The 57,546-nt window shown below is 75.3% G+C and carries 48 protein-coding genes and 2 riboswitches (2 of these 50 running past the window's edge); of the genes, 21 read left to right on the top strand and 27 right to left on the bottom strand.

Annotation, left to right across the window (positions count from 1 at the left end):
• The 5 genes from F593_RS22185 to F593_RS0103545 all read right to left on the bottom strand — a co-directional run.
• A protein-coding gene (locus F593_RS22185; RefSeq protein ID WP_051160385.1) for an isochorismatase family protein crosses the window boundary here: on the bottom strand, positions 1-418 show its 5' portion. Its footprint begins 266 nt before the window's first position; 418 of the gene's 684 nt are visible here — the first part of the coding sequence; the start codon lies at positions 416-418; the stop codon falls past the left edge of the window.
• 103 nt (positions 419-521) lie between these two features.
• A complete protein-coding gene (locus F593_RS0103530; protein ID WP_022927382.1) occupies positions 522-2,273 on the bottom strand; it encodes a (2,3-dihydroxybenzoyl)adenylate synthase in 1,752 nt (583 codons plus the stop codon).
• Positions 2,270-3,547 (bottom strand): isochorismate synthase, encoded by a 1,278-nt coding sequence (locus F593_RS0103535; RefSeq protein WP_022927383.1) that lies wholly within the window; start codon positions 3,545-3,547, stop codon positions 2,270-2,272. The genes F593_RS0103530 and F593_RS0103535 overlap by 4 nt, the downstream gene beginning before the upstream one ends.
• Before the next feature lie 57 nt (positions 3,548-3,604).
• Entirely contained in the window at positions 3,605-4,444 is an 840-nt protein-coding gene (locus F593_RS0103540) for a 2,3-dihydro-2,3-dihydroxybenzoate dehydrogenase (RefSeq protein WP_022927384.1), read from the bottom strand.
• 2 nt (positions 4,445-4,446) lie between these two features.
• Positions 4,447-6,225: a collagen-like protein gene (locus tag F593_RS0103545; protein ID WP_022927385.1), complete on the bottom strand. Its 1,779-nt coding sequence runs from the start codon at positions 6,223-6,225 to the stop codon at positions 4,447-4,449.
• A 133-nt stretch (positions 6,226-6,358) separates the two neighbouring features.
• Between F593_RS0103545 and F593_RS0103550 the strand changes: the two genes are divergently transcribed.
• From F593_RS0103550 to F593_RS0103570, 5 genes are read left to right on the top strand one after another with little or no spacing between them, the layout of a single operon-like run.
• A complete protein-coding gene (locus tag F593_RS0103550) occupies positions 6,359-6,625 on the top strand; it encodes a phosphopantetheine-binding protein (RefSeq protein ID WP_022927386.1) in 267 nt (88 codons plus the stop codon).
• Between the two features lie 4 nt (positions 6,626-6,629).
• On the top strand, positions 6,630-10,952 hold the full coding sequence (locus tag F593_RS22190; protein ID WP_022927387.1) for a non-ribosomal peptide synthetase: 4,323 nt from the start codon (positions 6,630-6,632) through the stop codon (positions 10,950-10,952).
• A gap of 54 nt (positions 10,953-11,006) precedes the next feature.
• Positions 11,007-11,576, top strand: a complete 570-nt coding sequence (locus F593_RS22195) for an RNA polymerase sigma factor (protein ID WP_084629310.1) — start codon at positions 11,007-11,009, stop codon at positions 11,574-11,576.
• The gene (locus F593_RS0103565) at positions 11,569-12,969 is read left to right on the top strand and encodes a hypothetical protein (RefSeq protein ID WP_157251531.1); all 1,401 of its coding nucleotides are present in this window, start codon (positions 11,569-11,571) and stop codon (positions 12,967-12,969) included. The genes F593_RS22195 and F593_RS0103565 overlap by 8 nt, the downstream gene beginning before the upstream one ends.
• Positions 12,969-14,333: a hypothetical protein gene (locus F593_RS0103570; RefSeq protein WP_022927390.1), complete on the top strand. Its 1,365-nt coding sequence runs from the start codon at positions 12,969-12,971 to the stop codon at positions 14,331-14,333. The genes F593_RS0103565 and F593_RS0103570 overlap by 1 nt, the downstream gene beginning before the upstream one ends.
• A gap of 61 nt (positions 14,334-14,394) precedes the next feature.
• On the opposite strand, the gene F593_RS0103575 is transcribed toward F593_RS0103570, so the two are convergent.
• The 14 genes from F593_RS0103575 to F593_RS0103640 form a co-directional block, all read right to left on the bottom strand.
• Entirely contained in the window at positions 14,395-15,489 is a 1,095-nt protein-coding gene (locus F593_RS0103575) for a Gfo/Idh/MocA family protein (RefSeq protein ID WP_022927391.1), read from the bottom strand.
• Positions 15,490-16,281, bottom strand: coding sequence for a creatininase family protein (locus tag F593_RS22200; protein WP_022927392.1), 792 nt, complete (start codon positions 16,279-16,281; stop codon positions 15,490-15,492).
• 4 nt (positions 16,282-16,285) lie between these two features.
• Positions 16,286-16,927, bottom strand: coding sequence for a bifunctional 4-hydroxy-2-oxoglutarate aldolase/2-dehydro-3-deoxy-phosphogluconate aldolase (locus F593_RS0103585; RefSeq protein ID WP_022927393.1), 642 nt, complete (start codon positions 16,925-16,927; stop codon positions 16,286-16,288).
• Positions 16,924-17,901 carry a phosphotriesterase family protein gene (locus F593_RS22205; protein ID WP_051160386.1) on the bottom strand — a complete coding sequence of 326 codons (978 nt, stop codon included), beginning with the start codon at positions 17,899-17,901 and terminating at the stop codon, positions 16,924-16,926. Before F593_RS22205 ends, F593_RS0103585 begins: the two co-directional genes overlap by 4 nt.
• Positions 17,898-19,367: a xylulokinase gene (locus F593_RS0103595; protein ID WP_022927395.1), complete on the bottom strand. Its 1,470-nt coding sequence runs from the start codon at positions 19,365-19,367 to the stop codon at positions 17,898-17,900. Before F593_RS0103595 ends, F593_RS22205 begins: the two co-directional genes overlap by 4 nt.
• Positions 19,364-20,197 carry a GntR family transcriptional regulator gene (locus tag F593_RS0103600; RefSeq protein ID WP_022927396.1) on the bottom strand — a complete coding sequence of 278 codons (834 nt, stop codon included), beginning with the start codon at positions 20,195-20,197 and terminating at the stop codon, positions 19,364-19,366. Before F593_RS0103600 ends, F593_RS0103595 begins: the two co-directional genes overlap by 4 nt.
• The gene (locus tag F593_RS22210) at positions 20,194-21,222 is read right to left on the bottom strand and encodes an ABC transporter permease (RefSeq protein WP_022927397.1); all 1,029 of its coding nucleotides are present in this window, start codon (positions 21,220-21,222) and stop codon (positions 20,194-20,196) included. Before F593_RS22210 ends, F593_RS0103600 begins: the two co-directional genes overlap by 4 nt.
• Positions 21,219-22,226, bottom strand: coding sequence for an ABC transporter permease (locus F593_RS22215; RefSeq protein ID WP_022927398.1), 1,008 nt, complete (start codon positions 22,224-22,226; stop codon positions 21,219-21,221). The genes F593_RS22210 and F593_RS22215 overlap by 4 nt, the downstream gene beginning before the upstream one ends.
• Positions 22,223-23,713, bottom strand: coding sequence for a sugar ABC transporter ATP-binding protein (locus F593_RS0103615; RefSeq protein ID WP_022927399.1), 1,491 nt, complete (start codon positions 23,711-23,713; stop codon positions 22,223-22,225). The genes F593_RS22215 and F593_RS0103615 overlap by 4 nt, the downstream gene beginning before the upstream one ends.
• Before the next feature lie 8 nt (positions 23,714-23,721).
• On the bottom strand, positions 23,722-24,789 hold the full coding sequence (locus F593_RS0103620) for an ABC transporter substrate-binding protein (protein WP_022927400.1): 1,068 nt from the start codon (positions 24,787-24,789) through the stop codon (positions 23,722-23,724).
• Positions 24,790-25,058: 269 nt separating this feature from the next.
• Positions 25,059-26,123, bottom strand: a complete 1,065-nt coding sequence (locus tag F593_RS0103625; RefSeq protein WP_022927401.1) for a FecCD family ABC transporter permease — start codon at positions 26,121-26,123, stop codon at positions 25,059-25,061.
• Positions 26,120-27,169, bottom strand: coding sequence for a FecCD family ABC transporter permease (locus F593_RS0103630; RefSeq protein ID WP_022927402.1), 1,050 nt, complete (start codon positions 27,167-27,169; stop codon positions 26,120-26,122). The genes F593_RS0103625 and F593_RS0103630 overlap by 4 nt, the downstream gene beginning before the upstream one ends.
• A complete protein-coding gene (fes, locus tag F593_RS22220) occupies positions 27,166-28,620 on the bottom strand; it encodes an enterochelin esterase (protein WP_157251533.1) in 1,455 nt (484 codons plus the stop codon). The genes F593_RS0103630 and fes overlap by 4 nt, the downstream gene beginning before the upstream one ends.
• 86 nt (positions 28,621-28,706) lie before the next feature.
• The gene (locus tag F593_RS0103640; RefSeq protein ID WP_022927404.1) at positions 28,707-29,744 is read right to left on the bottom strand and encodes an ABC transporter substrate-binding protein; all 1,038 of its coding nucleotides are present in this window, start codon (positions 29,742-29,744) and stop codon (positions 28,707-28,709) included.
• Between the two features lie 200 nt (positions 29,745-29,944).
• Between F593_RS0103640 and F593_RS0103645 the strand changes: the two genes are divergently transcribed.
• The 3 genes from F593_RS0103645 to F593_RS0103655 are packed head-to-tail and all read left to right on the top strand — an operon-like array spanning position 29,945 to position 33,074.
• Positions 29,945-30,379, top strand: a complete 435-nt coding sequence (locus F593_RS0103645) for a hypothetical protein (RefSeq protein WP_022927405.1) — start codon at positions 29,945-29,947, stop codon at positions 30,377-30,379.
• A gap of 3 nt (positions 30,380-30,382) precedes the next feature.
• Complete coding sequence (locus tag F593_RS0103650) at positions 30,383-31,387, top strand: hypothetical protein (protein ID WP_022927406.1); 1,005 nt, start codon at positions 30,383-30,385, stop codon at positions 31,385-31,387.
• Between the two features lie 13 nt (positions 31,388-31,400).
• The gene (locus F593_RS0103655) at positions 31,401-33,074 is read left to right on the top strand and encodes a hypothetical protein (RefSeq protein WP_022927407.1); all 1,674 of its coding nucleotides are present in this window, start codon (positions 31,401-31,403) and stop codon (positions 33,072-33,074) included.
• Between the two features lie 41 nt (positions 33,075-33,115).
• Here the strand turns inward: F593_RS0103655 and F593_RS0103660 are convergent, their stop codons facing one another.
• Positions 33,116-34,213 (bottom strand): DUF6929 family protein, encoded by a 1,098-nt coding sequence (locus tag F593_RS0103660; RefSeq protein ID WP_022927408.1) that lies wholly within the window; start codon positions 34,211-34,213, stop codon positions 33,116-33,118.
• Positions 34,214-34,405: 192 nt separating this feature from the next.
• Between F593_RS0103660 and F593_RS0103665 the strand changes: the two genes are divergently transcribed.
• Together F593_RS0103665 and F593_RS22225 are read left to right on the top strand one after the other, a co-directional pair.
• Positions 34,406-35,002 (top strand): helix-turn-helix domain-containing protein, encoded by a 597-nt coding sequence (locus tag F593_RS0103665; RefSeq protein WP_022927409.1) that lies wholly within the window; start codon positions 34,406-34,408, stop codon positions 35,000-35,002.
• 68 nt (positions 35,003-35,070) lie between these two features.
• Complete coding sequence (locus F593_RS22225; protein ID WP_022927410.1) at positions 35,071-35,859, top strand: glycoside hydrolase family 16 protein; 789 nt, start codon at positions 35,071-35,073, stop codon at positions 35,857-35,859.
• Here F593_RS22225 and F593_RS0103675 read toward each other — a convergent pair.
• The 5 genes from F593_RS0103675 to F593_RS0103695 all read right to left on the bottom strand — a co-directional run bounded on the left by F593_RS0103675 (position 35,856) and on the right by F593_RS0103695 (position 41,088).
• Positions 35,856-36,293: an acyl-CoA thioesterase gene (locus F593_RS0103675; RefSeq protein ID WP_022927411.1), complete on the bottom strand. Its 438-nt coding sequence runs from the start codon at positions 36,291-36,293 to the stop codon at positions 35,856-35,858. The two genes, F593_RS22225 and F593_RS0103675, sit on opposite strands and share 4 nt — an antisense overlap.
• Before the next feature lie 178 nt (positions 36,294-36,471).
• The gene (locus tag F593_RS0103680) at positions 36,472-37,473 is read right to left on the bottom strand and encodes a uroporphyrinogen decarboxylase/cobalamine-independent methonine synthase family protein (protein WP_022927412.1); all 1,002 of its coding nucleotides are present in this window, start codon (positions 37,471-37,473) and stop codon (positions 36,472-36,474) included.
• Positions 37,474-37,694: 221 nt separating this feature from the next.
• Positions 37,695-37,896, bottom strand: a riboswitch (cobalamin riboswitch).
• A complete protein-coding gene (locus F593_RS0103685) occupies positions 37,895-39,055 on the bottom strand; it encodes a macrolide family glycosyltransferase (RefSeq protein ID WP_033205283.1) in 1,161 nt (386 codons plus the stop codon). Its footprint overlaps the riboswitch before it by 2 nt.
• A 127-nt stretch (positions 39,056-39,182) precedes the next feature.
• Positions 39,183-40,430, bottom strand: a complete 1,248-nt coding sequence (locus tag F593_RS0103690; RefSeq protein WP_157251535.1) for a hypothetical protein — start codon at positions 40,428-40,430, stop codon at positions 39,183-39,185.
• A gap of 76 nt (positions 40,431-40,506) precedes the next feature.
• On the bottom strand, positions 40,507-41,088 hold the full coding sequence (locus F593_RS0103695) for a hypothetical protein (RefSeq protein ID WP_022927414.1): 582 nt from the start codon (positions 41,086-41,088) through the stop codon (positions 40,507-40,509).
• Between the two features lie 358 nt (positions 41,089-41,446).
• A riboswitch (cobalamin riboswitch) is annotated at positions 41,447-41,628 on the top strand.
• A 72-nt stretch (positions 41,629-41,700) separates the two neighbouring features.
• Here F593_RS0103695 and F593_RS0103700 point away from each other — a divergent pair.
• From F593_RS0103700 to F593_RS0103730, 7 genes are all read left to right on the top strand, one after another.
• On the top strand, positions 41,701-42,714 hold the full coding sequence (locus F593_RS0103700) for a ferric iron reductase (protein ID WP_169449145.1): 1,014 nt from the start codon (positions 41,701-41,703) through the stop codon (positions 42,712-42,714).
• A gap of 89 nt (positions 42,715-42,803) precedes the next feature.
• Complete coding sequence (locus F593_RS0103705; protein WP_033205829.1) at positions 42,804-43,814, top strand: iron chelate uptake ABC transporter family permease subunit; 1,011 nt, start codon at positions 42,804-42,806, stop codon at positions 43,812-43,814.
• Entirely contained in the window at positions 43,811-44,659 is an 849-nt protein-coding gene (locus F593_RS0103710; RefSeq protein ID WP_084629318.1) for an ABC transporter ATP-binding protein, read from the top strand. The genes F593_RS0103705 and F593_RS0103710 overlap by 4 nt, the downstream gene beginning before the upstream one ends.
• 59 nt (positions 44,660-44,718) lie before the next feature.
• A complete protein-coding gene (locus F593_RS22230; protein WP_022927417.1) occupies positions 44,719-45,774 on the top strand; it encodes an ABC transporter substrate-binding protein in 1,056 nt (351 codons plus the stop codon).
• Positions 45,775-46,091: 317 nt separating this feature from the next.
• Positions 46,092-48,425, top strand: coding sequence for a methylmalonyl-CoA mutase family protein (locus F593_RS30740; protein WP_022927418.1), 2,334 nt, complete (start codon positions 46,092-46,094; stop codon positions 48,423-48,425).
• Positions 48,422-50,758: a methylmalonyl-CoA mutase gene (scpA, locus tag F593_RS27380; protein ID WP_084629320.1), complete on the top strand. Its 2,337-nt coding sequence runs from the start codon at positions 48,422-48,424 to the stop codon at positions 50,756-50,758. The genes F593_RS30740 and scpA overlap by 4 nt, the downstream gene beginning before the upstream one ends.
• Positions 50,759-51,105: 347 nt before the next feature.
• The gene (locus tag F593_RS0103730; protein ID WP_022927419.1) at positions 51,106-52,059 is read left to right on the top strand and encodes a TIGR03557 family F420-dependent LLM class oxidoreductase; all 954 of its coding nucleotides are present in this window, start codon (positions 51,106-51,108) and stop codon (positions 52,057-52,059) included.
• 52 nt (positions 52,060-52,111) lie between these two features.
• On the opposite strand, the gene F593_RS0103735 is transcribed toward F593_RS0103730, so the two are convergent.
• Positions 52,112-52,876 carry an SGNH/GDSL hydrolase family protein gene (locus F593_RS0103735; RefSeq protein WP_211216145.1) on the bottom strand — a complete coding sequence of 255 codons (765 nt, stop codon included), beginning with the start codon at positions 52,874-52,876 and terminating at the stop codon, positions 52,112-52,114.
• Positions 52,877-52,987: 111 nt separating this feature from the next.
• Here F593_RS0103735 and F593_RS0103740 point away from each other — a divergent pair, with 111 nt between their 5' ends.
• From F593_RS0103740 to F593_RS0103750, 3 genes are read left to right on the top strand one after another with little or no spacing between them, the layout of a single operon-like run.
• Complete coding sequence (locus tag F593_RS0103740) at positions 52,988-53,662, top strand: response regulator transcription factor (protein ID WP_022927421.1); 675 nt, start codon at positions 52,988-52,990, stop codon at positions 53,660-53,662.
• Positions 53,659-55,122 carry a sensor histidine kinase gene (locus tag F593_RS22245; RefSeq protein ID WP_051160387.1) on the top strand — a complete coding sequence of 488 codons (1,464 nt, stop codon included), beginning with the start codon at positions 53,659-53,661 and terminating at the stop codon, positions 55,120-55,122. Before F593_RS0103740 ends, F593_RS22245 begins: the two co-directional genes overlap by 4 nt.
• Positions 55,119-55,592: a GerMN domain-containing protein gene (locus F593_RS0103750; protein ID WP_028721404.1), complete on the top strand. Its 474-nt coding sequence runs from the start codon at positions 55,119-55,121 to the stop codon at positions 55,590-55,592. Before F593_RS22245 ends, F593_RS0103750 begins: the two co-directional genes overlap by 4 nt.
• Here F593_RS0103750 and F593_RS0103755 read toward each other — a convergent pair whose 3' ends face one another.
• On the bottom strand, positions 55,593-56,804 hold the full coding sequence (locus F593_RS0103755) for an acyltransferase family protein (RefSeq protein WP_022927423.1): 1,212 nt from the start codon (positions 56,802-56,804) through the stop codon (positions 55,593-55,595).
• Between the two features lie 178 nt (positions 56,805-56,982).
• Between F593_RS0103755 and meaB the strand changes: the two genes are divergently transcribed.
• On the top strand, positions 56,983-57,546 hold the 5' portion of the coding sequence (gene meaB / locus F593_RS0103760; protein WP_022927424.1) for a methylmalonyl Co-A mutase-associated GTPase MeaB. 447 nt of this gene lie beyond the right edge of the window; 564 of the gene's 1,011 nt are visible here — the first part of the coding sequence; it begins with the start codon at positions 56,983-56,985; its stop codon lies beyond the right edge, outside the window.

The raw sequence follows: 57,546 nt of genomic DNA on the forward strand, positions 1-57,546 counted from the left end.
CCAGGGCGTGCAGGCGCTCGCGCAGGTCGGTGCGCTGGAACGCGCTGTAGCGCCACTTCGTCAGGACGACGTCGTCCTCGTTGGGGGCGAGCGCGTCGATGATGCGGTGCTCGCGCGGGCCGGCGCCGATGCCGGAGCCCCAGAAATCCTGCAGCAGCGCACGGTCCTCCGGCGCCTGCGCGGGCGGCTGGGCGGAGAAGACGACGGGCACGCCGACCCGCGCGCACGCCCGGCGCAGCGCGTCGATCCGCGGGATGACCTCGGTCATCGGCGCCCGGTCGGGCTCGTACGCGTCGACGAAGTAGTTCTGCATGTCGTGGACGAGCAGGACGGCGCGCGCGGGGTCGGGCGTCCACGCGACCCGGTTCTCGGGCAACTCGGACGCGTCGGGCAGGGCGTAGGGGGCGATGCGGGCCATGGCCATGGTGGGACTCCGGGTGGGGCGGGGGTTCGAGGGACTGCGGTGCTGGGTGCTGGGTGCGGCGGTGCTGGGTGCTGCGAAGGGGTGGCGACGCCGGGGCTCAGGCGGGCGCCTGCGCGCGGGACGCGGCGAGCAGCCGGAGGTCCTTCTTCGAGACCTTTCCGACGTTCGTGCGCGGGAACGCGTCGACGAGCTCGACGCGGTCGGGGACCTTGAAGTCGGCGAGCCCGCGGCCGCGGACGAAGCGGCGCAGCTCGACGGGACGGGGTGGGTCGACGCCGTCGCGCAGCACCACGAACGCGCAGGTGCGCTCGCCGAGGTACGGGTCGGGCATCGCGACGACCGCGGCGTCGTGGACGGCGGGGTGGGCGAGCAGGTGGTTCTCGACCTCCTCCGCCGCGATCTTCTCGCCGCCGCGGTTGATCTGGTCCTTGTCGCGGCCCTCCACGACGAGGTCGCCCCGCGGGGTCAGGCGGACGAGGTCGCCCGTGCGGTACCAGCCGTCGGGGGTGAACGCGCGGGCGTTGTGCTCCTCGGCCCGGTAGTAGCCCTGGATCGTGTACGGACCGCGGGTGAGGAGCGCGCCCGACTCTCCCAGGGCGACGGGCGCGTCGTCCTCGTCGAGCACGCGCAGCTCGTCGTGCGCGGCCATCGGCCGGCCCTGGGTGGTGACGATCGTCTCCTCGTCGGCGTCCAGGCGCGTGTAGTTCACGAGGCCCTCGGCCATCCCGAAGACCTGCTGCAGCGTGCAGCCGAGCGTCGGGCGCACCCGGCGGGCCGCCTCGGCGCTGAACTTCGCGCCGCCGACCTGCAGGACCTCGAGGCTGGAGAGGTCGTGCTCCACCGTCCCGCCCGCGACCGCGTCGAGCCACACGAGCGCGACGGGCGGGACCACGCCGGTGATCGTCACGCGCTCGCGGGCGACCAGACCCAGCGCGGTGTCGGCGTCGGGCGACGGTGCAAGCACCGCGCGCGCACCGGCGTAGAACGCGCCCATGATCCCGGGCGAGCTCAGGGGGTAGTTGTGCGCGACGGGCAGGGCGGCGAGGTACACGCTCGCCGGCGTCAGCCCGCACAGTTCGGCGCTGCGGCGCAGGGTGTAGAGGTACTCGTCGTGGGTGCGCGGGATGAGCTTCGGCACGCCCGTCGAGCCGCCGGAGAGTTGCAGGAAGGCGACCTCGTCGGGGGTCGGCGCCCACCCGCCGCGGTCGTGCGGCGTGTCGACGATCGCGGAGTACGGCCGCGGGTGCGCGCGCAGGTCGTCCAGCGCGACGAACGGGTGCCGGGCGCCCGCCGGGGCCGTGGCGTCGCCGGCCACGATCACGTGGCGCAGCGTCGGGTGCTCGGCCTGGATCTCGGCCGCGAGCTCGCGCGGGTCGAACCCGGGGACGGGCCCGCCGACCACGTAGGCGACGGCCTCGGCCTGCGCGACGAAGGAGGCGATCTCCGTCCGCCGGTGCGGGGGCAGGGCGAAGACGGGCAGCGCGCCGATCCGGAACAGCGCGAAGACCGTCTCCACGAACGCGCTCTCGTTGCCGAGCTGCACGACGACGCGGTCCCGACGACGGATTCCGAGGGCGCGCAGGCCCGCGGCGATGCGGTCGGCGCGCTCGTCGAGCTCGCCGTAGGTCCAGCGGGCGTCGGCGGCGCCCGTCGCCGACGAGCCAACCGGGGTCGTCCCCGTGTCCTGGATCGGGCCCCCCGCGGGGGCGACGAGCGCCGGGCGCTCCGGGTGCTCGGCGGCGCGCTCGCGCAGCATGGAGCCGAACGTCTCGCCCCGCCAGTAGCCGAGCGCCCGCCAGCGCTCCGCCAGCTCGGGCGGCCAGGGGACGACGCCGGGCAGCGGGCTCATCGGGCCTCCTCCACCCCGAGGACGGAGAGGAACGTGCGGAGCTTGGCGTGCGTCTCGGCCAGCTCGTCGGCCCCACGCGATCCGGGGACGACCCCGGCGCCCGCGAACACGCGCAGGGAGCGGTCGCGGACCACGCCGCAGCGGATCGTGACGACCCACTCGCCGTCGCCCGTCGCGTCCTGCCAGCCGACCGCGCCCGCGTAGGGGCCGCGGTCGAACGGCTCGAGCTCGGCGATCACGGCGCGCGCGGCGTCGGGCGGGGTGCCGCAGACCGCGGGTGTCGGGTGCAGCGCGACGGCGAGGTCCAGCGCCGTCGTGGCCGGGTCGGCGAGCCGCCCCACGACCGTCGTGCCCAGGTGCCACATCGCGTTCGTCGCGACGAGCGAGGGCGACTCCGGCACGTCGAGCGCGGCGCACAGCGGGCGCAGCGCGTCGGCGACCGCGTCGACCACGAGGGCGTGCTCGCGGAGGTCCTTGGGGGACCGCAGCAGCGCGTCGGCCCCGGAGCGGTCGGCGGCGGCGTCGGCGCGGCGCGGGGCCGATCCCGCCAGCGGCTGCGCGACGACCACGTCGCCGTGGCGCGAGACGAGCAGCTCGGGGCTCGCGCCAACGAGAGTGCCGTCCGCGCCCAGGTCGACGGCGAACGCGTGCCCGTGCGGGTCGCGCTCGGCGAGCCGGCGGAGGATCGCGCCGGGGTCGATCGGCTCCTCCGCCGTCAGCTCGAGCGCGCGGGCCAGGACGACCTTGCGCAGGGGCGACCCGGCGTCGCGACCCATCCGGGCGACGGCCGCGTCGACCGCCGCGGCGTAGTCCTCGGGGGCCGGGATCGGCCGGACGGCCCAGGCCGCGGCGACATGGGGTGGCGGCGTCGGGCGTCCGGCCGCTCCCCCGATCGCGTCGGCGTGGGGTCCGGCGTCGCCAACGAGCGGGGTCCCGGCGACGTCGCCGTCCGGGGACCGGTGCGCGTCGGGGTCGGCGTCGGCCACCGACGGCCCCGCCCGCAGCACCCGTTCGGGCACGACCAGCCGCCCGACGCCCCCGGCGGCGAAGGGCAGGGCCCCCACGACGACGGCGTCCGGACCGAAGCCGTCGAGCAGCGCGGCCATGCGCGCGGGCACGCCGGCGGCGTCGGCGAGCCCGGCGGTCGGCACCACGGCCCGCGCGCCCTCGGCCAGGAGCGCCCCGCGGGGGGACGAGAAGAGGGCGTCGCCCGGCCGGTACGCCGCGAGGAGGTCCGCGGCGACGGGCGCGACGGAGAGGGATGCGGTGCTCATGCGTCCTTGTTTCTGGGGGAGAGGGACGGGAGGGAGCGACGGGGCGCGGGGCGGCGGTCAGCCGCGCAGCGTCGCCCCGCCGTCCACGTAGAGGTCGTGCATGGTGATGTGGCGGGCGCGGTCGGAGACGAGGAACCGCACGGCCTCGGCGACGTCCTCCGGCTGCGCGATCCGGCCGAGGGGGATGCCCGCCTTGAACGTCGCGAGGTCGCCCGCGATCGTGCGGCGCTCGCCGTCCGCGTCGGCCCACAGCGCGCGCTGCATGTCGGTGTCGGTCGAGCCGGGGCAGACGACGTTGCAGCGGATGCCGTGCGGCGCGAGCTCGAGCCCGAGGCTGCGGGTGAACGACGCCGACGCCGCCTTCGACGCCCCGTAGGCGGCCATCCCGGCGCGCGGGACGCCGGCGGCATTGGAGGCGACCGTGACGATCGCCCCCGCGCCGCGCGGCACCATCCGCCGCGCGACGGCCCGCGAGACGCGGAAGACGCCGGTGGTGTTGACGGCGAACGTCGCCTCCCACGCCGCGTCGTCCAGGTCGACCGCGGCGCCGGGGAAGAGCACCCCGGCGACGTTGACGAGCGTGGCCAGTGGCCCGGCCTCGGCCTCGGCCCGCGCGACGACCGCCTCGATCGCCGCGGGGTCCGTGACGTCGAGCGCGGCCGAGATCGCGCCGTGCGGCAGCCCGTGGGCGACCGCCGCGGCGGCGTCGCCGTCGAGGTCGGTGACGACGACGCGCGCCCCGTCGGCCGCGAGCCCGCGGGCGACGGCGGCGCCGATGCCCCGGCCGGCCCCCGTGACGAGCGCCACGGGGGCCGGGCCGGCGGGCGCTGGGGCACCCGCCCGGCCGGAGCCGGCCGTCGGGACCGGGCCGTCCGCCCTGTCGGCCGAGCCGCTCATGCTCAGCGGCGCTTCGCCCCGCGGGCCTTCGCCAGACGGATGGCGGTGGAGCGCTGCGCGGCGGCGGCCTTCTCGCCCTTCGGCGTGAACTGCACCGTCAGCGTGCCCTTCACGGCCTTCTTCTTCAGGAGCGCCGCGCCGGCCTTCGTGACCTTGAGCGTCAGGCGGACGGTGCCCTTCTTCTTCGCGGTCGCGGAGCCGGAGGCGATCGTCCGGCCGCTGCTCTTGACCGTCGCGCGGAACGTGCCCGCGCCGGGCGCCTGCGCCGTCACGCGGGTGCCGATCACGCGCAGCGAGGAGAGCGAGATCGAGACCTTCGCCGTGCCGGAGGCGCCGGGCTTGCCGGCCGGGCCGGCGGGACCCGTGGGGCCGGCCGGGCCCGGGGCGCCCGTGTCGCCCTTGGGGCCGGCGACGGGCGCGGGCGCGTCGCGGGTGACCGTGATCGCCTGCAGGACGCCCTGGCCCGTGGTCGAGCCCGAGGTCTGGTTCGAGACGTACGCGACGCCCGAGGCCGGGTCGATGTCGACGTCGAGCGCGTTGCCGGCGGTCGGCACGCCCTGCACGAACGTGTCGGTCGTCGCGTCGATGACGGAGACGACCTTGCCCGTGTGGTCCGCGGAGTAGACCAGGCGGCGCTGCGGGTCGACCTTGATGGAGTTCGGCGTGCCGGCCGGCTCGATCGTCTTCAGCAGCTTGAGGTACGTCGGGCTCGCCGGGTTGGCGTCGACGACGGAGATCGACTTGCTGTTGTTGTTGGCCGTGTAGATCTTCTTGCCGACCGGGTCGTACGCCGGGCGGGCGTCGACGGCGTTCAGCGGCTCCGTGGACGCGACGACGGCCTGGGCGTTCTGGCCGAAGTCCGTCATCGACGTCGGGATGTTCCGGTCGACCTTGTTCAGGTCGATGATCTTCACCGTGTCGCTCGGCTGCGTCGTCCACGTGCCGGCGAAGAGCGTGTTGGATTCCTCGTCGAGTGCCAGGCCGACGGCGCCGGGCAGCGGGATGATCGCCTCGACCTTGCGCGTCGGGATGTCGATGACGGAGACGCTGCCCTCCGACGCGTTGTAGTTCGCGACGTAGAGCTTGTGGCGCGTGGAGTCGACGACGCCGGCGCGGACGCGGGTGAAGGCCTTCGTGGTGCCGTCGGCGAGCGTGGAGAAGAGGTCGCTGTCCTTCGGCTTGTCCTGCGAGCTCGGGAAGATCGCGACGGTGCCCGTGCGGGTCTGGACGGTGACGATCGTCGGGTCGTCCTGGCCGGCCGCGTTCTTCGTGCTGTGGTCGATCGCGACGCTGTAGGGCAGGTTGCCGGTCTGCACGTTGTTCGTCGTCGTGACGCCCGTCGTGCCGGGGCCGGCCGTGGCGGGGAACGTGAAGCCGCTGTTGAGGACGCCGTTCGTGCCGAGCAGGCCGGTGTAGTCCCAGCTCTTCTGGAAGCTGTGGTTCGCGGTGGAGAACGAGACGACCTTGCCGGTGGACGCGCGGGTGATCTCGTCGACGTAGGCGCCGGTGAACTGCCCGTCCGCGCCGCGGCTGTAGGTCCGCGTGGCCGTCGTGGCCTGCGCGTCGGCCGCGTAGACCCGGCGGTGGACGGGGTCGATCGCGGTCTCGTAGCCCAGGTTGATGCCGGTCGACAGCGTCTGGGTCGAGACGGACCAGCCGGGCTGGTTGACGGCCTCGGCGGACGCGCCGGCGGGCAGGAGGGCGATCGCGGCGGTCGCGACGGCGGTGCCGGCGGCGAGGCCGCGGGCACCACGACGGGTGCGGGAAGCGGACGGTGACAAGGGGTTCTCCGGGGGGGGATCGAAGCTGAAGGGGACCGCAAGGGCACCCTAAGAAGGGGTGCCTAAGTAGGCTAACCTAATCGAAAGCCGGCACGCGACGCGACCCGTCCCCGGCATCCCCCAGGAAGGACCCATGACCCCCGCCGAGACCTCCCCCGTCCCCCGCACCATCGAGGAGCTGCGCCGCACCGTCGGCGGCCTGGTCGGCGAGGACCCCGACGCGATCTCCGACGACGACGACCTCGTCCTGGACTGGGCGCTGGACTCCGTCCGCGCCATGACGTTCGTCGGCGGCCTGCGCAAGGCGGGCGTCGAGGTGACGCTGCTCGAGCTGACCGAGGCCCCGACGCTGAGCGCCTGGTGGGCGTTGATCTCGGCCCGGGCCGACGGGGCGCGCTGAGGCGATGAGCGGCGGGGTGGCGGAGGCGGACGACGCGATCGCGGAGGTGGTGCCGGCGCCCGCCCCGCTCCTCCCCCTGACGGCCGCGCAGGAGGGCATCTGGTTCGCCGCGCGGCTCGATCCGGACGGCGCCGCCTTCGTCACCGCGGAGTGCCTCGAGCTGCGCGGCGACGTCGACCTGGAGCTCCTGGCCCGCGCGGTCCGCACGGCCGTCGACGAGGCCGAGGGCCTGCACGTCGTGCTCGAGGAGGCCGGCGACGCGCCGCTCCAGCGCGTCGCGCCGCCGGCGGACTGGCCGTTGCCGGTCGTCGACCTGCGCGGCGAGCCCGACCCGGACGCCGCGGCGCAGCGCTGGGCCCACGCGGCGTGGCGCCGGCCGCTCGATCCCGCGACGGACCGCCTGTTCGACGAGGCCCTGCTCCGGGTCGCGGACGATGTCGTCCTCTGGTTCCAACGCGTCCACCACCTCGCCGCCGACGCGACGGCCCTCTCGCTCCTGGCCCGCCGCGCGGCCGAGATCTACGGCGCGCTGCTCGCCGACGAGGCGCCCGTCGCCGCGTGGTTCCCGTCGCTGGCCGCCACGCTCGAGGTGGAGCGGGCCTACCGCGCGTCCCCCGCCGCGGAGCGCGACGCGGAGCACTGGCGCGGCCGCTGCACGCCGGCGCCGCGCGTCACGGTGCTGAGCGACCGCCCCGAGGGCGGCACCCACGAGATTCACCGGGCGAGCGTGCCCGTCGGCGACGGGCTGCGCGCGGCGCTGCACGCCGCGGGCGACGCGACCGGCGGCTCGTGGCCCGAGGTCGTGATGGCCGGCGTCGCGGCCTACGTCGCGCGCATGGCCGCGACGGCGGGCCGTGAGGACGACGAGCCCGTGGACGAGGTCGTCCTGGGCGTGCCGCTCCTCGCCCGCCTGGGCCCCGTCGCCCTGCGTAGCCCGGCGACGATGGTCAACGTCGTGCCGCTGCGCGTGCCCGTGCGTCCCGACGGCACGCCGGCCGACGTCGTCCGCGCGGTGACGGCCGAGATGCGCACCACGCGCCGCCACCAGCGCCACCGCGGCGAGGAGCTGCGCCGCACCGTCGGTGCCCTGGGCCGCGGCCGCGCGCTCTACGGCCCGCTGGTCAACGTGCTCCCGTTCGACTACGCGCTGCGCTTCGGCGACGTCGCCGCTGTCGTCCGCACCCTCGGCGCGGGCCCGGTCGACGACCTCTCCTTCAACCTCTACGACCGCGGCGACGCGCCCCCGCGCATCGACGTCGAGGCCAACGTCGCGCGGTACGCGGCCGACGACGCGCGGCTGCACGCCGAGCGGATCGCGGTCTGGCTCGAGCGGTTCGCGCGGGCGGTGGTGGACGGGGCGGCAGCGGCCGACGGGCCGGGCCCCGACGCCGGGCGGGCGGGCGGCGGTGGGCGGCCCGAAGCGCACGGTCGGCCGACGGTCGGCGCCCTCGACCTCCTCACCCCGCACGAGCGCGACCTCGTGCTCGACGGCTTCAACGCCACGGACCGCCCCGTCGACCCGTCGCTGACGCTCGTGGCCCTCATGGACCGTGCCCTGCGTGAGCATCCCGATCGCGAGGCCGTGCGCTGCGGCGACGACGCGGTGACCCTCGCCGAGCTGCACGCCCGCGCCGCCGTTCTCGCCGACGCGCTGCGGGCCGACGGGGCGGGGCCGGGCCGGATCGTCGCCGTGGCCGTCCCCCGCTCCGTCGACCTGCTCGTCGCGCTCGTCGGCGTGCTGCGCAGCGGCGCGGCGTACCTGCCCCTCGACGTCGACCTGCCCGCCGGAAGGCTCGAGGCGATGCTCGAGGACGCGCGGCCGGTGTCCGCGGTCGTGGCGGAGTCAGCGGACGGGGCCGCAGCGTGGGACGACGCGCTCGCGCGGCGTCGACCGGACGCGACGCGGGTGGAGCCCGCACCGGTGGGCGCGACGCGGGCAGGACAGCCGACGGACGAAGGCGGGCAGGTCGCCGACGCTCTCCGCGGCAGTTCCGCCACCGCAGAGGTGGCGGAACTGCCGCGTTGCCCTGAGCACACCGAGTTCCCCACGTCAGGGGTGGAGAACTCGGCGAGGTTCGGCCCGGAAGGCGGATCCGGCGCAGCGGCCCCCGGCCCCGACTCTCCGCCCCCGAACCCCGTCGCCCCGGCCGTTCCCCCCGGCCCCGACGACCCCGCCTACGTCCTCTACACCTCGGGCTCGACCGGCCGGCCGAAGGGCGTCGTGGTGCCCCATCACGCGATCGTCAACCGGCTGCTGTGGCAGGACGCCGCGCTCCCCATCGACGCGGCCCGCGGCGACCGGATCCTGCAGAAGACGCCCGTCGGCTTCGACGTCTCCGTCTGGGAGCTCTTCTGGCCGCTGATCGCCGCGGTCCCGCTCGAGGTCGCCCCGCCCGGCGCCCACCGGGATCCGCGGGCGATCGCCGCGCTGGTGGCGCGCACCGGGGTGACGCACGCGCACTTCGTCCCGTCGATGCTCGGGCTGTTCGTCGACGAGCCGCTCGCCGCGGAGTGCACGGGTCTGCGCCGGATCGTCTGCAGCGGCGAGGCGCTGCCGCCCGAGCTGCGCGACCGGCTCCGCGCCGTCCTCCCCGACACGGAGCTGCACAACCTCTACGGCCCGACGGAGGCGGCGGTCGACGTGACCCACTGGCCGTGCGCCGACGACGCCCCGGGCGACCCCGTCCCGATCGGCCGGCCCGTCTGGAACACGCGGACGCTCGTGCTCGACCCGCAGGGCCGCCCCGTCCCGATCGGCGCGACGGGCGAGCTGCACCTCGCCGGCGTCCAGCTGGCGGACGGCTACCTGGGTCGCCCCGACCTGACCGACGCGGCGTTCGTGCCGGGCCCGCTCGCCGGGGAGGACGCCCGCATGTACAAGACCGGCGACCTCGCCCGCTGGCGGCCGGACGGCGCGATCGAGTATCTCGGGCGGCGCGACCACCAGGTCAAGATCCGCGGCCAGCGGATCGAGACGGGCGAGGTCGAGGCGCGGCTGCTCGAGGACCCGGCCGTCCGCGGCGCCGCGGTGATCGCGCGGGACGACGGGCCCGGCGGGACGCGGCTGGTGGCCTACCTCGTCCCGGCCGACGCGACGTCCCCGCCCGCCCTCGAAGCCCACGCCCTGCGCCGCCGCCTGGCCGAGACGCTCTCCGACGCGATGGTGCCGTCGGCGTTCGTCGTGCTCGACGCCCTGCCGCTCACCCCGAGCGGCAAGCTGGACCGCCGCGCGCTGCCCGCGCCCGACGACGCCTCGACCGACGGAGCCCGGGGCGCCCCCGACGGCGCCGACGCCCCGCCGGCGACCCTGACCGAGGAGCTCGTCCGCGCGCTCTTCGCCGAGCTCCTGGCCCTCCCCCGCGTCGGCCCGGACGACGACTTCTTCCTCCTCGGCGGGCACTCCCTGCTGGCGGCCCGTGCGGTCGCCCGGCTCCGCGAGGCGCTGGGCCGCGAGGTCTCGATCGGCACGCTCTTCGCTGCCCCGACCCCGTCGGCGCTCGCCCTGGCGCTCGAGGACGAGGGCGACGGCGGCGCGCTCGACGTCGTCCTGCCACTGCGCCGCGGTGGCGATCGGCCGCCGCTGTTCTGCCTGCACCCTGCGGGCGGCATCGGCTGGGGCTACGCGGGCCTGGCGCGGCTGCTCCCCGCCGACCAGCCCGTGGTCGCGCTGCAGGCGCGCGGCCTCGCCGGCCCGCACGCGCTGCCGGTGACGATGGACGCGATGGTCGACGACTACGTCGCCCGCATCCGCGAGGTGTGGCCGACCGGGCCGTACCGGCTGCTCGGCTGGTCCGTCGGCGGCGTGATCGCCCAGGCGATCACCGCGCGGCTCGAGCACGAGGGCGCGGAGGTCGACCTGCTCGCGCTGCTCGACGCCTACCCCAGCGACCAGTGGCGCGACCTCGCCGCCCCGACCGAGGCACAGGCGCTGACGGCGCTGCTGAACATCGCGGGGCACGACCCGGGTCGCCTCGGGGATGAGCCCCTCACCCGCGAGGGCGTCGTGGCGGTGCTGCGCGAGGACGGCAGCGCCCTGGCGTCGCTGTCGGAGGAATCCCTCACCGCGATGGTGCGGATCGTGGTGAACAACGCGACCCTCATGCGCACCCACGTCCACCGCCCCTTCGGCGGCGACGCCCTGTTCTTCGCCGCCGGTGCGCCGCGGACGGAGACCTGGCTCGACGTGGCGGGGTGGGAGCCCTACGTCCGCGGCGGCCTGCGCGTGCGGACGCTGGAGTGCACGCACGCGCAGATGCTCCACGCGGGGCCGCTGCGCGAGATCGCGTCGGTGCTGGAGCGACAACTGTCGGGCGCCGGAGGGCGCTGACGCCCGCCGCATTCCGTGCGAACTTCCTCGGTGGCCGCGGCCAACTGGTGACGGATGACGCACGACGACGACCCATGCGTGGCGGGCCTGTGCGGCGACGCCGAGGCGTTCGCCGTGGTCTACGAGCGCCATGGGCCCGCGATCCTGCGGTACCTGACCCGCCGGCTCGGTCCCGACGTCGGCCAGGACGCGGCGCACGACGTGTTCGTCCGGGCGTTCGGGCTGCGCGCCGGGTACGACCGGGCGCGGGGCACCGTTGCGGGCTGGCTGTTCGGGATCGCGCTGAACGTCGCGTCGGAGCACCGGCGGGCCGACGGCCGACGGCTGCGGGCGCTGGAGCGCCTGGCGGGCGAGACGCCACGCTCGAGCCCCGGCGTGGCCCCACGCGCCGAACTGACTCCGGCGCTCGCCGGCGCGCTGCGGCGCCTGCCGGCGAAGGAGCGCGAGGCGCTGCTGCTCGTCGTCTGGGGCGAGCTGTCCTACGCCGAGGCGGCCGTGGCCCTGGACATCCCGCTCGGCACCGTCCGCTCCCGCGTCTCGCGCGCCCGCACCACCCTGCACGACGCCGTCGCCGATCACCGGCGCGCGGCCCCCGCGATCACGAACGGCGATGCGCATGTCTGACCCGCAGCTCGACGACGCCCTGAGGGCGCTCGGCGACGACGGCCTGGAGCCCCGTCTCGACGCGTCGGTCGCGCGGCTCAACCGTCGCCTCGCCCACGACCTCAGCGCGCTCAACACCTCCGGGGCCATCGGGACGACCGACGCCTCCGCGACGCCCGGAGCGCCCCGGGCGACCGAGGCCCCGGGGCGCCGCGGCTCCTCTCGCCCCGCGGGCCACGCCACGACGGGCCGCCGCCATCGGGTGCTCGTCGCCGCCGTAGCGTCCCTCGCGACCGCCGCGACCTTCACCGCCACCGCCGCCGTCGCCCTCACCGCCACCACCGGCTCGCCCGTCCCGCCGTTCGCGCGGGGTGACACGACGAACGTGTTCCCCGACCCGGGCACGGATCGCGTGACCGACGCCCGGTCCCCCGACCCCACCGGCGGTCCCCCCTGGGCCGTGCGGGTCGGGCGCACCGCCGACGGACTCGTCTGCGTCGGCACCGGCCAGGTGGCCCCCGGCGGCGCGTTCGGCGTCCGGGGGCTCGACGGCCGCTTTCGCGCGCTGCCCCCGTTCGGCAACGATGCCTGCGGCCCGGCGCCGCGCACGGGACGGCCACTGGTGCAGCTGCGCGGATTCTCCGGACCGGGCTCGCGCAGCCCCACCGGGGCGACGAGCGTCGTGTTCGGCTCGGGCGGCCCCGACCTGCGCAGCGTGCAGATCGCGGCGGGTGCGGGCGCGCCGCAGCCCGTCCGGATCGGCGATTCCGGGACCTTCGTGCTCGCCGTCGCCGGCCTGCCGGAGGGCGCGGCGCCCCGGGTGCAGCTGCGCTGGGACGACGGCACGGAGCGCACGGTGCAGCTCGGTCGCAACTCCTCCGTACCCGACCCGGAAGGCCGGGTGGGCTGGACGGCCTCGACGACGTTCTCCGGGCCCGGGGGCTGCGCGACGGTCGCGATCCTCCGCGTGCAGGGGTCCGGGGGCGCCAAGGTCTGCGGGCCCCTCGGCGGGCGTCAAGCGACGCTCGCGCCCGTCCGGGCGATGCACCGCGTCGGCCCGCGCTCGGCGCTTCTCGTCCGCCGCGACGAAGGCGATCGCATCGTCGTCCGGCTGCGGGGGCGTGAGGTCGCGACCGTGACCGTCCGAATGGCGGGACGCATGCGCACCACGACGTCGCGCACGCTCGTCCGGGACCGCGCGGGGCGCCGCCGGATCGCCCAGCGCACCGTCCGGACCCCTGGGCCCGGGCCCGCGGCCTCCGTCGCGATCCTGCCCGCCGGCGTTCGCCCCGCCGACCTGCGCGTCGAGGCCCTCCGGGACGGTCGGATCCGCGCGCTGCCGGTCGCCCAGACCCGCACGGGCAGCCCGTCCCCTTCCCGGTCCTCGTCCCCGCCCCCGACCGGAGGCCGCTGATGCTCCGTCGTCCCGCCACCCGCCGCCGTCTCGTCCCCGTCGGCCTGCTCCTCACCGCGGCGATCGCCGGGGTCATCGCCGGCCTGCTCAGCGCCTTCGCCGACGGCGCACCGTCCCGCCCCGCCACCGCGACGAGCACCGCGGTCGACGTGCCGCTCACGACCGGTCCGATGCGCACCGCCCGGCCCGGCGTGACCGTCCCCGGACACCACGAGCGGCTCCCGATCGCCATGCCCGAGCGCCCGGGGCGCGACGCGCGCGTGGTGGTGCGCACGGCCGACCCGTACGGCGGCCCCGACTGGGCGATCCGGACCTTCGCCGCCCGCTCGCTGCGCTCCAGCAGCGTCCGCCCGCCGCGGCGGGTCGCGCAGACCTGCGCCCAGGTCGGGCGCATCGTCGACGGCCTGTTCGTGTGGATCGACCCGCACCGCCCGCGGGCGCTGGGGGTCCCGGTCAACACGACGAGCACGACGGTGTGCACCGGCCGCAGCCGGGCCGTGGTGCTCGGAGCCCTGCGGCTGCCGGCCGCCGCCGACATCGGCGCGAACCCCCAGATCTCGGCGACCGTGGTGTGGGGCATCAGCCCGCGGCCCGGGACCCGCGTCGCGCTGCGCTCCCCGGACGACGCGCTGGACCTGCCGGCGCTGCGCGGCGGAGCACGACTCCGCGTCGTGCGCGGCGACCTCGACGTCGGTCGCCGCACCGCCGTCGCCGACGGGAAGCCGGTCGACGGAGCGGTCGACAACGCCCAGTACGGCCTGCCCAGCTTCTGGCAGGGCAAGGCCACGGGTGCCGACAACCCGCGGCTCCCCGGCGTCACCGCCGGCCTACGCCTGGCCGCGGTCGTGTCCGACCCGTCCTCCGACCGCCCGACCCTGCTGGCGACGTCCCGCGAGCCCGCGTCGGGCCGACCGTGCTTCGCGACCGTCGACCGCCTGGTCGGGGGCGAGCCCGTGCGGACCGTCTCGCCCACCGGGGCGCTCGCGCCCTCGTCGGCCGTGTGCAGCTCGGCGTTCGACGTCCCGCCGGGACGTTGGACGCTGCTGGGCGGCGGGGCGTCCAGCAACAGCTCCGAGCGCGACGCCGAGCACCGCCGGCTCCGGGAGCGGCGGACCCTCGCGGGCTCGAGCCGGCAGGCGTGGGCGTTCCCGCGCGAGATCACCGAGGTCGACCTGGAGGACCCGCTCGGTGTCCGCACCGTGCGGACCGTCCCCGTGGGCGACGCGTCGATCGTCTACGTGCAGCGAGCCGGGGACCTCCCGGTCGGCGGCCTCGGCTTCTTCGGCGGCGAGGAGCGCCGCGTGTTCACCGGCCGGAAGGCCGACGGGACGACCGTCGCGCTGCGGTACTGGCGACCGCGCTGAGCGGTCCCCGAACGCCGACGCCACCCACAGCGCCGACGCCACCCACAGCGCAACGCGTCCCTCAGCGCAGCCCCACCATCGGCGCCGCCGCCGACCGGTACGCCGCGTCCAGCACCCGGACCACGTCGTGTGCCAGCTGCAGGCTCCCCTGCTGCGGCGGCGCGCCGGATCGCAGGCGGCCGAGGATCGCGCTCATCTCGTCCGCGTAGGCGGGGTCGACGGTGAGCGTCGGCTCGCCGACCGGGTGCGGCCAGGACTGCGTCGTCGTGCCGACCTCGAAGCCCTCGTGCGGCTCGCGGACCGTCAGCTCCACCCGGCCCGGCAGCGGGAACAGCGAGAGCGTGCCGGTCGTGCCCACCACGTCGATCCGCCACAGCTCGACCCAGTCGCCGGCCTCCCAGGCCGTGACGTCGAGGGTGACGAGCTTGTCGGGGTAGCGCAGGATCGCGGCGCCGACGTCCTCGAACATCAGGCGGCCGACACGGGTGACGTCGCCGGGGGCGGGCGGGTCGAGGAGGTCGCGCTTGACGACGTCGGAGGCGACCGGGGTGCCGCCCTGCAGGCGCGCGACCGTGCCGACCACGCCGTCCGGCGGGCCGCAGAGGTCGAGCAGGATCTCCAGCAGGTGGCAGCCCTCCGTGAAGAGGACGCCGCCGAGGTCGCCGGGGACGCTCTGCCACAGCTCGTCGCCGCAGCCGTTCGGGCAGCCGCCGTGCGCACGGATCGCGGTGACGTGGCCCAGGACGCCGGAGCCGACGATGGCGCGGGCGCGGACGACGGCGGGCGCGTGGTGCAGCTCGTAGCCGACGGTGACGTCGACCGGGAGCGCGGCGAGACCCGCGACGAGGCGGTCCATCTCCTCCAGCGTGGGCGCCCCGGGCTTCTCCAGCAGGAGCGCGCGGCAGTGGGGCGCGGCGCGGAGCGCGACGTCGGGGACCTCGGTGTCGAGCCCCTCGACGACGGCGAGGTCGAGCCTGCCCTCCAGCGCCTCGGCGAGCGTGGCGAACCGGCGCAGGCCCGTCGCGGCGGCGAACCGGTCCGCCAGCTCGACGTCGGGCTCGTGGAACCCGACGACCTCGACGTCCGGCGCGTCGCGCAGCAGCGCCAGGCGCACGAGCACGTGCGGGTGGCGGATGCCGAGGAACGCCGCGCGCACCTAGCGACCCTCGGCGGGGGTACCGCCCGCGCCGCCGGCGGGGCGATCAGCGCCACCCGCCCCCGGACGCGCCGCCCGGGCGTGTCCGATCAGCGCCACGATCGCCTCGACCGCGGCCTCGACGATCGCGCGTCCCTTCTCCGCCGTCGCCACCCGCGGGTCGCCGATCACCGGGGTGTCGGAGAGGTCCGTCCACGGAGTGGGCGTCACGTCGAACGTGGCCGGCCGCTCGGGGTAGTTCGCTTCGGCCAGCTCCATCCGCACGCCCTCGGGCGCGAGGTGGAGCATGAGCGAGGTCTCCATCTCGTCGGCGTGGAAGTACGTGCCGTGCCAGCGCTCGGCCTCGAGCACCTGCTCCTGCACCGCGGCGGTGCCCGGGTAGGTGAGCGTGAGGACCGTCATGTCGTGCTCGTCGTGCAGCTGCCGGGCCGCGAGCTTCATCGCGTCGAGGTTGCCCATGTGGCCGTTGACGAGGGCGAGGACCTCGACACCCTGGCGCCGCAGCGAGACGCCGAGGTCGACGATCAGGCCTTGGAGCGTCGCGACGGAGAGGCTGAGCGTGCCCGGGAACCCCGCCGTCGACCAGGCCTGGCCGTAGGCGATCGGGGGCAGCACGAGCGCGTCGGGGATCCGCGCCTCGACCGCGTCGACGACGCCCTGGGCCAGGTCGTTGTCCGTGCCCAGCGGCAGGTGCTCGCCGTGGTTCTCGATCGCCCCCAGGGCCAGCAGCGCGACGGGCCGCGCGGCCAGGGCGGCGACAGCCTCCGACGAGGTCAGGCGGTCGAAGCGCATCGGCTCAGGCCGCCGCGCGGCAGGCGTCCAGCGCGGCCGCGAACCGCTGGGCGCGCTCGCGGATGTCGTCGTAGCGCCCCTCGGCGAGCGACGCGCCCGGGCACAGCTCGCCCCCCGCGCCGACGGCGATCGCCCCGGCGGCGAACCACTCGTGCAGGTTGTCGGCCGAGACCCCGCCCGTGGGCATGTAGGCCAGGTCGGGCAGCGGAGCGCGCAGGGCCTTGAGGTGCGCGGGACCGCCGAGCGAGCCCGGGAAGAGCTTGACCACGTCGACACCCAGCCGGCGCGCGCGCATGACCTCGGTCGGCGTCATCGCGCCCGCCATCGTGACCTTGCCCGTGGCCTGCATCGCGGCGACGAGCTCGTCGTCCAGCCCCGGCGAGACGAGGTACTCCGCGCCCGCGTCGGCGGCCTCGGCGGCCTGGTGCACGTCGAGGAGCGTGCCCGCGCCGAGCAGCACCTCGTCGCCGTGGCGTTCCTTCAGCGCGCGCAGCACCTCGGGGACGTTCGGCGTCGTGTAGGTGACCTCGACGGCGCGGATGCCGCCGGCGATCAGGGCCTCCACCGCGCCGAGCGCCGCTTCGACGGAGGGCGCGCGCAGCGTCGCGATGACGCCGGCGTCGCGCAGGTCGGCAAGGACGCTCATCGGGCGCTCCCCTCGGTCGTGGCGAGCCGCGCGGGCTCCCCGATGGTGAAGTGGCGGGCGGGGTTCTCGACCATGACCTTGTGCTCGATCTCCGCGATCTCGCGCGCGTCGCGGCCGCGCTCGGCCAACCGCTCGCGCAGGCGGGGAAGCCAGTCCGAGAGGATCCAGCCGACGCCGGGGCCGCGGGTGTAGCCGTACATGTCGCTCTTGCGGGCGAGGTCGCCGCCGACGAGCAGCTGGTCCAGGTGCCCCAGGTCGATCAGGTCGATCAGCATGTCGATGCGGCCGCTCTCGGGGCCGTACTTCACCTTCGACAGCTGGTCGATCAGCACGTACGCGCCGGACTCCGCGACCTTGCGGTAGAGCCACGGGTCGATGTTGCGCGTGAGGTGCGCGATCGTCAGCACGCGCGGGTCGACGCCCTCCTCCCGCACGATCTCGAGCTGCTCGAGCGCCATCGTGCCCGCCTCGGTGTGGGAGTGCAGCGGCGCGCCGGTCTGCAGGTGGGCGCGGCAGGCGGCGCGGATGACGCGCTCCTCGGCGACGGAGATCGAGTTGTAGCCCGTGCCGAACTTGATGACGCCGGCGCGCACGTCGGTGCCGTCGATGCCCTCCGTGACCTCGCGCAGCATGACCTCCTCGTACTGCTCGACGCTCCAGCCCTCGGTGCGCTCGTGGAACCACAGGCCCTTGTTGAACCCGCCGCACGCGATCAGCGTCACGCCGGTGCGCTCGCAGATCTCCTGCATCTTGCGCGGGTCGCGGCCGTAGTCCCAGGCGGTGGCCTCGAACATGGCCTGACCGCCGGCGGCCTGGAACCGCTGCACGTCGACGACGGCCTGGTCGACGTCGAGGATCACGAGGTCGGGGTCCTTCGTCGCCATCCACTCCGGAGGCGTCGAGATGAGGTGCTCGTGGGAGAGCGTGATCCCGAGGTCCTCGGGGGCGATGTCACCGGTGACGGTGCGGATCATGCTGGGGGACCTCCTGCCGGCGGGCGGCTTCGGTGGTGGCCGAGGGCGAGCGCGCGCGCCGCGGCGTAGCGGGCGGCGCGCTCGCGCCATGCGGACCGGTGCTGGGGGCGCGGGAGGCAGCGGCGCTGCCTCCGCGCGACGGTGGTGGGGTCGACGTCGGCCCCGATCGCCTGCGCGGCCAACAGGGCCGCACCGATCGCGGAGACGTCGGGCTGCTCGAGGACCTCGACGGGCCGTTCGAGCACGTCGGCCAGGATCTGCACCCAGACCGCGACGTTCGTGCCGCCGCCCGTGGCGCGGATCGGCGCCTCTCCGTCCTGGCCGATGAGGCGCAGGACCTCGGCGATCTCGAACGCGATTGCCTCGAACAGCGCGACCGCGATCTGCGGCGGGCCGGTGTGCGGCGTGATGCCGAGCAGGGCGCCGCGCATCTCGGAGACGAAGTCGGGCGTGCCGGTGCCCGAGAGCTGCGGGACGAAGACGAGCGGGTCGTCCGGGTCGGGGACGACGTCGGTGGGGAAGTCGATCGTGCCGCCCGCGAGCGTACGCAGCCAGTTCAGCGCCAGGCCGCCCGTGAGCAGCGAGGCCAGCGCATAGCCGCCGAGCTCGCCCGGGAGCGGGTGGTAGGTGAGCTTGCCGCGCCACGCCGGGTCGGGCGCGGCGTCGCCGAGCGCGGCGAGGACGGTGACGGACGTGCCGAGGGACAGCGCCACGGCGCCCGGGGCGGTCGCGGCCGCGCCGATCGCCGCGGTGGCCATGTCGCCGCCGCCCGCGGCGACCGGGGTCCCGACGGGCAGCCCGGTGAGCGCGGCGGCGTCGGAGGTCACCCGGCCGGCGACGTCGGCCGCGTCGATCAGGGGCGGGAACACGTGGGCCGGCAGCCCCGCGCGCTCGATCAGGTCGAACCGCCAGGTGCGGGTGCGGACGTCGACGAAGCAGGCGTTGGCCGCGTCCGTGGGCTCCGTGACCAGCGCGCCGGTCAGGCGCAGGCGCACGAGGTCCTTCGCCGACACCCACGCGGTGGCCGCCTGCAGCAGCGCGGGCTCGGCGTCGCGCAGCCACAGCAGGCTCGCGGCCGACATCGCGGTCGTGAGCGCGTTGCCGCCGGAGGCCTCGATCTCGGCGCGCAGCGCGGGGTCGAGCGCGGCGATCTGGGCCGCGCCGCGCGGGTCGGCCAGGAGCGGCGCGGGGCGCAGTGCGCGTCCCTCGTCGTCGAGCAGCACGACGGAGCTCATGTTCCCGGACAGCCCGACGCCGACGATCGCGGAGGGGTCGACGGAGAGCCGGCCGATCGCCTCGACGGTCGCGTCCCACCACCCGTCGGCGTGCGCCTCGACGACGCCCGCGGCGGGGTGCAGCGCGTGGTCGGCGCGGACGCACTCGAGCACGCGCCCGTGCGTGTCGAGGACGAGCGCCTTGACCGACGAGGTCCCGATGTCGATGCCGAGCAGCAGCGGCGCGCTCACGGGCGGACGTCCGCCAGCGACGGCACCGGGTGCTGAGAGCCCTCGGTGGCGGGCAGCACCGTGATCTTGACCCGGTACGCGTCGGCGCGGACGAACGACTCCACGAACTCCGCGGCCCGGCCGTTGGCCAGGTACGCGGTGCGGCGCACGACGAGGACGCCCGAGCCCGTCGGCACGCCGAGCGCCGTCGCGAGGTCATCGTCCGTGGTGCTCGCGGTGTACTCCTCGTCCGCCCAGCTCGGCCGGCCGTCGGCGCCGTAGTGCTTCGACAGCTGGCTGTAGAGGGACGAGCCGGCGATCGCGTCGGCGTCGAGCTCCGCGTAGAGCGCGGTCGGGAGCCAGGAGCGCACGTCGACGACGGGTCGCTCGTCGGCCAGGATGGTGCGCTCGAGCGCCCAGACCTCGGCGCCGGGCTCCAGGCCGAGCGTCGCGGCGATCTCGTCCGTGGCGGGCACGCGGTCGCAGCGCCGCACGACCTCGCGGGTCTCGTGCCCGGCCTCGCGCAGGTCCTCGGTGAAGCTCGGCAGCCGACCGGCCTGGAGGTTGCGGGTGAAGCTGCCGGGCTTCGGGCTGGCCTTGAACGTGCCGCGGCCCTGCACGCGGACGACGAGCTCCTGGTGCTCGAGCTCGCGGAGCGCCTGCACGGCAGTGCCGCGGCTGACGCCGACGGAGCGCGCGATCTCGGACTCCGACGGCAGGCGGGTTCCCGTCGCGAGCGGCGCGAGCAGCGTCGTGAGCTGCTCGACGATCTGCCGGTAGATCGGCACGCCGCTCTGGGTGTCGATGGGCCGCAGGCTGGATGCCGGGAGCGTGGACTCGATCTGGGTCATGCGTCGTCCCTCCCTCGTGCGCCCCGGTTGAGCCGGCGGCTGACGAGCATCATGATGATCAGGATCAGGCCCTGGGCGATGTACTGCGTGGCCGAGGGCACGCCGAGCGTCTCGAGGATCGTGTCGAGGAACACGAGCACCAGCACGCCCGCGAAGGGACCCGCCAGGCCGCCGATGCCGCCGGCAAAGGCGACGCCGCCGATCACCGCGGCCGCGACCGTGGTCAGCGTGTAGGAGTCGGCCGCGTTGACCGACGCCGCGCCCGAGTAGGCGGTGAGCTGCATGCCCGCGATCGCGGCGCACATGCCGGCGATGACGTAGGCGCCGATCACCTTGCGCGAGGTCGCGATGCCGGAGAGCCACGCGGCGCGCGGGTTCGCGCCGGTCGCGTAGAGGCCCTTGCCCCAGGTCGTCCGGTAGAGGACGAACGCCACGAGGCTCCAGAGCGCGACCCAGACCACGATCGACACCGGGAGGAACCCGAGGATGCGGTCGTCGGCGATGGCGCGGAAGCCCGGGGCGACGTTGCCCTTCGGCTGGCCCTCCGTCCACACGTAGTAGATGCCCTGCAGGATCGTGCCGACGGCGAGCGTGGCCAGCAGCGGGGCGATCCGCAGCTTCGCGACGAGCAGGCCGTTGACGACGCCCACCGCGCCGCCGGCCGCGATCGTGACGGCGACGGCGAGCGGGATGTTCCCGTTCGACCCGTCCATGATCACCGCGGAGACGATGCTGGCCAGGTTCATGACCGGACCGATGGAGAGGTCGAGCCCGCCCGAGAGCATCACGACGGCCTGGCCGATGACGGCCATGCCGAGCTGCGCGTCCTGCCCGACGATGTTCAGGATCCGCTCGGGCGAGAACCCGTTCTTCGTCGTCAGGCCGAGCGCGATGACGAACAGCAGCGCGAGGCCGTAGGAGACGCCGAGCGAGCGGTGGCGGCCCAGGGCCTGCAGGCGCGTCGGCGCCGCGGGCGTGGTCGCCTCCGGGTTCTCCGCCGGCGGCGTCACGGTCGGGGCGCTCATGCGGGCGCCCCCGCGTCGGGCTTCGACCCTCGGCCGGGCAACAGCCGCACCCCGCCGATCTTCAGCTCGCCGCCGGCCGCGTTGTAGAGCGCCAGCGCGACGATGAGGATCATCCCCTTGGTGATGTACTGGTAGTACGAGAAGACGCCCGCGAGGTTGAGCAGGTTGTCGACGAGCGCCAGCAGCAGGACGCCGGGGATGATCCCCAGGAGCGCGCCGCGTCCGCCGACGACGGCGATGCCGCCGAGCAGCACCGCGGTGATCGAGTCGAGCGAGAACGCGTCGCCGATCAGCGGGTCGCCGGAGAACACGCGGCCGACGAGCACGAGGCCGCCGAGCGAGGCCAGCAGGCCGCTGAGCGCGTAGGCCACGATCAGCGTCCGGTTCGTGCGCAGCGCGGCGCGGCGGGCGCCGATGCCGCTGTGGCCGACGGCGTAGAGCGTGTGACCGAAGCGCGTCTCGCTCGTCAGCAGCCAGGCCACGACGACCACGCCGAGCGAGATCAGGAAGGTCAGGGGCACGGAGCCGAACGACCACGTCAGGCCCTCGAGCAGGCTCGCGGGGACGGTCCCCCCGGGCGAGTCCATGATCAGGAGCGCGCCGCCCTTGACGATGCCCATCGTGGCCAGGGTCATCACGAGCGGGTTGATCCCGGCCGCGACCCCCACGCCGTTGGCGGTGCCGATCACGACGCCCGCGACGACGACGAGGGCGACGTTCAGCGTGCCGGAGCCGTCGCCCAGCGAGGACGCCGTGATGACGGTGGCGAGGCTGACCACGGAGCCGACGGAGAGGTCGATCCCGCCCGTCAGGATGACGATGCCCTGGCCGGCGGCCACGAGCAGCAGCGGCGCCATGCCGAGCAGGAGCGAGCTGGCGTTCGTGCCGGTGCGGAACGGGGTCGAGACCGCGAACGCGACGACCACGGCGAGGATCGTGACGATCCAGATCGGGATCGTCGGCTTGAGGTTGGCGCGCGTGGTGGCGCCGAGGACGGCGCTCATGCGGCCGCCCGCCCGGACGCCAGAGCCATGATCGACTCCTCCGTCGCGTCCGCGCCGTCGACGGTGCCGGTGATGCGGCCCTCGTACATGACGTGGATCTCGTCGGCCAGGCCGAGCAGCTCGAGCATGTCGGTCGACACGAGGAGCACTCCCATTCCGTCGTCGGTGAGCTCGCGCAGGAGCCGGTAGATCTCGGCCCGCGCGCCGACGTCGACGCCGCGCGTCGGGTCGTCGAGCACGAGCACGCGCAGGTCGCCGGCCAGGAGCCAACGGCCGAACAGGACCTTCTGCTGGTTGCCGCCGGAGAGGTCGGCCACGCGCTGGAAGGTCGAGCTGTAGCGCAGGTGCAGCCGCTCGATCACGGGGTCGATCGCGCGCGACTCCCGGCCGGGGCTGACGACGCCGCGCGGGTGCAGGCGGCGCTGGGCGGCCGTGGCGAGGTTGTCGCGGATCGACAGCGGGAGGAACAGCCCGGCCTCGCGGCGGTTCGGCGGCACGTAGGCGATGCCCGCCTTCAGCGCGCCGCGCGGATCGCGCAGGCGGGTGTCCTGGCCGGCCACGCGGATCGTGCCGGCGTCGGGGCTGCGCACGCCCGTCGCCAGCTCGGCGACGGTGTGCTGCCCGTGGCCCTCGAGCCCCGAGACGCCGACGATGCGGCCGGCCTCGACGCGCAGCGTGATGTCGTGCACGCCGCCGCCGGTGATCCCGTCGAGCTCGAGTGCGGCGATCCCGCCCCGCGGGGCCTCCGCACCACGCGGCGGGTAGAGCTGCTGGATCTCGCGGCCCACCATCGTCTGGATCAGGCGGTCCTCGTCCCACTCGGCCTTCGGGCCGGCGGCGACGAGCGCGCCCGTCCGCATCACGGCGATGAGGTCGGAGAACTGGAAGACCTCGTCCAGGCGGTGCGAGACGAAGACGACGGCCGTGCCCTCGTCCGTCAGGCGCTGGACGGCGCGGTGCAGCAGCTGCACCTCGCCCTGCTCCAGCGACGAGGTGGGCTCGTCGAGGATGAGCAGCTTGGGGGTCGTCGCGATGGCCTTGGCCACCTCGACGAGCTGGCGCTCGGCGGCGCCGAGGTCGGCTACGGGCCGGTCGGGGTCGATGTCGAACCCGACGCGGTCCAGCGCGGCCCGGGCCTGCACCTTCGACGCCCGGTGGTCGGTCAGCCCGATCCGGTTGCGCGGGGTGCGGCCGAGGGTGATGTTCTCGCCGACCGTGAGGTTCGGGAAGAGGCTGAGCTCCTGGTGGACGATCGCCACGCCGGCGCCCCGGCTGTCGGCCGGGGTGCCGCGGAGGACGTGGCCGTCGACGGCGAGCTCGCCCTCGTCGGGCACGACCTCGCCGGCGATCATCGCCATGAACGTCGACTTGCCGGCGCCGTTCTCGCCCATGAGGGCGAGGACCTGGCCGGCGGGGACCTCGAGCGAGACCCCCGCGACGGCCTGGGTGGCGCCGAACCGCTTCGAGACGTCGGTGCAGCGGAACATCGTGGTGCCTACTTCGAGAACAGCGCGTCGACCTGGGCGTCGGACAGCCGCGTGTTGACCCAGAAGGAGTCGGGCAGGTCCGTGCGCACGAACTCCTGCAGGTCGTCGTTCGTGATCGTCGGCGGCGTGAGGACGTTGTCCTTCTCGAACGGCTCGCCCTTCAGCGCCTTGATCGTCGTCTTGAGCGCGTCGTCCGCGAGCCACGTCGGGTTCGTGACGCCGACGGAGTCGAAGCCCTGGTCCTTGAGCTCGACCCACTCCTTCATCAGGCCGTTGTTGTTCTCGCCGACCATCGGGACGAGGTCCTTGCGGGCCGCCTGGAAGGCCTGGATCGCGCCGAGGGTCATGGCGCCGCCCTGCGACCAGACACCGTCGACCTCGGGGTGCGAGGAGAGCATGTTCGAGACGGCGCGCTTGGCCTGCGCCTCGTCCCACGAGGCGTGGGCGTCGGCGACGATCTTGATGCCCGGGTACTTCTTGAAGACCTCCTTGGCGCCGTCGAAGCGCAGGGAGTCCGTGGACACGCCGGCGATGCCGTTCAGCGCGTAGATGTTGCCCTTGCCGCCGAGCTTGTCGGCGAGCCACTGGGCGCCCGCGGCGCCGAACTTCTTCTGGTCGACGGTGACGAGCGACGTGTACTCGTCCGTGTCGGCCTCGGCCGAGAGCAGGATGACCGGGATGCCGGCGGCCTTCGCCTGCTTGATGACCGGGACCGTCGCCGACGGCGAGATCGGGGTCATGATGATCGCGTCGACCTTGCGCGAGATCATCGACTGCACGTTCGAGATCTGCTTCTGGACCTGGTTGTCGGACTGCGTGTAGACGACCTTGGAGATGTCGCCCTTGTTGCGCTCGGCCGAGGCCTTGAACTCCTGGTAGAGCTGGACGGACCAGCTGTTGCCGAGCCAGTACACGTCGTAGCCGATGGTGAAGGGCCCGCTCTTGCCCTCGGGGGCCGCGTCGCTCTTCGAGCTGGACACGGAGGAGCCGCCGCAGCCGGCCACGACCGCTACCGCGGCGAGGGCGGTCAGCGCCAAGAGGAGGCGCCGGAAGGTCCGGTGGAAGGTGGAAGTCATCGTTCTTCTCGTTCGGGTTTCCGGCCCCGTATTCGCGCCGGCTTGCGGCATCCTGCCACAGGGTCAGTCGACTAGTCAACCTGTCGACTGTCCAGGCGGAGGACGGGACGATTGGGACAACGGGCCAAACGGCGTGTGCGGCAGGGCACTTCTGGGGCGTGACGGCCGGCACATCCTGGGCGTGACGGCGAACACAACAGCGCGTCGTCCCGGCTCGCCACCCGCGCGCCCCCACCCGGCCCGGACTCGTCGTTGCTGACCGCGCCGCCCTACCGCCCCCGCCGGTGCCACTCCGTGAACAGGAGCCACATCAGGTAGACGCCACCGACCGCACCCGTCATCACGCCGACCGGCAACGGCGTGGCCGGCCAGACGCGCTGGGCGGCCAGGTCGCTCGCGGCCAGCAGCAGGCCGCCCATGATCGCGGCGGGCAGCAGGCCCGGGCCCGTGGCGTGGGTCAGGCGCCGGGCGAGCTGCGGGGCCGCCAGGGCGACGAACGCGACCGGGCCCGTCGACGCGGTGGCGACCGCGGCGAGCGCGACGGCCACGATCACGAGCAGCATCCGGGAGCGCTCCGTGTGCACCCCAAGGGCGGCGGCGGTGTCGTCGCCCATCTCGAGCATCCGCAGGTCGCGGCCCGCCATCAACGCCAGCGGCACGAGCACCACGAGCGCCACCGCGACGGGGCCCACGTGCTCCCAGCCGCGGCCGTTCAGGCTGCCGACGAGCCACAGGCGTGCGCTCTGCGAGGTCTCGAGCGTGACCTTCGTGAGCAGGAACGCCGTCGTCGACGCCAGCAGCGTGCTGAAGCCGATGCCGATCAGGACGATGCGGTAGCCCTGGGTGCCCCCGGCCCGCTTGGCGAGCGCCATCACCGCCGCCGCCACCACGAACCCGCCGACGATCGCCCCGCCGGCGATGGCGACCATGCTACCACCGAAGACGGCGATCTGCAGCACCGCGCCGACGGCCGCGCCCTGCGTGAACCCGATGACGTCGGGGCTCCCCAGCGGGTTGCGCGTGAGGCTCTGGAAGACCGCGCCGGCGACGCCGAGCGCTGCACCGACGAGCAGCGCGTCGAGCACCCGCGGCAGCCGCAGCTCCTCGATGATGATGTCCGCGCCCGGCGGCCCGCTCCCGGCGATCGTCCGCAGCACCTCGGCGGGGCTGAGCGGATAGTCACCGGTGCCGACGGCGAGCACGGAGACGATCGCGCAGAGGACGAGCAGCCCCGCGCCGACGACGAGGGAGCGCAGGTGCAGGCGCAGCGAGACGGCGCCGCCGCGCAGGCGGACGACGCGCCCGGTGCCCGAGCTGACGGCCGGCGCGCTCACAGCTGGGCGATCCGACGGCGGCTGACGAGGGCGATGAAGAAGGGGGCGCCGATGAACGCCGTGACGACCGCGACCTGGACCTCGGCGGGCGGGTCGATGAGCCGGCCGATGACGTCGGCGGTGAGCACGAGCGCCGGCCCGAGCAGGGCGCAGTAGGGCAGGATCCAGCGCTGGTCCGGGCCGGTGATCGCGCGGGCGGCGTGCGGCACGGTCAGCCCGACGAACGCGATCGGGCCCGCCGCCGCGGTCGCCGCGCCGCTGAGCGCCGTGATGGCCAGCAGCGAGAGCGCGCGGATCCGGCCCGGTCGCGCGCCGAGCGCCCGCCCGGTGTCGTCTCCCAGCGCGAGCACGTTGAGCGAGCGGGCCAGCAGGAGCGCCAGGACGAGCGCGGGCACGATGAACGCGCCCATCTGGCCCACGATCCCGATCTCCCGGCCGCTGAGCGCGCCGACCTCCCAGTACCGGAACTGCTCGAAGACCTGCGGCTTGAGCAGCACCATCGCGGCGATGAACGCGGTCAGGGCGGCCGTGACGGCCACGCCCGCCAGCGCGAGCCGCACGGGCGACGCTCCCGAGCCGCCGCCCGCGCCGAGCCCGTAGACGAGCAGCGAGATCGCGCCGGCGCCGAGGAACGCGAACCACACGTACTCCGCGGGCTGCGTGACGCCGAGGGTCGCCATCGCGATGACCACGGCCGCGGCGGCCCCCGCGTTGACCCCGAGCAGGCCCGGGTCGGCGAGCGGGTTGCGGGTGAGGGACTGCATGAGCGCGCCCGCCACGCCGAGCGCGGCGCCGACGAGCAGCCCGAGCAGGGTCCGCGGCACGCGGAGCTCGCGGACGATCCGGTCCGTCGGGCGACCCTCGGCGTGCCAGAGGGCGTCCCAGACGTCGCCCGGCGGGATGGTCCGCGCGCCGACCGCGATGCTCGCGACGACGGCCACCAGCAGGAGCCCGGCGGCGGCGAGCAGGCCGAGCCAGCGCAGGCTGCTGCCGCGCGCGGCCGACCGCGACGGCGCGGCGTTCGCCGGGACGGACGCGGTGCTCACGCGGCGCCTCCGCCGGCCCGGTCGCCGCGCGTCGCGCGGCTCCGGCCGTCGTCGGTGGCGGCGGCCGGCGCGGGGCGTGCTGCCTCGCCCGACGGCGCGCGCCCGCCGCCGAGGCCGTCGCGGGTGAGCGACCGCAGCCCGTCGGCCAGCCCGCCGCGCCAGCAGAGCGCGTCGTGGCCGCCCTCGTACTCGACGTAGACGTGGTCGTCGCCCCGTGCGACCAGGACGTCGCGCAGCGCGCGATGGGCGGGCAGCAGCACCCACTCGTCCCGGCCGACCTCGACGTGGAACCGCACGCGGGCGGACGCCGCGCCGGTCGGCGAAGGCGCTGCGGGCGCCGCTCCGACGGGCGAGGGCGCGGCGGATGCCCCGGCGCCGGGCGCCGCCGCGAACGCGCGGACCGTCGGGGAGGGGGCGTCGGCCGCCGCCTGGTCCGGGAACCACAGGGAGGCGGACTGGGCCAGGACGCCGGCGACGCGGTCCGGGGCGTGCAGCGCGGCCCGCAGGGCCGCGAGGCCGCCGAGGCTCGAGCCGGCGACGAGGATCCCGCCCGGCGCCTCGTCGCGGAGCGCCGGCACGTGCGCGCGGGCCCAGTCGGGGAGCGTGCGGGTCAGCAAGTCGAGGTACGGCGCGCCGGCCGTCATGTCGCCCCAGCGGTCGGCGGTCGCACGCCCGTCGAGCATCAGCGTCACGAGCGGCGGGACGAGCCCGTCGTGGTGCAGCGCGTCGAGGATCGCGGGGGCGTCGCGGCGGCCGATCCACTCGTCGCCGTCGAGCAGCACCAGCAGGCGGTGCGGCCGACCCGTCGTGCCCGCGGGGACGTGGACCCATGCGCGGCGCACGTCGTCGAGGCCCGGGACCTCGTGCGCGGTGACCGTGCCGACGGGGACCCCGGGGCCGCGCTTCACGTGGGTCTGCGGCGGGGCGTCGGGCAGCTCGAGGACGGAGAGGTCGCAGCCGCCGCGCACGCCCGGGAACGACCGCGGGTTGCGCGGGTCGGGCTGCGCGCGCGTGGCGACGCCACGCCAGCGCGAGGCGGGGCCCAGCGCCGCGTCCTCCACGGGCGCGTCGCCGTCGTCCGGGGCCAGCGCGTAGGTGCCGCGCCACGAGGACGCCAGCCGGAACGCGCGGTGCCACACGTCGGTCCCCTCCAGCCGCTCCAGGGCGCTGTGCTCGGGCACCGTCGGGTCGGTGAGCTTGTTGGCCAGGAGCAGCACGCCCCGGGTGCCGGGGCCCGTCCCGTGGCGGTCGCGCCAGAGGAAGGTGACGATCCGCTCGCCCGGGGCGCCGAGAACCTCTTCGACGAGCGGCGTGCCGTCGCGGTCGATCCGGGCCCAGAAGGCGGCGAGGACCTGCGCTGGCCCGCCGGGGGCCGCGGCGTTGGGAGCCGCGGCGCCGGTCGCCGCGTCGAGCGCCGCCTGCAGCGCCGCCACGGCGGGCGACGGCGCCACGGGTGGTGGCGGGTCCTTCGTCCACCGCGGGGGACGGAACGCCGGGGCCGCGGGGACCGGGGCCACCGCGGTCGGGCGGGCGGCGGTCACCGCGTGGCGGCGCCCGTCAGCGCGCGCTCGACGTCGTCCAGGACCACCTGCTCGGCCAGGTAGCCGCCGGCGCTGGTCCACGCGGAGCCGTCGACGGGCACGACGTGGCCCGCCTTGTACGCCTTCAGGTCGGTGAACCCCGGCGTGTCCTTCGCGTAGCCGATCGCCTCCTTGGCGCTCTCCACGTCGGCCGGCGTCTCGGAGACGCCGCCGCCGGCCCCGCCCGCGCCGAGGGCGCCGAAGAAGATCCAGTCGCCGTCGAGCGCGTCGATCCGCTCCAGGCTGACGGGGACGGTGTGGCCCGGGCCGCGGCCGCGCTGGAACGCCGGGCGCTGCAGGCCCAGGTCCGCCAGGACGCGCGGCGCGGCGAGCTCGGACTTCAGGACGGCCGGCAGGCCGATGCCGCCCCACCGCACGATGGAGACCTCCGCCCGCGCGTTCTCGCCCAGCCGCGAGCGGATGTCGGCGACGCGCGCGTCGTAGTCCTTCAACAGCTTCGCGCCCTCGTCCTTGCGGCCGAGGATGTCGGCGGTGGCGGCGAAGGCGGTCTTCCAGTCCCCGCCGTTCTTCGACACGAACACCGTCGGCGCGAACGCCTTCAGCTTGTCGACGATGGAGTCGTCGGGGGTGGCCGTGCCGTCGATCAGGATGACGTCGGGCCGCAGCGCCGCGATCCGCTCGATGTTCGGCTGGCCGAGGATGCCGACGCTCGCCAGCTTGCCCGCGCGCCGCTGGAGGTAGGCGGAGATCGTGCCCTGCCCGCGGCCGGCGGTGGCGCCGATCGGCCGCACGCCGAGGGCGAGCGCCGCGTCCAGCGTCGGCTCGCTCAGGGCCACGACGCGCTGCGGCCGGGCCGGCAGCTCGAGCCGCTGACCGCGCGCGTCGGTGTAGGTCCGCGTGCCTGTGCCGTCGTCCTTCCCGGCGGAGTCCGACGAGCCGCAGGCGGCCAGGACGACGCAGGCGACGAGGGCGAGGAGCGAGGCCAGAAGGCGGGTCGGCGTGCTCCGCCCGGGGGCGGTGAGGAGGTGCGTCACGGGTCTCCGGGGGACGGTTTCGGGGCGCGGGTGTACGGCGGAACCCATGGGTAAGGCCCGCCTAATCAGGCTACCCTAACAGCTGCTATCGTGGCGGCCCGCGGCGCCCCGGGCAGCCCCTCGCGGACCGCCCGCCGCCCGTCCCCCGCGCCGCTCCGGCGCGTCCGGGAGCCCTCGCACGCGACCCCGAGAACCAGGCCATGCGCACCCGCACCAGCACCGCCCTCCGTCCGCTCACCCGTGGACGCGTCCTGCTCGCCACCGGCACGGCCGCCGCCAGCGCGACCCTGCTCCTCGTCCCCGCCACGCAGTCCGGCGCCGTCCCTCCGGGCGGGCCGAACAGCCAGTCCAACGGCGCCTCCGTCAGCCTCGACCGCTCCAGCGTCAGCCGCGGCGGCCGGATCAAGGTCACCGGCCGCAACTGGAAGTCGAAGGGCTCGCGCAGCTTCTCCGGCAAGGTCGTGACGATCAAGCTCAACGACCGCGACATCCTCGCCGTCGTCCCGATCAAGAACCGGAGCTTCTCCGCCTGGGTGCGGATCCCGAAGCAGGTCCGTGCCGGCAACTACTGGCTGCGGTTCCTGGCGGCGAAGCCGTCGACGAGCGTGAAGAGCAAGACCTTCCGGGTCCGGTAGCCCGTGCGCCCGCCCCGCGCCACGGGCGCCGTCCTCGTCCTCGCCGCCGCCGGCCTCACCTGGCCGTGCTCGGCGGGCGCCGTGCCCCCGGGTGGCGTGGCCGACACGCCCGGCACGCCCGCGGGGAGCATCGAGATCGTCAACCCCGCCGGTCTGCGCGAGGGCAAGGTCCAGTTCTGCGTGCGGGGCTTCGTCACCAAATCGGGCACCGCGCCGCAGCAGTTCATGGTCAAGTTCGACGACCACGGCTCGAAGGGCATCGGCCCGTTCCAGCCCGACGCGACCGGCACCTACTGCGGCGAGGTCGCCACGGACCGCGCCGCCTACGCGTCGGCCATGAGCGCCGACGACAAGATCCCCGCCGGGCTGTGCCAGGGCGGCCAGCACTGGCTGCGCATCCTCTCCGGTTCGTGGTCGCACCCCGACGCGAGCGAGCGCAGCCTCGCCAAGGACTACACCTCCGACGCCACCTGCGGCACCGGCGGCAAGGCCGCGGCACCGACCGCCGGCAGCGTGATCGGCGGGGACGCGGGCATCGGCACCGCCCCCGCGCCCCCGGCCGGCGGCCCGGGCGGCGCCGGGAGCCCGACCCCCGGCGGCGGGAGCGGCGCGGGCGGCGCGGGCGCGGGCAGCGGGCCCGGCACGGCCGCGCCCTCCCTCAGCGGCCAAGCCACCCTGCGCTCCCGCACCGCGCGGGTCAGTGGCTCGACCGTGACCCTCGCGCTGCGCCGCACGGGCGCCGTCGGCCGCGGCACGATCACCGCCCGCAGCGCCTCGCGCCTGCGTCTGACGCCGAAGGGCGCGCGCAGCGTCCGCACCCTCGTCGCCGCGCGCCCCTACACCCTGGGCGGCGCGACGACGCAGAACGTCCGCGTCCGCCTGACCGCGACGGGCAAGCGCCTCCTGCGCACCCGCTCGCGCATGACCGTCCGCGTGACCCTGACCCCCTCCGGCGGCACCGCCTCGACGACCACCGTCGTCCTGCTTGCCGCAAAGCCCCGCAAGTGACTCCGAGGACCGCATGACCCGCTCACCCACCCCCACCAGGGCGCCCGGCCGCTCACGAAGCCTCGGCGCCGCCGCCGTCGCCCTCCTGGCCACGCTCCTCGCCACCCTCTTCGCCGCTCCCGCGATGGCCCTGCCGCCCGGCGGGCCGAACGAGACCCGCAACGGCGCGACGCTGACCGTCAACCCGACCTTCGTGACGCCCGGCGGCACGGTCGCGTTCTCCGGCCGCGGGTTCACACCCGGCGAGGTTCTCGTCGTGAAGGTCGACGACGGCGACGTCAAGCCGACGGTCGTCCCGCCGACGCCGCCCGGCGGCGTCCCCAACGCCACGGACGGGTTCACCTGGGTGACCGCGGACGGCGAGGGTGCGGTGCAGGGCACCGTGAACCTCGCCGACACGAGTGCCAACGACCAGGCGAAGGTGGCGAGCGGGAAGCACCACATCCGCCTCATCTCGAGCTCGCCGCGCAGCATCCACGCCGACTTCGCCGTCCACCCCGCCGGGCCGGCGCAGAACACGCTGAGCGCCGACGTCGCCGTCGCGCCGGCCGCCGACCAGACCGTGAACTGGGGCGACCGGGGACCGTTCGTCGACATCGCGGAGCTCGTCCCGGGCTCGCTCATCCCGTACCGCATCAAGGGCTTCGGGCCCCACCAGGTCGTGGGCGTGAAGGTCGACGACCTGAACCTGCCCAGCGCGGGCATCCCGGGCGGCGTCTGGACCACGATCCAGACCGACGCCGACGGGGCGGCCAGCGGCCTGCTGACCCTTCCCGACACGCTGGGGACCCCGCGACAGGGCAGCACCGCCACCCCGGCGTCTCCGCACGGCGACGGCAGCCACTGGCTGCGATTCCTCGGCGGCAGCCTCGAGAATGCCGCCGGCGAGAAGGGCCCGTCCCGCAGCGTCGCCGCGGCCTATTCCGTCGACGCGACCGCCTCGCCCCGCACGGCGGACGTCGCCGTCGCGGCCCAGCGTGGCCGCTCCCTGAGCCTGACCGGGACCGGCCTCCAGAAGCGGTTCTTCTACCTGAGCAACACGCCGGGGAACTCCGGTGACGGGCAGACGGTCACGGCCCGCCTCGACGGCACGGGCACGCCGTTCGACGTCCGCGCGAACAACGACGGCACGCTGACCGGCGCCGTGCCGATCCCGGCCGGCACGTCTCTGGGCACCCACACCGTCGACCTCTACGTCGGGTTCCGCGCGGGCAGCGACTTCCCGCAGGCCGTGTACCGCCGCACGTTCGAGGTGACGGAGTTCGTCCCCGATCCGACGCCGCAGCCGCCGGCCGCCCCGCCGACGCCGACGGTGATCGCCATCCCGTCCCGTCCGACCCCGACGCCCGAGCGCGCCGCGCGCGTGGCCTCGACGTCGTTGAAGGCCGCGAAGAACCGCATCGCGCTGAAGATCTCCCGCGGCAGCGTCGCCCGCAAGGTCGCGGTGACCGTGCGGACGAAGGCGAAGGTCCGCGTCGGCAAGCGCAAGAAGGTCGTGACGCTAGCCAAGGCCACGACCACGGTGCGCGCCGGCACCGCGAAGCAGTCCACGACGGTGAAGCTCAAGCTCACCGCCCAGGGCCGCGCGCTGCTCAAGCGCGTCACGAAGGTGCGCGTCGTCGTGCGCGTCGCCCCGACGGCGAAGGGCGCGAAGGCGACCACCCGCACCGTCTGGCTGCGCGGCTGAGCCGCCCCTCCCGGCCGGGCCCTCGTGGTCCGGCCGGGCCCTCAGCCCGCGATCCGCGACGCGAACAGCGGCGCGGGGACGTCCGGGTCGTCCGCGTCCGAGACGAGCAGCAGGTCGATGGAGCCCAGGCTCGGGTTGTAGCGCGCGTCGACCCCCTCGAGCTTGATCGTGGCGTCCTCCAGCGGGGTGACGGACAGCAGCTCGCCGGCGGCCGAGATCACGCCTACGGCGGAGCCCGCGATGACGTTCTGCACGGGCGAGCCATCCGGGCCCTCGCCCGCGGCGGTGAAGACGAGGCGGTGCTCCGGGTCGTCCGTGACGGCGTCGAGGTCGGTGAAGTCGAGCTTGACGTCGTAGGTCTGCCCCTCGTGCTCCACCGGCAGGTGGCCCAGGTCGTACTCCCGCGTGCCGCGCAGCTCGAGCGCGCCGACGGAGAGGTCGGTGTAGATCGACTCGAGGACCTCACCCAGGTCCAGGTGGATGAGCAGGTTCTTCGCGGGCTGCCCGTCGGCGTCGATCGAGTTGCCCCGCTGGGCGAGGACGAGCGCCTGGCCGTAGACCGCCATCCCCTCGATGTTCAGGTCGCCGTTGACGTCGTCGCCCTGCTCGAGCGCCTCGTGCAGCGCCTCGAGGGAGACCTTCGCCGGCAGGCCCGAGATGTGGCCCTGGTCGTCGAGCGAGTAGACGACGCAGGTCGAGCGCCGGAACCCCTCCCAGCTCATCCCGCCAGAGCCCGACATGAGCAGCAGGCCGTGCGGGAACCGCCGCAGGATCTCGGCCTTCGCGGGGTGCTCGAGCGCCTGGATGTCGTGGCGCAGCACGACGGTGAGCGCCTCGAAGTCGGCCTTCTTCGCCGCCCGCTCCTTCGGGTCGATCGGCAGCACCTCGGGGATGATCCGCTCGGCGAACCCGGGCTCGAGGATCTCGGCGTCCTCGTTGCGGCGCAGCGCCTCGAGCACCTTGGCCGGGTCGAGGTCGAACTCCGCGACGGTCGCCTGGTCGTCGCCCACGGAGTAGAGCCGCGTGGCCGACCACGCCGTGCCGGACGCCGCCGACAGGAACGGCGGCTCGCCCGGCTGCGGGTTGACGACCCGGTGCTCGCCGAGCCGGATGACGTGCAGCGGCGCGGGGTCAGGCACGGCGGGCGGGACGGCGGCGGCGGGAGCGCATGCCCGAGACGGTACGACTCCGGGGGCGCGCGGCCAAGCGGCGGCGGCAGGCGTTCGCGGGCAGGCGACCACGTGGACGCCGGCGGGCGGGGGCCGAGGGGCGGCGGACGTTCGCAGGAGGCCCCTTCCCTTCTCCGCCCGCCCGTGGCAATCTCACTTGCCATGAGCGCAAAGGACGAGGTGGCGACCGCCGGGGAAACCGAGTCCCTCGACACGCGCGTCCGCCGGCGGCTGCGGCAGTTGCGCACGGAGCAGGGCCTCACGCTGGCGCAGGTCGCGGAGCGGGCGAGCATCGACCTGTCGACGCTGAGCCGGCTCGAGTCGGGCAAGCGCCGGCTGGCGCTCGACCACATCCCGGCGCTGGCGGCCGCCCTCGGCGTGACCTCCGACGCGCTGCTGGGCGCCGCGCCGGCCCAGGACCCGCGCGTGCGCAGCGAGCCGATCGTCATCCACGGCATGACGATGTGGCCGCTGACGAAGCGCGGACCCTCCCACGGCCCGCACGCCTACAAGGTCAGCATCAGCGCCGGCCGCAACACGCCGCCCGACCCGCTGCCCGTCCACGAGGGCCAGGAGTGGATGTACGTGCTCAGCGGCCGGATGCGCCTGCTGCTCGGCGACGAGGAGTTCTTCGTCGGCCCGGGCGAGGCCGTCGAGTTCAGCACCTGGACCCCGCACTGGTTCGGCGCCACGGACGGCCCCGTCGAGGTCGTGATGATCCTCGGCCCGCAGGGCGAGAAGATCCACATGCACGGCTGAGAGGGCGCAGGACCGCGGAGCGCTCGCGGCCGCCCGGAGCCGTCCCACGCGTGTGTTGGACTGCCGCCGTGACCGGACGGACCGAGATCGACGAGCGCTTCGCCGCGGGAACCCTCGACGCCGACGTGTGGGTCCCCGCCTACCTGCCCGCGTGGTCCTCGCGGGCGGAGGCGGCCGCGACCTGGCGGGTCGACGAAGACGGATTGACGCTGTCGATCCCGCCGGAGCAGGGCCTGTGGTGCGCCGATCGCCACGACCCGCCGCTGCGCGTCTCGGCCGTGCAGAGCGCGAACTGGTCGGGTCCCGTCGGCAGCACCCGGGCCCAGCAGCCGTTCCGCGACGGGCTGACCGTGCGCGAGGAGCAGCCGCCGCTGTGGGGGTTCACCCCGCACCACGGGCGGATCGAGGTGGAGTGCCGCGCGACGCTGACCCCGGCCGCGATGTTCTCCGCGTGGATGGTCGGCCTGGAGGACGAGCCCGACCGGTGCGGCGAGATCTGCATCGTCGAGGTCTTCGGCGACGCGCTGGAGCACGGACCCGACGGGCCTACCGCCGCGCTCGGCGCCGGGATCCACGCCTTCCGCGACCCACGCCTGCGCGAGGAGTTCGCCGCCCCGCGCACCGCCATCGACGTCACGCAGGACCACGTCTACGCGGTGGACTGGCGGCCCGGGGCGGTCGACGTCCTGGTCGACGGGACGGTAGTGCGCACGCTGCGCCAGGCGCCGGCCTACCCGCTGATGCTCATCCTCGGCGTCTTCGACTTCCCGGCCCACCCCCGCGCGGGCGAGGCCGGGGGCGCGGTGCCCGAGCTGACGGTGCGCCGGGTGACGGGGTGGACGGCGACGGACGCCTAGAGGCCGAAGCGCGCCGGCTCGGCGACGACGGCGCGCACGTGGTCCTGCGGCGCGTCGACCAGGCGACGCTCCTTCAGGTCGAGCAGGCCGTTGACCGAGGTCACCTCGGCGCTCACGGTCCCGTCGGCCCGGCGGATCGTCTGCTCGAGGTTCCACGTCTTGCCCTCGCCCCAGGCGAAGACGGACGCCACGACGATGGAGTCGGCGATCGTGAGCTCTCGGCGGAAGCGGACGGTGGTCTCGAGCGTGACGGGTCCGACGCCCCGGGCGATGAACACGGGCGGCGAGATGCCCGCAGCCTGCAGCATGGCCCAGCGGGCGTGCTCGGCGTACTCGAGGTACATCGAGCTGCGCACGTGGCCGTTGACGTCGAGATCGCTCGCGCGGATGCCGATCGGCACCTCGAAGGGCGCGTGTGCGGGTGCGTTCTCCATGGGGCTCCGAGAGTCGGGGGATCTGAACGTGCAAGATCCAAGCATGTCGCCCCCAGAACCCCCTGGCGACCGGGGATCGGGGCCGGTGGGCGGGCCGGCCGGGGCCCGTGGCCGCGTCGGCCGACCGCCCGCGACCGGGACGTGCCGGCCGCTCTCGTCGATCCCGGACGCGCCGGCGTCAGGCTCCGGCCGGCGGCTGCGCGCGCCCCGGGGCGTCCTCCACGACCTCCGGCTGCGGCCAGGCCCGGCAGGTCGCCGCGACGGCCTCCGCCCCGACCTCGAGCACGGACGCGACGAGCCGCTCCCGGTCCACGGGCAACCGCCCCGTCCCGCACGCCGGCGTGACGGCGGAGCGCACGAAGAGTTCGTCGACGGGCACCCCCGTGGCGGTGATCGCCCCGAGGCCGGCGGCGACCCGCGCGGCGACGCCCGTCGCCCCGTCCGGCGCGGCGGGATCGAGCGCACCCCACGCGATCCGGGCGCCGCCCCGGACGAGCTCGCCGAGGACGCGCGCCCCACGACCCCCGACGGGCGAGGCGGTCGCGTCGAAGGAGACCCAGTCCGGCTCGGCGGCGCGCACGACGGTCCACGGCACCGCGCAGCACACGTGCAGGCCCCACGCCGCGCCCGACGAGCGCAGGGCGTCCCACACGTGCGGGTCGGCGCCGGTCTCCTCGCGCCCCAGGCCGGCGACGGCGTGGGCCAGCCCGGGCTCGTCGACGACGACGAGCGCGTCGAGCCCGAGCGCCGCGAGCCGCGCGACCTGGCCGGCGACGTTCGAGGCGAGCCAGCCGTCGAGCTCGCGCGCCAGTGCCGCGGCGGCACGGCCCTGGCCCGACCGGCCGGCGGCGCGCTCGAGCGCCACGGCCAGCGTGACGGGCCCGGTGACCTGCAGCTTCACGAGCCCGTGGACGGGCGGGCAGCGGGTCACGCGGGCGACGAAGGCGTCCCACGCGGCGGGCCGCTCGCGGTCGCGATCGGCGGACCAACCGCACGGCGTGTCGGCGTCGCCCGCGCCGAGCCACTCCCCCACCATGTCGCCGTCGAGCGCGGGCAGCTGAGGCACGAAGGGCAGGTCGTAGGCGCGGCACGCGTGGCGGACCGCGAGCGCGGGGTCATCGAAGGGCAGGCTCCCCACGCCGGTGGTGGCCAGCGGCGGCAGGCGGTCAAGGGCGCTCATCGGGCGCCCCGGATCCGGGTGACCGAGGACGCGCGGGCCGCGGGGGTATGGTCCGGGAACAGGCCGGCCCGCGGGCGCGCGGCCGCGGTCCGGATCGTGGGGTCGGTGTGCCGCCGGGGTCGCCGGTCGGCTGTCTGGTCGGACACCGCGGTGCGGGCCATCGTCGTGCTCCTCCTGCAGCGGCCCTGTGCGCGAGGCCGCGATGATCAGAAGCACCGGGAACGCCCGGTGCAGAGCCGACAGGTCTTCGGACTTGGATGCGTCGGATCGTGGCCGCCTTCCCAGGCCGGCGGACGGGTGGTCCGCGGGTCCCAGTGGCGTCGTGGCCACGATCCGCATCCTCACCGCTGCGCGTCAGTCCCGGATTCTCACCGGATTCCCTGACCCCGCTCGTGGGGGTGGATCGACTCCGTCCCGGACCCTAGCGCGATGCCTCCGCGACCGCGAGGGCCTCGACCGCATCCGCCGCCGGCCCGGCCCCGCCCGCGCGCCGGACCTCGGAGCGGAGTTCCCGCGCCCGTCGGCCGCGGGCCAACGCGCCCCGGACGGCGCGGCGAAGCGCCTCGGGCGTGACGTCCTCGTCCGCCAGCCGCACCCCTGCGCCCACCGCCTCGAGCCGCTCGGCGTTCATGAACTGGTCGACCGCCTGCGGGAGCGCGACCGTCGGCACCCCGAACCACAGGGACTCCGCGGCACTGCCCATCCCGGCGTGCGTGACGAACGCGTCGGCGTGGTGCAGGACGTCGAGCTGCGGCTGCGTCCGGGCGGCCTGCACGCCGTCGGGCAGCGGCCCCAGGCGGGCGGGGTCCACCTTGCCCGTCGCCAGCACGAGCCGGAACTGCCCGGCCAGCCCGTCGATCGCCGCGCGGTAGAGGTCCTCGCGGTCGGTGTAGGCGGTGCCGAGCGCCAGCAGCACCAGCGGACGGGTCTCGCCCGCCGGCGCGGCCCAGCGACCCGGTTCGCCGATCCGCTCCTCGTCGATGCACGGTCCCGCGAAGACGTACTGCGGGCCCACGCGGTCGGCGTGGGGCTGCAGCACCCGCGGGATCACCGCCACGCAGGCCGCCGGCCGGCCGAGGAACGCGTCGGCGCTCAGCGCCACGCCGTGCTCGTCGAGCCACGCACGGGCGGACGCGAAGTAGCGCGCGCCCGTCGGCGACGCCCGCAGCGCGTCGTAGAACTCCGCCATCTCCTCCTCGTAGCCCTCCCACGCCACGCTCGCGGGCGAGATCTGGATCGCCGGGACACTCCAGCGGTGCGCGGCGACGCGGCCGGCGTAGCCGCCGATGTCGTAGAGGACGGCGTCGGGCCGTTCCAGGGCGAGCACCCGCGGCAGCACGGCGATCTGCTCGTCGAGGAACAGCTGCATGGCCGCGCCGGGGTCTCCCGACCAGCCGGCGTCGGTGTCCGGCAGCAGCGTGGGGTGCGCGACCACCCGCGCACCGGTGGGGGCGACGAGCGCCTCCAGGCGGCCGCCGATGACGTAGTCGACGCGGTGACCGCGGGCGACGAGCTCGCGGACGAGCGCGAGGCTCGGGTAGGTGTGGCTGGGCGCCGTGGCGCCGACGATGACCAGGTGCATCCTGGGTCCTTCCGCTCGTTCTTCTTCAGGGCAGCGACCGGCCGTCGCGGCGCGCGGCCGCGAGGCGGTTCCGTGGGGAACCGGGGGCTGCTAGACGAAGAAGCGGAAGGAGCGCATCGCGGCGAGCCTAGCGCGCGGCCGCGTCGCCCGCGAGGGCGGGCGGGAGGATCCGGGCGTTGTTGGCCACCGCAGTCAGGACGGCGATCGCCGCTGCGGCCACGAGTGCGGCGTCCCCGGAGCCGGACCACAGGTGCGGCGCGACCAGCCCGGCGCCCGCGTCGCCCACGAGGAACGACGCCTGGGCCACCCCCACGAGAGAGGCGGACGAGCCCATCGTGAACAGCACGAGGTCCTGCGTGACCGTCGCGAGGGTGATCACGGCGGAACGCAGCAGCACGACGACCACGACGAGGACCGGCCCGAGCGCCGGCACGAGCGCCAGGGTGAGCACCGCCAGGAGCAGCTCGCTGCCGCCCGCCGCCGTCCGCGAGCCGACGCGTCGGTCGACGGCCGGCACCGCCCGCAACGCCAGGAGCCGCCCGAGCGCCGCCGCCGCGAGGACGACCCCGATGGCGCCCCGCGCGACGCCGTGGCCCGCGAGCAGCAGGGGGACGTACGGGATCACGAGCGACGCGCCGAACCCCCGCGCGGCCCAGACGCCGACGACGCGCGCCCGGGCCCGCCGCGTCGGACCGGCGGCGGCCGGGCGTTCGGTCGCGACGGCCGGCCCGGCGGCGCGGTCCGCCGCCGCGCCATCCGCCTCCGCGCCGTCGCCCACCGCGGCGGTGCGGTCGGCCGTCGCCACTGCGCCCTCCGCCTCCGCCGCGCCGTCCGTCGTCCTCCGTCCCGGGACCCGTCCGGCGGCCACCGCGGCGAGCACCAGCAACACGGGTGCCGCGAGCAGCCCGATCCACAGCGCGCGCCCGGCGGTCGCGAGCACGACCGAGGCCAGCAGCGTCCCGGCGACGGTGCCGACCTGCACGGCCCCCTCGCGCCGGGTCGCCGCCGTCCGCTGGCGCTGCTGCGGCTGACGGGCCACGTCGATGCGGACCGCCGCCAGGAACGTGCTGGCCCCGAACCCGGCGATCGCCCCCGAGACGACCGCGACGAGCGCCGACCCCGTGAACACCCGCAGGGCCATCCCGACGCCGTACAGCGCGCAGCTCGCCGCCAGGACCGCCGGGATCGACCGCGGGCCCACGATGCGGTGCGCCCAGAACGCCGAGAGTCCCGCGACGGCCATCGCCGTCGTCGACACGCCGAAGTTCGGCAGGTCCCCGCGCCCGTCGAACCAGAGCGGCTGCAGCGTCTTCGACAGCCACATCGCCGTGACCATCAGGGCGGTGGCGACGAGGAGGGGGTGGCCGGCGCGCACGCCGCCGCCGGCTTTCCACCGGGACTCCGGCCCTGCCACACCCCACACGGCGGAACACCGTACCGCTGGTCGTCGGTCAGCGGGCGACGTCGTCGTCCAACGTGACGTCGATCCGCGGCCGCAGCAGCACGTGCTCCGCCCGGACGACGGGCCGCCGCAGCCGTGCCCGCCAGGAGCGGCGCGGGCCGCGGACCATGGCGAGCGTGCCCCCGTGGTCCCGCTCCCACCTCCGCAGGGAGACCGCCTCGGCGGCCGCCCCCAGGCCCATGGCGATCCACAGGACGCCCGGTGGCACCCCGTCGGTGAACCACGCTTCCAGGGCGAGCGAGACGACGACGAGGAACGCGATCCCCGCCACGCCCCGGAGCACGAGCTCCCGCGGGTGGGGCCACACACGCACGGCCTCCGGGGCCACCGGCCGTGCGGCTTCGGCCCGATCCCGGGCTCCACCGGCGAGTGCCGCGACGGCCACCGCCACGCCGAACCCGCTCGCGAGGCCCCCGAGGAGCACGTCGCTCCAGGCGGACCCGTCGCCCACCATCGCATCGAGAACCAGGGACAGCGTGCCGGCCCCGACGAGCCACACCGCACGGGCGACCATGCCGCGTCGCACCGGCGCCACCTGGGGCCGCGGGTCGTCCCGCTCTCCGCCACGCACGCGGCGGACCCTACGGCCGGGCGACCCGCCCGTCCAACCGCACCCTCACCACGTGGCCGAGTGCCGCTCCATCACGCCGAACCCCCAGGCCGACGCAGATCGACAACTCCGGGCCGTAGACGCCGACGTAGCGCCAGCGCTTGCGGATCCGCCCGGCGTGGAGCAGCGGCAGGGCGGCGGGTGGCAGGGCAACGTCCGGCCGCCCGGCCGCACCCACGAGTCCTGGTACGGCGCACGCAGTCGGCTCACCGCGCGAGTCTCGCGCAGCCGGGCGTCGGCCGGTGGGCGAGGAGCGGCGAACGGCGCCGGCCCGGCGTCACGGCCGGAATTCGTGCTGGACGGCGGGGGGCCGTCCGGTATCGTGCCGCGACGAGCCAGTCGTACCCAGCGATGGGTCAGGGAATCCGGTGGGAATCCGGAACTGACGCGCAGCGGTGAGGGGGACGGCCGGGGCACCCTGCCACTGGATCCACGGATCCGGGAAGGCGCCCCGACCGGAAGAGCCCGAGTCCGAAGACCTGCTGGCTTGCGGCCCCCGGCGTGCCCCGCACGTCGCCGGCCGGATCGCCCAACGGGCTCCGCGTACGAGCCTCTGATCGAAGGATCCACCGCGTGAGCCCACGCACCGCAGTGCCCCCTCCGACCGTCCCGGCCCGTCCGGCGATCCGTCGCGCGCTGGGCGAGCTCGTGGCGTGCTCCCCGCGGTTCCCGATCACGGCCGACCGCACGGCGGACGAACTGCACGCCGCAGGCTGGACCCGCACCGACCGGCTTGCCGACCCCGCCGCCTGGCCCGCCATCGCCCAGGGCTACGCCGCCGACCTCGGTGGCGCCGCGGTCGCCGTCGGCGGCTCGTGCGCCCTGCAGGAGTACGCCGGGCGCACCGCCGGCCTGGTCCTCGGAACCTGGGCGCTGACCGGCGCCATGCTCGACCTCGCCGCCGAGGGCGTGTGGGTCGACCTGCGCGACGGACGCACCGTCGGGATCGCCATGCCCGACGCGCGTGCGTGCGGCGGTGCCGCGGAGGACGACGCCCCGCCCGAGGCATCCGACGCCCCGTCCGACGAGCGATCCCACACCCCGTCCGCCGCGGGTCCGGACGACGCGACCGCCACCCCGGAGCGCGTCGCGGAGGCGCTGCTCGCGCACCTCTCCCCCGCGGTGGCGGCGTCGCGCACCGTCTCGGGCCTGTCTTCCCGCGTGGCGTGGGGCAACGTCGCCGCGTCCGTCGCCGGCATCCTCGGGACGCTCGACCGCGCCCAGGATCCGCGCGACCGCCCGGCGTGGCGCGCCGCAGCCACCCGCGTCCTCGCCGCGCCGGCCTGGCCGCACGCCGACCTCGTCGCACCCGTGCTCCTGTCCGCCCACGACGGCGACGGGCGCCTGCCGTCCGATCGGGGCGACCACGCCGAACCCGTGGCTCGCGACGCCCGCAACGCCCGCGACGACGCATTGACCCACGAGCGCGCCACCTGCTGCCTCATCCGCCTGGCCCCCGACCACGAGTCGTGCGCCGCGTGCGAGCGCCTCGAGCCCGCCGAGCGGCGCGAGCGCCTGCGGGACGACCTGCGCGCGGCCGTGGCGCCGCGCCGCCGCCTGCGCGTGGTCGTCGGGGCCGCCGGGTGAGCGCCGTCGCCGATCCGCCGGCGCGCGTGCCCCCGGACCGCCGCCCGCCCGCGCGCCGCGCCGCAGTCCGGCGCCTGCGCACGCCGGCCGTGCTGACGGTGCTCGCCGTCCTGCTCGTCGTGAGCGCCGTCGTCTCGATCGGCTTCGGTGCCGAGCCCCTGGCGCCGCGCATCGTCCTCGACGTGCTCGAGCACCGGCTGTTCGGCGGCGCGGCGGACCCGACCTACGACGCGATCGTCTGGGACATCCGGGTGCCGCGCACGATCCTGGCGGTCGTCGTCGGCGCGGGGCTCGCGATCGCGGGTGCCGGCATCCAGACGCTCGTCCGCAACCCGCTGGCCGACCCGTACCTGCTCGGCGTGTCGTCCGGCGCGAGCGTCGGAGCCACCGCCGTGATCACGCTGGGGCTGTTCGCCGGCGCCGGCTTGTGGGCTCTGTCCCTCGGCGCGCTGGCCGGGGCGCTCGGCGCGGCGCTGCTCGTCTTCGGCATCGCGCTGGCGCAGGGGGGCCTGACCCCGTTGCGGCTGGTGCTCACCGGCACGGTCCTCTCCTCCGCGTTCTCGGCCTTCGCCAGCTTCCTCGTCTTCCGCAGCGCCGACCCGCAGGCCGCGCAGTCCGTGCTCTTCTGGCTGCTCGGCAGCCTGTCGGGCGCCGCGTGGGACCAGCTGCTGCTGCCCCTGCTCGCGGTGCTGATCGTCGGCGGGGTGCTGTTCGCGGGCTGCGGGTGGCTCGACGCGCTCGCGGCCGGACCGGATACCGCCGCGTCGCTCGGCGTGCCCGTGCGGCTCGTGCGCAACGTCCTCTTCGTGCTGCTCGCGGCGCTCGTCGGCGCGCTCGTCGCCGTGGCGGGCGGCATCGGGTTCGTGGGTCTCGTCCTGCCCCACATCGCCCGGCTGCTCGTCGGCGCGCGGCACCGCGCGGTGCTGCCCGTCGCGGCGCTCGCCGGGGCACTCTTCCTCGTCTGGGTCGACGTCGCGGCCCGCGTGATGGTGCGCCCGACCGAGGTCCCGCTGAGCGTCGTCACCGGACTCATCGGCGCACCCGTCTTCCTGCTCCTGCTGGGTCGACGCACCTACCGCTTCGGGGGCGCGTCCTCGTGACCCACGGCGCGCGCTTCCCCGCCCCGCAGGACGACCCCCGCACGCCGCACCTCGAGGCCCGCGGGCTGGCGTGCGACGTGGGCGGGCGCCCCGGCCGCGGCGGTCGCCGGGTGCTCGACGGGGTCGACCTCACCGTCCGCCACGGCGAGATGATCGGCATCATCGGCCCCAACGGCACCGGCAAGTCGACGCTGCTGCGCGTGCTGGCCGGTGTGCGGCCGGCCGCCGCCGGCGAGGTGCTCGTCGACGGCACGCCGCTGCGCGAACGCTCCGGGCGCTCGCGGGCCCGCGAGATCGCGATGGTCGGCCAGGAGGAGCAGCCGCAAGCCGACCTACTCGTCGGCGAGGTCGTCGCCCTGGGCCGCACCCCGCACCGCCCGCCGTGGGCCGGCGGCGACGCCGCGGAGCGCGACGCCGTGCTCACCGCCCTGGCCGCGGTCGACATGGACGAAGCCGTCGACCGCTCCGTCGAGCAGCTCTCGGGCGGCGAACGGCGCCGGGTGCTGCTCGCGCGCGGGCTCGCCCAGGAGGCCCCGCTGCTCGTGCTCGACGAGCCGACGAACCACCTCGACGTCCGCCACCAGCTCTCGCTCATGCGGATGATCCGCCGCCTCGAGCGCACCGTCGTGGTGGCGATCCACGACCTCAACCTTGCGATGGCCGTCTGCGACCGCGTCGTCGTCCTTCACGACGGCGGCGTCCACGCGGCGGGCGAGCCCGAGAGCGTGCTGACCCCGGAGACCGTGCGCGAGGTGTTCGGCGTCGAGGCCGTGCCCGTGACGCACCCCCGCACGGGCCACACCCATCTGCTGTTCACCACGCACGAGGCCGGAGAGCCGTCGTGATCGCCCCGTCCCGGGCCACCCCGTCCCCCCACCGTCCCAACCCCAGGAAGTCCCACCCCATGATCCGTCCGACCCTCCCGCGCCTGACCGCGCTCCTGACCGCCGCCGTCGTCGCCACGGGCCTGACCGCCTGCGGAAGCGGCGACGCGAGCGACGAGCCGACCAACGCCGCCGCGTCCACGGCGGCGGGTCCCACGGAGGTGACGGTGCAGAACTGCGGCACCCCGGTGACGTTCCCCCGCCCGGCGAAGCGCCTGTACGTCAACGACGGGAACATGATCTCGATGGCGCTGGCCATCGGGGCCGAGCGCAGCGTGGCCGCGGTCAGCAGCATGCAGCGCGACGCGCCCGTCCTGCGGGAGCACTACGGCGCCGCCGCGGTCGACGGCCTGAAGCAGACCGCCGAGACGTACCCGTCGCGCGAGACGGTGCTGGCGCAGCGCCCCGACGTCGTGTTCGCCGGCTGGAACTACGGGTGGGACGAGACGCGCAAGCTCACCCCCGCGGGCTTGGCGAAGCAGGGCATCGCGGCCTACACGCTCACGGAGAGCTGCCGCCAGGGCACCGGCCGGGCACGGGGAACCGTCGAGCCGTGGACCGCGCTGCGCACCGACCTGACGAACCTCGGCGCGATCACGGGCCACGAGGACGGCGCCGCGAAGGCCGTCGGCGACATCGACCGCCGCCTGAAGGCCCTGCGCGCGGCGCCGCAGCCGGCGAAGAAGCCGACCGTGTTCCTCTTCGACAGCGGCACGAAGGCCGTGTACTCCAGCGGCCGCTTCGGCGCCCCGCAGGCGATTCTCGACGCCGCGGGCGCCCGCAACGCCCTGGAGGACCTCGACGACACGTGGACCGAGGTCTCGTGGGAGCGCGTCATCGCCTCGAAGCCCGACGCGTTCCTCTTCGTGGACTACCCGCCGCAGAGCTTTGAGGACAAGGTCCGCGTGCTCCGTGCTCGCGCCGGCGTGAAGGACCTCCCGGCCGTGAAGGAGGGCCGGTTCCTCAACCTGCCCTACGCCCTGTGGACGAGCGGCCCGCTGAACATCGACGCGGCGGAGCAGGCGCGGAAGGCGCTCGAGGGCTGGGCCCTGGTGCCGCGGGCGCCCGCGGACTGACCGCGGTCGGGCAGCGGTCGGGCAGCGGTCGGGCAGCGAGGTCACGGACCGGCCGCGGGCCGGGCGGCGAGGTCAAGGTCCGGCCGCGGATCGGCGGCGCCCGCGGCCGAGGCGGTCGGTCCCGCGGAGCACTCGGAATATGTTCGGTTCGCTTGTCATATCCAGAGTGCTCCGCGGCGTCGCCAGCCGCCGGGCCCGCGGCCACCGGCCTGCGCTGTGGGACGGCGCGCACAGGCGCCGGACGCCGGACTTCGGACCAGGGGTAGGGTCCCGGGGGCAGCGCCCCCTCGCACCGCGTCCTCGATGGAGTCCCGAGCATGACCGAGCCCCTGGCCGCCGACTTCCCACCGGTCCCCGACGACGAGTGGCGCGCTGCGGCCCTGAAGGCCGCGAAGCTCGCCGAGGACGCGCCGACGACCTCGACGACGGAGGACGGCATCGAGGTCCAGTGGCTCTACACCGCCGACGACGCCTTGGCGCCCGATCCCGGAGGCGTCCCCGGCCGCGCCCCCTTCGTCCGCGGCACGCTCTCGGGGACGGGTGAAGACGAGCCGGCGTGGGAGATCCGCCAGGAGCAGACGCACCCCGAGCGCCGGGCCGCGAACGCCGCGATCCTGGAGGACCTCGAGGGCGGGGCCTCCGCGATCACCGTGCGGCTGGACCGCGCCGCCCGCGGCGGCCACGCGCCGGGCAACGACGCCTTCGCCGCCACCCGCGGCCGCGACGGGGTGATGGTCTCGACGGTCGACGACCTCGACGCGGTGCTCGACGGCGTGCACCTCGACCTCGCCCCCGTCGCCGTCGATGCGGGCGCCCAGGCCGTACCCGCCGCCGCGCTGACGCTCGCGCTGCTCGGCCGCCGCGGCACCGCGCCCGCCGACGCCCGCGCCTCGCTGCGCGTCGATCCGCTCGGGGCGCTCGCCGCCGACGGTCCCCTGGCCCTGGATCCCGCCGACGCGGTCGCCGCCGCGGGCCGGTTCGCGGCCGAGGTCGCCGCGGAGTACCCCGCCGTCCGCACGCTCGCCGTCGACACGCGTGCGCACGTGAACGCGGGCGCCACGCCCGTCCGCGAGCTCGCCGTCGCGATCACCACCGGGGTCGCCTACCTCCGTGCCGCGGAGGAGGCCGGCCTCGAGCCCGCCCGCGCCGCCGCGCAGCTCGAGTTCACGCTGACCGTCGGCACGGACCAGTTCGGCGAGATCGCCAAGCTCCGCGCGTTCCGCCGCCTGTGGGCGCGCGTGCTCGAGCTCTCCGGCGTGCCGGAGGAGGAGCGGCGCTCCGTGCTCGTCGCCCGCACGAGCGACCGCATGCTCGCCGGCATCGACCCGTGGACGAACATGCTGCGCGCCACGACCGCCGGCTTCGCGGCCGCCGTCGGCGGCGCGGACGGGCTGACCGTCGCACCCTTCGACACCGTCGTCGCCGACGCCGTGGGCGCCGCCGCGCCGAGCGGCCTCGGCCGGCGCATCGCCCGCAACACGCAGCTCGTCCTCCAGGAGGAGTCGGGGCTCCGCCGCGTCGCCGATCCCGCCGGCGGCTCCTGGTACGTGGAGCAGCTCACGGACGCCCTGGCCCGCGCGGCGTGGGAGCGGATCACGCAGATCGAGGGCGCCGGTGGCGCCGTCGCCGCGCTCACCGGGGCGGACTGGGACGCCGAGCTGGCCGGCGCGGCCGACCGGCGCGCGGGCGAGCTCGCCCGCCGGAAGCGGGAGATGACCGGGGTCAACGTGTTCCCGCTGCTGGACGACGATCGCGTGCACCCCGAGCCCGCCGACCGGCAGGCGCTGGTGCAGGCCGAGGTCGATCGCCTGGCGGAGCGCGGCGCGCTGACGGGCGGTGCCGCCGGCGCGCAGGAGACCGACGGCGGCGCCGGCTCCGGCGATGCCGCGGCCGCCGACGGCGCCGCGACGCTCCCCGCCGAGACCGGCCCGCTCCTCCACCGCCTGCTGCTGGCCGCCGAGGCGGGCGCGCGGATCGACGGGCTCGCCGTCCTCGCCGGCACCGGGCCGCTCGTGGACCCCGACGCGCGCGGGCTGCCCGTCCGCCGCGACGCCGAGCCGTTCGAGCGGCTGCGCGCCGCCGCCGCCGGCGAGCCCGCGGACACCGCCGCCGACGTCGCCCCCACCACCGACGGCTCCGCGGGAGGTCCCCCCACCGGCGCGCCGTCGGGCGGTCGAGCGGACGACGACGTCGCCACCGCCGACGGCGTGGACGAGACCGCCGTCCGGCCCACCGAGGTCACCGCGGACGGTCCGCGCGTGTTCCTCGCCGGCCTCGGCCCGCTCGCCGCCCACGCCGCGCAGGCGACCTGGGCGGTCAACTTCTTCGGCGTCGGCGGACTGGCGACGGTCCAGTCCGACCCGATCGAGGATCCCGCCACCGCGGGCGAGCTGCTGAAGGCCGACGGTGCGCGGCTCGCGGCCGTCGCCGGTGGCCGGACCGCCGAGGACGACGCGCTGCGCACCGCGATCTCGTCCCTCCGCGACGCGGGCGCGCAGACGATCTACCTCGTGGGCGGGAACGACGCCAAGGCGACCGAGCTGGGTGCCGACCGCGGCGTCAAGCAGGGCGTCGACCTGCTCGAGATCCTCACGGACGCCCTGGCGACCCTGGACCGACCTGTCACCCCCCGGACGGAGACCGCGCGATGAGCAAGATCCCGGACCTCTCGCAGGCCACCCTCGGAGGGGTCGCCCAAGAGCCCACGACCACCGAGGCCATCGAGCAGGCCGCAACCGACGCGTCGGGCCGGCCCGTCGAGGAGCTGCGCTTCGCCGCCCCGGAGGGCATCGACCTGCAGCCGGCCTACGGCTCGCAGGACGCCGAGGGGCTCGACTTCCTGAACACGCGGCCGGGCTTCGCACCGTACCTGCGTGGCCCGTACCCGACGATGTACGTCAACCAGCCGTGGACGGTCCGCCAGTACGCGGGCTTCTCCACCGCCGAGGAGTCCAACGCGTTCTACCGCCGCAACCTCGCGGCGGGCCAGAAGGGCCTGTCGATCGCGTTCGACCTGGCCACCCACCGCGGCTACGACTCCGACAACCCGCGCGTGGCGGGCGACGTCGGCATGGCCGGCGTGGCGATCGACTCCATCCTCGACATGCGGACGCTCTTCGACGGGATCCCGCTCGACGAGATGTCCGTGTCGATGACCATGAACGGCGCGGTCCTGCCGATCCTCGCGCTGTTCATCGTCGCGGGCGAGGAGCAGGGCGTGCCGGCGGACAAGCTCTCGGGGACGATCCAGAACGACGTCCTCAAGGAGTTCATGGTCCGGAACACCTACATCTATCCGCCCGCCCCGAGCATGCGGATTATCTCCGACATCTTCGCCTACACGTCGCAGGAGATGCCGCGCTTCAACTCCATCTCGATCTCCGGGTACCACATGCAGGAGGCCGGGGCGAGCGCCGACCTGGAGCTCGGCTACACCCTCGCCGACGGCATCGAGTACGTCCGCGCGGGCCTCGACGCCGGCATGGACGTCGACCGCTTCGCGCCCCGGCTGTCCTTCTTCTGGGCCGTCGGGATGAATTTCTTCATGGAGGTCGCCAAGCTCCGCGCCGGCCGCCTGCTGTGGGCCAAGCTCATGAAGGACGAGTTCGGCCCGAAGAACCCGAAGTCGCTCTCGCTGCGCACCCACTGCCAGACCTCGGGCTGGTCGCTCGCGGCGCAGGACGTCTACAACAACGTCGTCCGCACCTGCGTCGAGGCGATGGCCGCCACGCAGGGCCACACGCAGTCCCTGCACACGAACGCGCTCGACGAGGCCCTGGCGCTGCCGACCGACTTCTCCGCCCGCATCGCCCGCAACACCCAGCTGTTCCTCCAGCAGGAGTCGGGCACCACGGGCGTCATCGACCCGTGGGGCGGCTCGTACTACGTCGAGAAGCTCACCGGCGAGCTCGTGACCCGCGCCCTGGCGCACATCGGCGAGATCGAGGAGCTCGGCGGGATGACGAAGGCGATCTCCGCCGGCGTCCCCAAGCTGCGCATCGAGGAGTCCGCCGCCCGCACCCAGGCGCGGATCGACTCGGGCCAGCAGACGCTGGTGGGCGTCAACCGCTTCCAGCCCAAGGTCGACGAGCAGATCGACGTGCTCAAGGTCGACAACAAGGGCGTGCGCGCCCGGCAGATCGAGAAGCTCGAGCGCCTGCGCGCCGAGCGCGACGAGTCCCGGGTGCAGTCGGCGCTCGAGGCCCTGACCGAGGGCGCCGGCCGCCAGTCCAGCGGCGCCGGCGCGTCCGACAACAACCTGCTCGCGCTGGCCGTCGAGGCGGCCCGGGCGCACGCGTCGGTCGGCGAGATCAGCGACGCGCTCGAGAAGGTCTTCGGCCGCCACACCGCCGAGATCCGGTCGATCAACGGCGTCTACCGCAGCGAGGTCGGAACGATGAGCGAGGCGTTCAACGCCACGAAGGCCCTGGTCGAGTCGTTCGAGGAGCAGGAGGGCCGCCGCCCCCGCATCCTCGTGGCGAAGATGGGCCAGGACGGCCACGACCGCGGCCAGAAGGTCATCGCGACGGCGTTCGCCGACCTCGGCTTCGACGTCGACATCGGACCGCTGTTCCAGACGCCGGAGGAGGTCGCGCGCCAGGCCGTCGAGGCCGACGTCCACGTCGTCGGCGCGTCGTCCCTGGCGGCCGGCCACCTGACGCTCGTCCCGCAGCTGCGCCAGGCGCTGGACGAGATGGGCCGGGAGGACGTCCTCGTCGTCGTCGGCGGCGTCATCCCGCCCCAGGACTTCGACGAGCTCCGCGAGAGCGGCGCCGCGGCGATCTACCCGCCCGGCACCGTCATCGGCACGGCGGCCGGCGGCCTGCTGCGCCTGCTGATGGAGCAGCTCGAGCTCGAGGTCCCCACGGACGGCCCGGCGGCGCAGGCCGCGGCGGTCGATCCGATCGACCCGCAGGGGGTCGCGGGCGAGGGGAAGACGCCGGCGCCGGAGGCGGAGGCGGAGGAGGCGGAGGCGTCGGAGTAGGGGGCGGCGGGCGGCGGGCCGCGGCGGGCGGCGGGCCGCGGCGGGCGGCGGGCGGCGGGCGGCGGGCGCGGAGGTGCGAGGGGCAAGCCGAGGCGGATTCCCCTCATGCGGCGACGGCGATCCGCCTCGACCGACCTGACCTCCCCCTCTCCCGCACGGCCGAGGCGGATTCCCGTCGCATGACCACGGGAATCCGCCTCGACCCGCGTCTCGCCCACGCGCCACGCCCACGCGCCAGGGCCACGCGCCTCGCCCCGCGCCGCGGCCACGCGCCTCGCCGACGCGCCCCGTCCCGCGCCTGCGCCGACGCCCCGATTCGCCGGCTGCCCTCCGGGTAGGGGCGGCCCATGAAGATCGGCTACTTCCTGTCCTCCGAGGAGTACAGCCCCCAGGAGCTGCTCGACCAGGCGCGGTTGGCGCGCGAGGCCGGGTTCAGCGGGCTGTGGATCAGCGACCACTACCACCCGTGGAACGACGTCCAGGGCGAGTCGGCGTTCGTGTGGTCCATCATCGGCGCGCTGTCCCAGACGGTGCCGGGCATGCCGATCACCACCGGTGTCACGGCGCCGACGATCCGGATCCACCCGGCGATCCTGGCCCAGGCCGTCGCGACGACGGCGGTGATGACGGGCGGGAACTTCCGCTTCGGCATCGGCACGGGCGAGGCCCTGAACGAGCACATCCTCGGCGACGCGTGGCCCGAGGCCGACGTGCGGCTCGAGATGCTCGAGGAGGCCGTCGAGATCATGCGCGAGCTCTGGACGGGCAAGCAGGTCAGCCACTACGGCGACCACTACGTCGTCGAGAACGCCCGCATCTACACGCTGCCCGAGAAGACGCCCGAGGTCTACGTCTCCGCGTTCGGCCCCAAGGCGGCCGGCGTCGCGGCGCGGATCGGCGACGGCTTCTGCACCGTCGGCCCGCAGGCGGAGCTGATCCAGAAGTACCGCGCGGACGCGAAGGACGGCGCGATCGTGCAGTCCGGTCTGAAGGTGCGCTACTCGTCCGACGCCGCCGAGGCCCGGGCGACCGCGCACAAGATCTGGCCGAACGAGGCGCTCCCCGGCGAGCTCCCGCAGATCCTCCCCACCCCGGCGCACTTCGAGCAGGCCTCGACGCTGGTGACGGAGGAGATGGTCGCCGAGCCGATCTCCTGCGGACCCGACATGGACCTGCACCTCGAGCGGATCCAGGCGTTCGCCGACGCCGGGGTCGACGAGCTCTACGTCCAGCAGGTCGGCGGCGGCTACGAGGAGTTCTTCGCCGCCTACCGGGAGCACGTGCTGCCGAAGTACCACTGAGGGACGCGGGGGGGCTCCGCGCGCGGCCGGAGGCCGATGCGTGCCGGCCCCCTCAACAGCCCTTGAAGCGCTTGTCGGCGGACCACCCCGTGTTCGCCCAGTCCTCCCCCGAGGCGGGCGCGAAGCCGCGGTACTGCTTCGCCAGCTCGTCGAGCAGCCAGCCCGTGAAGCGCGCAGCACCCTGTGGGCACGTGTGGATGCCGTCGGCGCTGCGGTCGGCCTTGCCGTCCCTCGTCTGCCGGTAGGTGCTCCCCCAGACGGCTGCGGCGTCGAGCACGTCGGCCTTCCCCCACGAGTCCGCGGCGACCGCGCGCGCGGCGGCGGGTGCCCGGTCGAGCTCGGCCATGTGCGGCCTGTAGAAGTCATCGGGACGGATCGGCGGCATGGTGACGAAGAGCACCTTCGCGCCGGTCGCGGTCGCGGTGGTGACCAACCGGCGGTACCCCGCCTGCTGCTCCTTCGCGCTGCCCCAGTCGTAGGTCGTCAGCTGGTAGACGACCACCGAGGGCTTGGCAGAGGCGATGCGGTCGGGAAGGGTCTTCCAGCCCTTGTCGGCGAACGGGCCGACCACGTTCCCGCCGCCGTCGGCGGCTTCGGAGCGGAAGCCGACGCCGCTGGCCTTCAGCGCCGCGGCCAGCGGCTTCGCCTGTCCGGCCGCGACCGAGTCGCCGAGGAACAGGACCTTGGACAGCCCGTGGTCGCCTGCGGTCTTCGGCGCCTCCGGAGTGCTCGGCCCGTCGGCCTCGTCCTCGGCGCAGCCGGCGGTCAACAGCAGGCTCGCGGCGAGCGCCAAGGTGATCGTTCGAGTGGTCTTCATGCCCTCGACGGTGCCGCTCGCGTGTCTCGGCGCCTCCGCCGTCGTGTCGCGATCGTGTCGCAACGCCGCCGAGGGACGGGAACGGGCCCGTCCAGCGGACATACTGGGCGCGTGGCGGCGATCTTGCTAGTGGAGGACGACCCCCTCGTCCGCCGGGGGCTGCAGCTGGCGCTCTCCCGGCACGGCCACGACGTCCGGACGTCGGATTCCGGCGAGCAGGGGCTCGAGCAGTTCCGTGCGTCGACGCCCGATCTCGTGGTCCTCGACCTGATGCTCCCGGGCATCGACGGGTTCGAGGTCTGCCGCCGGATCCGGGACGCCGGCGACGTCCCCGTGATCATCATCACCGCGAAGGGCGACGACTTCGACGTCGTCGGCGGGCTCGAGGCGGGTGCCGACGACTACGTCGTGAAGCCGGCGCAGCCCTCGGTGCTGGACGCCCGGATCCGTGCGGTGCTGCGCCGCAGCGGTGGCGACACCGGGGACCTGCTCGTGCACCGCGACCTCCGGATCGACGCCGCCGCGCTCTCCGTCTCGCTCCGCGGTGAGCCGGTGACGCTGACCCCGACGGAGATGCGGCTGTTGCTGACCCTGGCGCGGTCGCCGGGCCAGGTCTTCAGCCGGCAGCAGCTGCTCGAGGAGGTGTGGGAGCACGACTACCTCGGCGACTCGCGCCTGGTGGACAACTGCGTCCAGCGGCTCCGCGCCAAGATCGAGACCTCCCCGGCCACCCCGGAGTACGTCGAGACGGTGCGCGGCTTCGGCTACCGCTTCGCCCGCAGATGACGGGACGCCGGTGGTTGCGCGGGCTGCGCGCGCGGTTGCTGGTCGCGTTCCTGACGGTGACGGTCCTCGGGGCCGCCGCGGCGGCCTGGGCGAGCGCACGGTCCGCGAGCACCGCACTGGTCGACGGAGAGCAGCGGCGGATCAGCGAGACGATCGTCGGGCAGGTCCGCACGGTCACGCCCCAGCTGGCCTATCCGCCCGACCGACCTGCGCTCGACCGGCTGCGCACGGTCGTCGGCGAGGACACCGTGGTGGGCTACCGGGGGCTGCGGTCGGCGGACGGGGCGGAGACCCGGCTCGTGACGCCGGCCCTGCGCAGCGCGGTCCGCGCTCGCGGGCGGACCGTCACGCAACGGATCACGGCAGCCGACGGCCGGCCGTGGCTGCTGGTCGGGATGCCGATCGTCCGGACCGCTCCGAACGGCGCCCGCACGCCGTCCGGCATCGAGCTCTACGCCGTTCGCAGCCTCGGCGGCGTCGAGGTGCAGATCGACGACCTCAGCCGGTCCGCAGCGCGCACGGTGGCGTTGACCCTGCCGCTGGCCGCGCTGCTGGCGCTGGTGGCGGCGCGCAGCGTGCTGCGTCCCGTACGCGAGCTCCGCGACACGGCGCGTCGCCTCGCCGACGGGGACCTGGATGCGCGGACGTCACCGGGAGGGGCCGACGAGGTGGCCCAGCTGACGGTCACGATCAACGAGATGGCCGACGCCATCCAGACGTCGATGACGGAGATGCAACGGATGCAGGCCGACGCCGAGCGGTTCGTGGCCGACGTCTCGCACGAGCTGCGCACCCCCCTGAGCACCCTGACGGCCGTCACGTCGGTGCTGGCGATCGCCGCCGACGGGGCGGACCCCGATGCCCGCGAGGCCGTGGAGCTGGCGATCGCCGAGACCGATCGGCTCGTCCGACTCGTCGAGGATCTCATCGAGGTCTCGCGCTTCGACGCCGGCACCGCGGTCCGACGGGAGGAGCCGGTCGACGTGGTCGCCGCCGTCCGGGACTGCCTCGGAGCTCGGGGGTGGGCGGACCAGGTCGACCTGGTCGCCCCGGACGCGCCGGTGGTGCGGCTGGACCGGCGCAGGCTCGACGTCATCGTCGCCAACCTGGTCGGCAACGCGCTGCGTCACGGCGGCCCCCCGGTCCGCGTCGAGGTGACGGCGACTCCGCAGGAGCTGCAGATCGCGGTCACCGACGGCGGTCCGGGCCTGCCCGCCGACGTCGCCGAGCGCGTCTTCGACCGCTTCTACAAGGCCGACGCCGCCCGCGCCCGCACGCCGGGCAGCGGACTCGGCCTCTCCATCGCCCGCGAGAACGCCCGCCTGCACCGCGGCGAGCTGACCGCGGGCAACGCGGCGGGTGGCGGTGCCCGCTTCGTCCTGCGGCTCCCACGGGACCAGGGTTCGGAAGCAGCTCCTTGCACGCCCCCGACCTCGAGCCCCGCTCCGGAGGACCGATGAGACGGGTCGGCCTGGTCGTCCTGTGCCTGCTGCTGGCCGGCTGCGGCGTGCAGCCGTCCGCTCCGCAGGACGCCGGCGACGCGCCGACCGGCGTGGCGCGCGGGATCACCTTGTACTTCGTGGACTCGCGGGGTGCCCTGCGGCCGGACGTCCGGCCGACGGGTCGCCTGGGCACCATCTCCGAAGCACTGGCGCTCCTGCTGACGGGGCCGGGGGACTCGAGCCTGCACACCGAGATCGCGGCGAGCACGACCCAGGTCGGGACGGTCACGACGGCGCGGGCGATCCAGCTGCGGGTACCGCTGTCGATCCGTGAGGTGACGCCGAAGGGCATCGATCAGATCGTGTGCACGGCCCTGGGCGTGCACGTGCAGGGAGGTGGATCGCGGCGGACGCGGATCCAGCTCCTGTTCACCACCGCCCCGGCATCGGCGTCAGCGATGCTCCGGACCTGCCCGTTGACCGACTGATCAGCGCAGCTCCGTGACGTCGATGGTCGGCGGTGCCGGGGCGGGCGTCGCCGACCACAGCACGGCGAGCGCGACCATCGCCGTCACGAAGGCGAGACCCCCGAGCCTGCCCCTCGCCCACCGGGCCCGGAACCGGATCGGATCCTCCACCAGCACCTTCGAGAGGACGGCCACACCGATCGACACCACGAAGACCGCTGCCGTCCGGCCCCACCCGTCGAGTCCGGTCCGCTGCGGGGACAGCAGGGCGATCACGGGCCAGTGCCACAGGTAGAGGCTGTAGGAGACGACCCCGAGCCCGCGGAGCGGCCGCCACGAGAACGCGCGGGCCATCGTCGCTCCGGGCGCCTGCACGCACAGACCGATCAGGAGCGCGGCGGCCGCGGAGTGCACGAACAGCCCGCCTTGGAACAGCCACGACGACGTCGCGCCCTCGACGAGCACCCACGCGACGCCCATGCCGAGGGTCAGAGCGATCATCGACGCGCCGGCCCCGCGCCGGCCGGCCACCCGGGCCGCGGCCGTGCGCACCGGCGCGGTCGCCACCGCGGCCCCCAGCAGCAACGAGAACGCCCGTGTGTCGGTGCCGGTGTAGACCCGCGTGGGATCCGCCGGGTCGACCAGCACGACCATCAGCGCGAACGAGACGACCGACCCGACTCCGGCCACGAGCGCGACCCGACGGTCGACCGCGGCGCCCACCCGGACGACGCACAGCAGCACCACCGGCCACACGAGGTAGAACTGCTCCTCGACGGCCACGCTCCAGAGGTGCTCGAAGACCCGGTCCTCACCGAACCGGTCCCAGTAGCTCGCCGACTCCGCGAGCAGGTGCCAGTTGACGAGGTTCAGCTGCACCCACGGGCCGTCGGCGAACGTGGCGCGGACCGTCGGCGGCGAAGCCCCCAGCCGGACGACCACGGCGACGACCACGAGCATCACGGCGAGCGCGGGAAACAGGCGGCGGACGCGCCGACCCCAGAACGCCATCAGGGACACCGTTCCGGTGCGGTCGACCTCCCGCAGCAGCAGTCCGGTGATGAGGTACCCCGAGAGGGCGAAGAACAGGTCGACCCCGAGGAACCCTCCGGGAAGGTGGTCCGTGTGGAACAGCAGCACGCCCAGGATCGCCAGGCCTCGCAGGCCATCCAGCGCCGGGAGGTGCGGTTTGCTGCCAACGCGCGGCGGGGCGGTTCCGGGACGCGGCGTCATGACTCCGATGCTGCGCCGACCGTGTCGCTGCCCCGTCCGTGGTGCGTCGCAACCCCGTCGCAGCGCCGACGGCCCCGGGGGCCCGGGTCGCGCCCGCGCCGCACGCACCACGTCGCGCCACTAGCGTGCGGCGGGCCGCGCTCCCCGCCGTCGCTACCGACCGAAGGATCCTCCGCCCATGGCCCGCAAGCGCCCATCCGTCGACGAGCTCGAGGCCGGCCTGCTCGCCGGGAACCGCGCGATCCTCTCCCGCGCGATCACGCTCGCCGAGAGCCGACTGGCGTCGGACCGCGAGCTCGCCCAGGAGGTCATGGCGCGCCTGCTGCCCCGCACCGGCGCGGCGCGGCGCGTGGGGCTGACCGGCGTGCCCGGCGCGGGCAAGTCGACGACGATCGAGGCGCTCGGCGTGTGGCTCGTCGAGCGCGGTCACAAGGTCGCGGTGCTGGCGATCGACCCGTCGTCCACCCGCCAGGGCGGGTCGATCCTGGGCGACAAGACGCGGATGCAACGCCTGTCGGTGTTGGAGGACGCGTTCATCCGGCCCTCCCCCACCTCGGGCGTGCTCGGCGGCGTGGCCCGCCGAACCCGCGAGGCGATGGTGCTGTGCGAGGCCGCCGGCTTCGACGTGATCATCGTCGAGTCCGTCGGCGTGGGCCAGAGCGAGGCCGAGCTGGCCGACCTCGTCGACTGCGTGCTGCTCCTGCTCGTCCCGGGCGCCGGCGACGAGCTGCAGGGCATCAAG

It is taken from the genome of Patulibacter americanus DSM 16676 (assembly GCF_000420025.1).
GTDB classification, from domain to species: Bacteria; Actinomycetota; Thermoleophilia; order Solirubrobacterales; family Solirubrobacteraceae; genus Patulibacter; species Patulibacter americanus.

Coding starts and splice junctions, on each gene's coding strand:
- F593_RS0103655 (WP_022927407.1), top strand. CDS start 31,401: ATGACCCGCTCACCCACCCCCACCAGGGCGCCCGGCCGCTCACGAAGC.
- F593_RS0103570 (WP_022927390.1), top strand. CDS start 12,969: ATGCTCCGTCGTCCCGCCACCCGCCGCCGTCTCGTCCCCGTCGGCCTG.
- F593_RS0103530 (WP_022927382.1), bottom strand. CDS start 2,273: ATGAGCCCGCTGCCCGGCGTCGTCCCCTGGCCGCCCGAGCTGGCGGAG.
- F593_RS22190 (WP_022927387.1), top strand. CDS start 6,630: ATGAGCGGCGGGGTGGCGGAGGCGGACGACGCGATCGCGGAGGTGGTG.
- F593_RS0103730 (WP_022927419.1), top strand. CDS start 51,106: ATGAAGATCGGCTACTTCCTGTCCTCCGAGGAGTACAGCCCCCAGGAG.
- F593_RS30740 (WP_022927418.1), top strand. CDS start 46,092: ATGACCGAGCCCCTGGCCGCCGACTTCCCACCGGTCCCCGACGACGAG.
- F593_RS22230 (WP_022927417.1), top strand. CDS start 44,719: ATGATCCGTCCGACCCTCCCGCGCCTGACCGCGCTCCTGACCGCCGCC.
- F593_RS0103540 (WP_022927384.1), bottom strand. CDS start 4,444: ATGAGCGGCTCGGCCGACAGGGCGGACGGCCCGGTCCCGACGGCCGGC.
- F593_RS0103675 (WP_022927411.1), bottom strand. CDS start 36,293: ATGGAGAACGCACCCGCACACGCGCCCTTCGAGGTGCCGATCGGCATC.
- F593_RS22195 (WP_084629310.1), top strand. CDS start 11,007: ATGACGCACGACGACGACCCATGCGTGGCGGGCCTGTGCGGCGACGCC.
- F593_RS0103600 (WP_022927396.1), bottom strand. CDS start 20,197: ATGACCCAGATCGAGTCCACGCTCCCGGCATCCAGCCTGCGGCCCATC.
- F593_RS22210 (WP_022927397.1), bottom strand. CDS start 21,222: ATGAGCGCCCCGACCGTGACGCCGCCGGCGGAGAACCCGGAGGCGACC.
- scpA (WP_084629320.1), top strand. CDS start 48,422: ATGAGCAAGATCCCGGACCTCTCGCAGGCCACCCTCGGAGGGGTCGCC.
- F593_RS22245 (WP_051160387.1), top strand. CDS start 53,659: ATGACGGGACGCCGGTGGTTGCGCGGGCTGCGCGCGCGGTTGCTGGTC.
- F593_RS0103755 (WP_022927423.1), bottom strand. CDS start 56,804: ATGACGCCGCGTCCCGGAACCGCCCCGCCGCGCGTTGGCAGCAAACCG.
- F593_RS0103615 (WP_022927399.1), bottom strand. CDS start 23,713: ATGTTCCGCTGCACCGACGTCTCGAAGCGGTTCGGCGCCACCCAGGCC.
- F593_RS0103535 (WP_022927383.1), bottom strand. CDS start 3,547: ATGAGCACCGCATCCCTCTCCGTCGCGCCCGTCGCCGCGGACCTCCTC.
- F593_RS0103645 (WP_022927405.1), top strand. CDS start 29,945: ATGCGCACCCGCACCAGCACCGCCCTCCGTCCGCTCACCCGTGGACGC.
- F593_RS0103665 (WP_022927409.1), top strand. CDS start 34,406: ATGAGCGCAAAGGACGAGGTGGCGACCGCCGGGGAAACCGAGTCCCTC.
- F593_RS0103685 (WP_033205283.1), bottom strand. CDS start 39,055: ATGCACCTGGTCATCGTCGGCGCCACGGCGCCCAGCCACACCTACCCG.
- F593_RS22205 (WP_051160386.1), bottom strand. CDS start 17,901: ATGATCCGCACCGTCACCGGTGACATCGCCCCCGAGGACCTCGGGATC.
- F593_RS22215 (WP_022927398.1), bottom strand. CDS start 22,226: ATGAGCGCCGTCCTCGGCGCCACCACGCGCGCCAACCTCAAGCCGACG.
- F593_RS0103550 (WP_022927386.1), top strand. CDS start 6,359: ATGACCCCCGCCGAGACCTCCCCCGTCCCCCGCACCATCGAGGAGCTG.
- F593_RS0103620 (WP_022927400.1), bottom strand. CDS start 24,789: ATGACTTCCACCTTCCACCGGACCTTCCGGCGCCTCCTCTTGGCGCTG.
- F593_RS0103735 (WP_211216145.1), bottom strand. CDS start 52,876: ATGAAGACCACTCGAACGATCACCTTGGCGCTCGCCGCGAGCCTGCTG.
- F593_RS0103750 (WP_028721404.1), top strand. CDS start 55,119: ATGAGACGGGTCGGCCTGGTCGTCCTGTGCCTGCTGCTGGCCGGCTGC.
- F593_RS22200 (WP_022927392.1), bottom strand. CDS start 16,281: ATGCGCTTCGACCGCCTGACCTCGTCGGAGGCTGTCGCCGCCCTGGCC.
- F593_RS0103565 (WP_157251531.1), top strand. CDS start 11,569: ATGTCTGACCCGCAGCTCGACGACGCCCTGAGGGCGCTCGGCGACGAC.
- F593_RS0103585 (WP_022927393.1), bottom strand. CDS start 16,927: ATGAGCGTCCTTGCCGACCTGCGCGACGCCGGCGTCATCGCGACGCTG.
- F593_RS0103680 (WP_022927412.1), bottom strand. CDS start 37,473: ATGAGCGCCCTTGACCGCCTGCCGCCGCTGGCCACCACCGGCGTGGGG.